Raw genomic sequence first — 54627 nt, 5'->3', positions numbered from 1 at the left:
GCTCGCTGTCGGGCTCGTGTCGGATCTCGACACGCGGCAGGTCATCGGGCACGGGCTGGCGTTTGGGCTTTTGCTTGGTGGCGGGCACCGTCGCCGGGGTAGCGAGTTCTTCCAACTCGGCCTCGATGGCAGCAATGTCGGCATCCACCACCTCGTCCAGCAGGCTGATCTGCAAGACGTTGAGCTGTTCGCTGCGCTTGCCGAAAGCGTGGCGCTTGAGCAGCGCCAGTTCATAGGTCAGCTTCTGGTTGACCTGCTCGGTGTGGCGTAGCGTTTCTTGGCTCTGTGCCAGCGCCCGATCCTTTTCCTCGACCTGCGCCATCAGCGTTGCCGCCAGGTGGCGGAGCTGATCGGGAGAGAGTTGAGACAGGTCGGGCGGCATGTTCATCCGGCGATTATGCCAGTCCGCCGGCGGCAAGGGGATGCGCGGATCATCGAATGGCCAGGGTTCGCCTTATGTGCCGACGAGGCTTACAGCACCGAAATGGCCCCCGCCGGGCCGATGCGCTGCCAGGGCAGGCCCTGGACCAGTGCCGTCACTTGCTCCGGCGACAGTTCCACCCGGTCGCCGTGCCAGTTGCCGGCCCAATGGAACTTGCCTTGATTGAGCCGGCGCGCACAGAGCCAGACCCCCAGGCCATCGTGGATCAGCACTTTCATGCGGTTGCCGCGCCGGTTGGCGAACAGATAGGCGCAGTGCGGCCGGGCGGTACCGAATACCTTGACCACCCGAGCCAGGGCGGTATCGGGACCGGCGCGCATGTCCAACGGCTCGGTGGCCAACCAGATCTCGTCGATACGGATCACGACAGCAGATCCCGAAGCAGCGCCCGACAGCTCTGCGCATCGGACACCGGCCATTCGATGGTCACCGTGCCTTTGGGGCTCGGCAGTGAAAGGCGAATACGCTCGGTTTCCCGATGCTGGCCCGCCGCGGGTGTGGCGGTGCTTGCCATCGGCACTGGAACAAACGCCGGAGTATCACTTACCGGCGCCGACCGCCGAGCCTCACGGATCCACTTATGGACCAGATTGGCGTTCAGGGCATGCTCCAACGCGATGCCGGCCACTGAGGCACCGGGTTGTTGGCACGCTTCGACGATCATGGCCTTGAACTCGGCTGTAAAGCGGCGGCGCTTTCGAGGCGCCTCCCATACGCTTAACTCACTCATGGTAGGTGTCCACTAAGCAATAGATGGACACCTACCGTCATCGAAGTCGGGGCTCAGCGAAAGGTGTGTTCACCGGCCGGATACGGAAATGCTCGCGGGGGGCACCGAACTTATCGTCGGCGCCATCAACGATCCGCTGTTCGGCCCGGCGGTAATGGTCTGATTCGGTGGTGTCTTCGCGGAGGTCACTCGCGATGTTAGCTTTCGCCTGGCGCCGGTCACCCCGGTCGAGGCCCAGCGGATGATTGGAGAGCTGAAGGGCTTCGCCATTCTCGACGGCGCCCGCGGGCGGCCCAAGGCCGACGTGAACGCCCTGGCCGATCTTCTGGTTCGGGTTTCGGCCATGGCAGTTGACTGCGCTGGCGAATTTGCCGAGCTCGATCTCAACCCCGTGTTCGTACGTTCGGTCGGGGAGGGCGTGTGTGCAGGTGACGCCTTGATCAAGCCCAAACGATAACGCTTCGACCGGACACTGTTGAGCTTCCCAGTGGGCGATGACCCACTGGGTTTAGCGAAACGATTATGCGAAATTTATTAAGTTTGTGCGGCTTGTAACCACTTGTAGTAATCTTCAATGCCCTCCCGGATATCGGTGAAGCGGGGTTCGAAGCCAAGTTCCTTTCGGGCGCGTGAAATATCCAGCGGCGAGCCTCTGACAACAAACGGCCCTGGCCCCAGCTTGACATTCGTTTTTTTGCCGACGACGGATGCCACCTCTTCGACAATCTTGAGGTGGTCGACCGGTACGCCGCTTGAAATATTGAAGTTTCGGTGGGTAACCTGCTCTGCTTCAAAAAGCTTGATGATTCCCGAGGCGGTGTCATAAACATGCGTCCAATCCAAGCTCTGTTCCGATCCGTTGGGCGCTTGGATGTTGTCGAGGCCCTCCAATGGGCCGAACAAACCTTGGTAGACCTTGTGCATGTGCGAAGGACGTTTACCCGGCCCATAGACAAAGAATAGCCTTGCGTTACGAATATCCATGCCGTAGGTATCGCTATATTGCAAACCGTACAGTTCGCCAGAAATCTTTGATGCGCCGTAGAGGTCCGTGGCCTTGTAGGGGGTGTCTTCGTGCTGTGGCCCTTGAGCATCACCGTAGACGGCACCTGAGCTCATGTTTACTACTTTCTGGATCCCCAGGATTCTACAGGTTTCATAGACGTTCAACGTGCCCATGGCGTTGATCGAAAGATGCTTGAAGGGATGCTCCTGGAAATAAGGGCCGGCAATAACCGAAACACTGTGGATTACGCCTTCCAGTTCATCTCGGTGACGGAGCAGGACCTCGAAGACGCTGTGGTAATCAAGCATGTCGACACTTTCGAGTATGAGCTGGTCACGTACCTCCTCAAGATAATTCAGACCCATACGTTCAAAGTGGTTGGCTGCCATGTCGCAGATGATGACTTTCTTGCCTTGCTTAGCGAGCAGATAGGCGACCCAGGAACCTACGTGGCCGAGGCCACCTGTAATGAGCACAGACATGGTGAGTTCTCCTTATTTCAGGACGAGGTTTGGCAGAAACATGACGATGCTGGGAAAGATGATGATAATCAGCAGGACAGCAATGAGAGGGATGTAGAACGGCAGCGTTTCGCGAACCAGCCCGCTGAACGACATGCCCGTGATTTTCTGTATGGTGAACAGAACCGTACCGACCGGTGGTGTGATGAGGCCGATCATCAAGGTGAAGATCATCACGACGCCGAAGTGAATGGGATCGATGCCGTACTGTACGACCACCGGCACCAGCAAAGGGGTCAATAGAAAGAGGGCAGGGACCGAGTCGATGAATAGGCCGATCAGCAGAATGAACAGTGCCAGCAGCAATAACAGGCCCAGAGGATCGGTCACAGTGGCCAGCAGAAAGTCGGCGACCAGCGAAGTGACCTGATAGCGTGCAAGCACCCAACTGTACAGCGCGCTTCCGGCGATAATGAACAGGAGTACAGCGGTATCAATGGCTGTTGCTCTGAGAATGGTCAAGAACTCGCGAAAGCTGATGGAACGATAGACCATGAAAGAAATGATTAGGCAATAGAGCAGGGCGACCACCGAGGCTTCTGTTGGTGTGAAGACACCCGAGAGTATTCCCACGATGATGATCAATGGTGTGAGCATCGGCAGGAGGCCACGCGACAAGGCAGTCGTAAATTCCTTGAACCTGGCCCGCTCACGGGTGGGAAAGCCCCGGCGATGCGAGATGATGGCCACCATGGCCATGAGCCCGATGCCCATGAAAAGTCCAGGAATGATAGAAGCCAAGAAGATGCCGGCGATAGAGGCATTGGCCAAGGCACCATAAATGACAGCAGGAATGCTGGGGGGAATGATCGGACCGATGGTGGCTGAACTGGCCGTGACCGCGGCGCTGAAGCCTGTGGGGTAGCCGTCGTCCTCCATGGCCTTGATTTCCAATGCCCCCAAGCCCCCGGCATCTGCGACTGCTGAGCCTGACATTCCGGCGAACAACATACTGGCCACGACGTTGACGTGACCTAGCCCGCCCTTCAAATGGCCCACCATGGTCCTGGCGATATCAAAGACCCGATCCGAGATACCGGCGCTGTTCATCAGCCGACCGATGAGCAGGAAGGCGGGAATGGCCAGCAACGTAAAGCTATTGACGCCGTACAAAGTGCGTTGGGAAATCATCTCCATGGGAATGGCTTCGTAGCCCCGCGTGTACCCCAAAACCATTGCCGAAGAGGCGATCATGGCAAAAGCGACCGGCACCCCCAGCATCAGCAGAAAGATCAAGCCGACGAACATGATGACAAAGACTTCCATGCTCATTCACTCCGGTCAATGTGGTGAGAGGGCAGCTTGACGAACAGGCGCCGATATAGGTCTCCGATCAGTAGCCCGATCATCATCAATGCGGAAATCATTTGGATCAGGTAGATATAGGAGAAGCTCATTCGAAACGTACTGGCCAGTACGCCAGCGGTCCGTTCCATCATGTTCCAGCCGCCCACGGCGAGCATCGCCAGGACCACGATGCAGATGATATCGGCCAGGCTCGCTGCGATCTGTCGTAGGCGTGTGCCCAACATATCGGTCACCAGCGTGATGCGGATGTGTTCCTGATAACGCAGAGCTAATACTGAGCCAAGAAAGATCTCGGCCAGGAAGAGATAACGTGACGCTTCGTCAGTCCATGATACTGCTATGCCTAAGGCATAGCGTGAGATGACCTGAATGGCCATGATGATCAGCATCAGGGCAAAGGCCGACATCACGATGGCAGTCAGGAGCCGCCAGAATAGGTCATTGGCACGGGTTACGCGTTCCGCGAAGGTCACGGGCGCCTCCAGATGCAGATGGGTTGTGAGAGTTTAGGGACCCGGCCCGCATGGGCCGGGGTGAATCTCACTCGATCAGTGACGTAACGTAGTCACGCACGGAGGGATGGTAGGTTTCGGCAATGTCGCGGATAGCGGGCTCGGCTGCGGTACGGAAAGCTGCAACATCAGGCTCGACGACCGTCATGCCAAGCTCCTTGAGCTCGTCGTAGAGTTCCGCCTGTCCGTTGGCGACCATCTCGTTACCCCAACTGGTGGCCTCCTCGATTGCGCCGAGAATGATTTCGCGATCCTTATCGGACAGCCCTTGGTAGAAGTCCTCGTTCATTAGCCAGTGGAAGAAAGAATAGACGTGCTCGGTACGGTTGATGTGGCTTTGCACCTCATACAGCTTGCCTGAATGAATGAGGTCGACGGGGTTCTCTTGCATATCAATGACGCCTGTTTGCAGCGAGGTATATACCTCCGGCCAGGCGATAGGGCTGGGCAAAGCACCGATTTCTTCCCAGATCTGAATCCAGGGGGCGATTTCAGGCACCCGCATACGTACACCCTGAATATCTTCAGGCGTCTCCACGGGGAAGTTCGAGGTCAGATTGCGTGGATTGCGAGCCGAGAGACCCACGAGACGCATGTTGCCGTTGGTGACCAGCTTTTCGTTAAGCAAATCACCGGTCTCGCCCTCATACACCTGGCGTGCCTGATCGCTGCCGCTGTAGACGAAGGGAAGGTCAGCGGCGGCGAATTCGGGGGCATATAGCGTCATGGGCATGGAGCCACCAAGTGCGATCGAGTACTCGCCATAGCTGGCGCCCTCCAGGTGGTCACGCTCGCCTCCGACCTCGGTACCCAGCAGGGTAACGGTGTAGTCTCCGTCGGTTTGCTCCTCAATGCTCTCCTTGAGCCGCTCTCCGACCTTGAACATGGCGTGGGAGGGTTCGGTATGGATGGCGATGGCGATCTCGGCAGCAGCGACGTGAGTCGCGAGGCCGAGGCTGGTGAGGCCGGCGAGACCGGCGAGGACGATTCCACTTGCTGTCGTTGTCTTCATGGGATTGCCTCTTGTATTGGGCTTGAGTGGCGTCTTGCTTTCATCCTGAAAACGGGCTGGCAAAGGCCCGCAACGCGACCTCCAGGTCGGGTTCCTGATGGGCATGCTCGCCAAGCGGCGTGCCGCTTGCGGCTGCAGCCCAGGCGGCACGTATGCTGCGGCAGCCGGCTGCCACACCGTTGGGGTGGCCCATAATGCCTCCGCCACAGGTATAGATGAGATCGGTCGAACCCAGCGCCTTGAAGGTGTTGGACGCCTGGTGAACGGTCTGAGCTGAAGAGAACACCGGCATGGCGCGGTCATCGCGTTCGCTGCGATGGAGAAGGGGGGTCAGGCAGGCCGTGGCGGAGTCGATGACAGAAGCATCCGCTTCAGCGAACTTGCTGCCTAATCCATTGACATGAAGGTGGTCGGCGCCGGCCAGGCGCAATAGGGTTTGATACGCCGGATAGTCGATTCCGATCGAAGGGCTTCGATAGAAAAGTCCCCAGCCGTTGCGATGGCCATGTATAGGCACGCTCGTGTGTTGACTCAGCGCTTGCAACGACGCCAAACCAATCCAGTTCATGCTCGCCATAACGCAGGTTCCTTCGTGCTCAACGACAAGATCGTGCTGGCGGCGCATCTCGTCGATATCACCTGTGATATTGAAAGCATACATGGGTTTGCGGCCCGTCCTCTGAGCGTAGTCGTTGATGACTCGCATTACGGCGGGAACTCGTTTGGCAAGCGGTGAGTAGGGAGGATTGGCAATAAGTTCATCGTCCTTGATGAAATCGATGCCCGCTTCGATCAACTCGCCCACCAGCTCGGCAGTTTCCTCCGGAGTTAACCCAACGCTTGGCTTGATAATGGTGCCGATCAGTGGACCTTCGTTACAGCCCGTCAGTTGTCGAGTGCCCGTGATTGAAAACCGCGGCCCAGGATGGGCCTCAAGGAATTCGTCGGGTAAGGCGAGCCGGCTAAGGCGGATGCCCGAGAGTTCGCGAAGCTCGGTCAGATTGCCTAGCACGGTTGCCATCAGGTTGGGCAGAGAAGTGCCCACGTTGATGGTTGGCCATGAAAGGGTGATGTTGGCTCGATGATAGACCTCGCCTGGCATTGCCCCGGGCAGTGAGGGGGTATCCGCTGTTGTGAGCTGAGTGACCGAATCCACCTGAGCGGCGTGCCGATCACGAAGTTCGTCGGTTTCACGGGCAAGCTTCAGAAAGGTGCCTGAGGATTGCTCACCAGCCATTGCCTCAGCGGCGCGATGCGGATCGAGAGGTGTTTCGATCCAGTAGCTCGCCTTGATTCTGCCAGGAACGGATCTTGGCATTGAGCTCGCCATTGTTTGCTCCTGCCGGCGTGTGCCGGTCTGTTGTCGTTGTCCTACAAAAAAACTAGCACGGGAATTTTGGTAGCGCTACCATTTGAGATATTCGCCATTAGCATGACAGCGCGAAGAAACCTTCAGGCGGGGGAAAACCATGCAGAATCAGAAGCCCGGCACGCGCGGCAGGAGGCGTCACCGGGGAGGGGATCGAGTCACCATCGAAGATGTGGCCCGGGAGGCAGGGGTTGCCCCCATCACTGTGTCTCGAGCCCTCAAGACACCAGAGCGTGTCTCAACGAAGTTACGGGAGCGGATCGACGAAGCCGTGGTGCGTCTTGGCTATGTGCCGAACCTGATTGCCGGCGGCCTAGCCTCTGCCGAGACTCGCGTGATACCCGTCGTGGTGCCTTCGCTGTCGATCTTGACCTTCATCGAAGTGATACATGGCATCCAGCAAACGCTGGAGCAGGCCGGTTATCAGGTACTGTTGGGCTCGACTGACTTCGACCTGAACCGCGAGGCGGACCTTGTCGATTCCGTGCTGGGATATTCGCCTTCAGGTGTGATCATGACGGGTTTGCGGCATAACGAACACACGGTGCGGCGCCTCAAGAGCTGGGGCCGACCAGTCGTCGAGATCATGGAATTGGGTGATGAAGCCATTGACATGAACGTGGGCGTTGACAACTACGCTGTTGGTGCCTGCATGGCGCGACATCTTCTGGATCGAGGCTACCAACGCATAGCGTATCTCGGCGCAGGCATGCAACGCGACTATCGAGCCCTACAGCGCTTTGAAGGCCACCGGAAGGCACTTGAGATGGCAGGGGTGGAGTGTGATATGCAGTTTCGGCGCGATGAGCCATCCTCCTATGACATGGGGCGCGAACTTTTCAAGGAGGCGATGGCCAGACGGCCCGATTTGCAGGCTTTGCATTTCGCCAACGATAACCTGGCCGCTGGGGCGCTTTTGGAGGCAAACCGACGCGGGATCCGTGTTCCCGATGAGATCGCCATTGGCGGGTACCTTGGGTTATCGCTCGGTCAACACCTAACTCCGCAACTCTCTACCGTGACGGTGCCCCGCTTCGAGATGGGAGCCGAAGCGGCCAGGCTGCTGCTTACCCGACTCGCTGGCCAACAGCCTAAAACGCCTCAAGTAGACATCGGCTATGAACTTACGGTGAGAGAAAGCACTTGAAGGCAAGGAGAACCAGCATGCAGCAGTTACTAGCGGCTTTTTATGGTGATGATTTCACTGGTTCTACCGAAAATCTGGCGCAGTTCTGCCGTCATGGCCTAAGGGGCCGATTATTTTTTTCGACAGCCAAGCCCGAAACGATCCGCGAGATGGCGACCGAACTTGAAGTCGTAGGTCTGGCGGGCACGGCCCGTGGCTTGTCACCTGAAGCCATGACGCGGGAGGTCGAGCCATCTCTTGCTCTGATGGAGGAACTGCAGCCGCGGATCCTACAGTACAAGGTGTGCTCAACTTTTGACTCATCGCCCGAAGTGGGGAGCATCGGCCACGTGATGGAGTTGGCAAGACAGCGTTGGCCAGGATGTGCCTTGCCGGTGTTGCCTGCCACTCCGGCATTCGGCCGCTTTACAGCCTTTTCCAATCTGTTCACACGTTATGCCGGCTCGATTTGTCGGCTGGATCATCACCCTGGCATGGCCCACCATCCTTCTACCCCGATGAAAGAGGCTGACTTGCGCCGGCACTTGGCTGATCAGACTTCATTGCCCTCGGCCGCGGTGACGTTGCTTGATTATCGAGATTCCGATGGCGGCTGGCAGGTTATGGCTGATGCCGCTGCACGCGAGAGTTTTATGGTGCTGGACGCCACTGATCAAAGGGAGTTGGAGCATGCCGCATCTCTCATCATGCGGCTGGCTGAGCAGCGTAAAACATTGGCAGTGGCCGCTCAGGGTCTGGCCGATGCGCTGGGACGCCTAGCCAGTCTGGATGAGAATAAACGCTTCCCGCTGCCTGAGTACTACGCTGGCGTTGGGCATCTGCTGGTGTTGTCGGGTAGCTGTTCTCCCCAGACCCAGTTGCAGCTGGAGGACTTCTCGTCACGAGGGGGGGAGGTGCTGGGACTCCAGCCGGAAACGGCTTTGGATGATCCCGAGGCGGTATTGTCTGGCTTGATCGAGAAGGTGGCTTGGTATCAGGCTCAAGGCAAAAATGTTGCCGTTGCCACGACACGTCAGCAAGGTGATGTGGTAACGAAGCTGTCGGCTGAACACCTGAGCCGCAGCGTGGGGGGGATTTATGCCCGTTTGACATGCGCGCTTCGTGAACGAGGACTGTTGCCGCGAGTGGTTTTCGCAGGGGGTGATACCTCCAGTCATGCAATGCGCCAGATGGGTGCCGATTCGCTCGAACTGATCGCCTTCGACGGAGAACAGAGCGGCCACCTATGCCGGCTGTCAGCTTCGGGGGCTGCCATCGATGGGCTGGAGGTTGTGCTCAAGGGCGGGCAGATCGGTGGCAAGGACTTCTTCGCTCGTGTGCGCCAGGGCACTTAAGCGGCCGTGCGTTATTGACCTGCTCATGATGGTGTGTGTTCTCGCCCGGCCAGCTTGACCCTCGGTCGTTTGAAATAACCAGCGACTTGCAGGAATCGAACTGTCTGTAGCCGTCACTAAATGGAGAATTTGCGATATGAGACTTGTTCTAGGAGCCATTGCCGATGATTTCACAGGCGCCACCGATCTCGCCAACAATCTTGTACGGGCGGGGATGCGATGCGTACAGCTTCTAGGCGTGCCTAATGACTCAATTGACCTAGGTGAGGTCGATGCTGTGGTCGTGGCGCTCAAGTCCCGCTCCATTCCGGCTCGACAGGCGGTGCTCGATTCCCTCGCAGCGCTGGAATGGCTCCAGGCGCAGGGGGTTCACCAGGTTTTCTTCAAGTACTGCTCGACCTTTGACTCAACTGATGCAGGTAACATCGGCCCAGTAGCCGATGCGCTGCTGGAGTACCTTGGCTCGACCCAGACCGTCATGGTGCCTGCCTTCCCGGCCAATGGACGCACCGTCTATCAGGGGCATCTCTTCGTTGGCGATCGGCTGCTCAACGAGAGCGGTATGGAACATCATCCGCTCAATCCCATGAGCGACTCGAATCTTGTGCGCGTGCTGGGCCGCCAGTCTCCTCATCCCGTAGGGCTGGCCCCTCGCTCCATACTGGCCCGTGGCGCCCAGGCTACCCGCGAGCATCTCGAATCGCTCGCGGATCGGGGCATGCGGCATGTCATATGCGACACGTTGGACGAACATGATCTCGACGTTTTGGCCGAGGCCTTGGTCGATTATCCCCTGGTCACAGGGGGGTCGGGGTTGGGACAGGCGCTCCCCGCGCAGTATCGTCGACGCGATTGGCTGGAAGAGGTCGCCGAGCCGGGACGCCTCTCTTCGCCGAACGGGGGTGCCCTGGTGCTTTCTGGTAGCTGCTCGCGGGCTACCCTGGGGCAGGTGTCCCGCTTCCTCGAACGTCATCCAGGCATTGGGTTGGACCCTCTGGCACTGGCTGAAGGGGAAGGGCACATGGAACATGCCCTGGCCTTCGCGCGTGAGCATCTTGTGGCAGGCGGTCCGGTCTTGGTCTATGCCTCTGCCGACCCCGAACGAGTGCAGGCCGCCCAGGCAGCACTCGGAATCGAGCAGGCGGGCCGCCTGGTCGAGCAGGCCATGGGGCAACTGGCCCGCGCACTGGTTGATGACGAAGATGTGGGCCGGCTGGTCGTCGCCGGCGGCGAGACGTCTGGGGCGGTAGTCTCTGCCCTGGGCATCCGCCAGCTGCGCATCGGCGGACAGATCGATCCGGGTGTCCCCTGGACTCAGGCGCCACTGTCCGGACGTGATACGCCACTGTCGCTCGCGCTCAAGTCCGGCAATTTCGGCTGTGAAGATTTCTTCAGCAAAGCCTTCACAGTCTTGGAAGAGCTGGCCGATGGGGAGGGCAGGGTATGAGAATCTCTGACGAGTCCCGTCTACGAGAGCAGATCGCCACCCTGGGCAAGTCACTGTTCGATCGAGGTCTGACAATGGGCTCCAGCGGCAACATCAGTGTACGCACCGACGATGGCGGTTGGCTGATGACACCTACCAATGTCTGTCTGGGGCGCCTTGATCCGGCCCGAATTTCGCTCCTTGAACGAGATGGCAGCTGGCAGGATGGCGACAAGCCGACCAAAGAACATTTCCTGCACATGGCGATGTATGCCGAACGGCCTCAATCCGGGGCTATCGTGCATCTTCATTCCACACACTCAGTGGCAGTTTCCTGCCTACCCGAGATCGACCCCTGTGACTGCATTCCACCGCTGACGGCCTATTACGTCATGCGTGTAGGCAGGTTGCCGCTGGTGCCGTACCACCTTCCAGGTGACCCCGCCCTGGGCGATGCAGTGCGAGGCCTTGCGGGAAAACACAGCGCTGTACTTCTTGCCAATCATGGACCAGTGGTTGCAGGTAAGAGCTTGGAAGCAGCAGTATATGCTACAGAAGAACTGGAGGAGACCGCCAAGCTTTATTTGCTACTGCATGGGCGGAATCCACGTGCCCTTACGCCTGAGCAAGTGGCCGAGCTTGAGTCCCGTTTTCCTCGAGATTGAAGCTTGTCCCCGGCAGTTGGGTGGGCGGTGAGTATAGGTAGTCCAGACTTCCGGCGAGTCACCGGCCAGATAGAAACAAATGGCGGTAAGTACGCAGTACTGGCCATCGACGACATCAGCGGCAACTAGAACAGGAATGTCGAGACCTCGGTACTGTTTGAGCTGATCGCCCACATAGAAGTCATAGCATTAATCGCGATTCGAAAGGTTGGTTTCCCAGCTTTGTGCACTATGCTCAATTGCCTGTCTGGCCCCGCTGGCATTGACCGCACAGAAGGCTTCAAAGATCGCTTTATAGTTGACGGAAATTTGTGCAATGACTTCATTGAAAGCTGGGGTCACGATATGTCTGCTCAATGCTGGCGATCATCGCTTCCATATAGTCAATGGCCTTCTCAATACGCTGATGGTGCCCGTCGGCGTCGTCTTACATCGCCTGGTGGGTGTAGGCGGGTTCGAACATTGCCCAAGCTTATGCACATCGCGATTCGGACAGAATATCGCTAGCCGCTGGCAGGACTAGCATTCAATGTCGATTGCACCTACGTTGGTGGGGTCAGTGAAGCAACTATTTTTTCTTAGCAGCAGAAATTTGACAGGCCTGAATAGCTCTGCTCATAGTGATTGACGTGCTAATCAAATTCACCAACGCGCGAGTCGACCATGAAACAAACAAAAACATCACTGCTTTCAGCCACTTTTGCTAGCGCGATGCTCATTGGTGGCGGTTTGGTATCTTCCGCTCATGCTCAGGAAGTATACACCGTAGGTGTTGAAGCCTCCTTCCCGCCCTGGGCGTACGTCGAGGCAGGTGATTTCAAGGGGATTGCCATCGATGCCATGGAGGCTATTGCGGAAGAGAGGGGATTCGAAATCGAGTTTCAGGACATGCCGTTTCCTTCTCTGATACCCGCATTGGCTTCAGAAAAGATAGATATTCTTGCAACCGGGTTGACCGTAACTGAGGAGCGCAGCCAGAACATTGATTTCACGATCCCATGGTGGGAGACCAATGATGTCGTCCTTGTACCTGAGGATTCGGAGCTTAACGTCTTCACTGCGGTATGTTGCGGTGCTCGGGTCGGTGTCCAGGGCGGCTCCTCCCAGCAGGCATGGATGGAAGAAAACGTTGTAGATACGGGCGATGTAGATGTAGAGCTGGCGAAGTACGATAGCTATGTTACTGCGGTGGATGACATGGCTATCGGTCGCATCTCATCGGTTATTGTCGACGATACCTCTGCCCAGGAATATATCAACGCGGGCAAGCCGATAAAGATGGCGGGAAAAATCTTTATTCGTGCTCCGCTGGCGCTGGCAGTACCCAAGGATGATCCCCAGGGGGTCTTGGGCGAGCTTAACCAAGGCATCCTGGCTATCTACGAGTCGGGAGAATGGGAGGAGATCGTCAGTTCCTACATACCCGGAGTGACGGTGCCTACTATACCGGGACATATGCCCGATTTTGTTGATACTTATCAGAAACCGGTGGCAGGACTGCCTGAGCTCGGTAACGAATAACACAGCTAGATAGCGAACGTCTCTCCTGACAGAGAGGCGTTCGTATCGCCAAGGGATCAGGTATGGATATCTACGACGTATTGCTGAGGGATTTTCCCTTTCTCCTGAAGGGCCTTGGCGTTGCCATCGTTCTTTTGGCTGCGCTGCTAGTGATCGGCTTCGTGTTGGGCATGGCAATCTGTCTCTTGCAATTGTACGGTCCCAAGACACGCTTTATCCAGTGGCCTATCGTCGCTTACGAACGCGTATTTCGTGGCATTCCGATCATCATCATGCTGTTTATATTTTACTACGGTGTGTCGCAATTTTACGATATATCAGCTTTTGGTGCTGCTGTGTTGGCCATGGGTTTGCGCTCGGCTGCGTATCAGTCTCAGATTTTTCGCAGTGCATTTCAATCGGTTCCATCCGGGCAGATGATGGCGGCAAGAGCTATGGGAATGTCCAAGATAAAGGCTATTCGTCATATCGTTTTTCCTCAAGCCTTACGCCATGCCATAGGGCCATGGACGAATGAGTTCTCTTCCGAGATAAAAGAGACATCCCTTGCTTATGTGATCGGTGTGGTAGAGTTGACGCGTCAGGCTCACTACATTATCACCAGTACGCAAGGCAACGTGTTGACCGTCTTTGCTGTCGTAGCACTTCTGTATTTTATCTTGAACAGATCAGGGAATAGCCTGCTCTATGCGTTTGAACGTAAGCTGGCTGTGCCAGGTTTTGAAAAATGATTTTATAGGAGAGCCCGGTATGGCTGGCCAGAAGATTTTGGATGTGAGAGAGGTTAGAAAAGCCTATAACGGTTTGGAAGTTCTGAAGGGAATCAGTTTCGGCCTTTATCGTGGCGAAACCAAGGTGTTGATTGGTCCTTCCGGCTCAGGCAAAAGCACACTGTTACGCTGTATTAATTACCTTACTGTGCCGGATAAGGGACGCATCTTCTTGAATGGCGATGAAGTATTGGATACTAACATCGATGCCATGCGGGCTCGTATGGGGTTCGTGTTCCAGGATTTCAACCTTTTCACCCACCTTACCGTTTTGGATAACGTGACCCTTTGTCAGGTAAAGGTGAACGGCGTTGACAAAAAGGAGGCGATTAGTCGCGCACAACAAGAGCTTGAGCGTGTAGGACTCAGCGACAAAGCCGATGCCTATCCCGCCGAGCTTTCCGGAGGCCAGCAGCAGCGTGTCTCCATCGCCCGCGCATTGGCGATGGACCCCGATGTGCTCTTGTTCGACGAGCCCACTTCGGCACTGGATCCGGAATTGACGGGCGAGGTCGTTCGGGTCATGCAGCAGCTGGCATCCGACGGGATGACGATGGTCGTAGTAACCCATGAAATGGGCTTCGCACGACAGGCTGCCGACGAGATTATCTTTTTGGAGCATGGTCATATTGTCGAACAGGGGCCACCTGATGTGATGTTCCAACAGGCAAGTAATGACCGGACTCGTGCCTTCCTCAATATCATCGCGGAGCACGGCTAACCATGACCGAATTCATCGCATTTGGCATCGAATGGCTACCTACCCTGTTAAAGGGAGTCCCTGTCACTCTCTCGCTGTGGGTTATAGCCATTACTTTAGGGTTCTTTCTTGGCTTAATTCTCTGCTGGGCTAGGGTTTACGGAAATAAAGTATCCTATTGGTTCAGTACTGTTTACGTTGAGCTGTTTCGCGGCACGCCCATGCTGGTCCAGATGTTCTTTATTTACTTGGGCTTACCTCATGTGGGTATTGTCTTCGACGCGTTTACGGCGGCTGTGATCGCGATAACACTAAATAGTGCTGCTTATCAGGCTGAGTACTTTCGTGGCTCGGTGTTGTCAGTACCCAAGGGCCAGTTGATAGCGGCAAGGGCATGTGGCATGAGCCAGTGGCAAGCCATACGTCACATCCTGCTTCCACAAGCGCTACGAAGAGTGATCCCCCAGTGGTCTAATGAGGCTATCATCGAACTCAAGTTTACATCCATTGCCTATGCTATCGGTGTGGTCGAAATAACTTCTATAGCACAGGATATTGGCTCCAGGACACTGGACTTTTTCCTGGTCTTCCTCTGGGCAGGAGTTATTTATCTGGTCTTGACCTCGACAGTGGCGAGTTTACTCCGCTTGCTTGAGCGAAGGACTTACGTTCCTGGTGTCACCACGGTTTAATCCCCCGTTCTTACTCGACGGGGTTGGCCTTCCCCCTGGTTAGGTCCGCTATCTATGATAGATACCGCTGCTTCCTGCGCACTGCCGGCATACGCTACCGGTGGCAAATAGTACATCGAGCTGTGCGATCTGACATGGTTGAAGTGGGTTCTCCATTTGTGTGATTTCGTGTCGTGCATCCGCCAGGCTCAAGAAGCCGTGCTGATTGAGACAGCCGTCTCGAAACTTGCCGTTGGAGCTCTCGATGAAAGCATTCTGCGTCGGCTGGCCCGGCTCGATGAAGGCCAGCGTCACCTTCCGCTCACACGCCCAAAAGAACATTGCCTTGCTGGTCAGTTCCGGCCCGTTATCGCCAACAATCGAGGCTGGCAGTGAGCGCTGCTGCGCGATTCCGTCCAGGAACCGGGCCAGCCGACGACCTGGAATGAGGCGTCCGTCAGTAGCCCGACACACTCACGGCTGAAATCGTCCATGATGTTCACCATGCAAGAGCGGTATCTCGAGGCCAACAGATCCGACACGAAGTCCATCGACCAGCGTCGGTTGGGTCAGTTCGGCAGAGGCATCGGTGTTCTCGACCTGAGCAGCCGCTTACGCCGCCGGGTTCAGACGGGCTTTCTCACTTTCCAGCTCGCGCAGGCGCTTGACCTCCGCAACCTGCATGCCGCTGAACTTGGCCTTCCAGCGGCAAATGGTCTGCTCGGTCATGCCATCCGTTGTGCTCTCGCATCGTGACGTCATGTTTGAGTGGAAGGATTCTGCTACCATGCGCGCTTTCCTAGGAATGCGAAGAGTAGTGAGTCGATGAGGCACCCCTTAACCCTGCTCGAGCCGGGCACGTTTCGTTCTGTCTGGCCTTCTCCTCTATGGTTATGCTGGTTGGGGTTGCTGTTCGGAGTGCTTTACGCCGGCCTGCGGCTGTTAGCGCCGGACGTCGGTGATAAGGCCGGTACCCTGATGGCCGTGACGGGGCTCTTCGCTGTATTGCGCTGGGGGCGGCACATTCGAGGAAGTGCTGCGCTCTGGCTTTTGCTAGCCGTCATCGTGGTCCAACTTGTTTCCTGGGTGGCCGGTTACCTACACCATCCAGAATGGATGTCGGATAACCCTCAGCTCGACCGGCTAGCGAAATGGTTCCTGTTCGTTGGCCTGGCCTGGTGGTTGGGAGGAAGTACTCGTGCCACTTTATTGCTTTGGGGATTGGCCCTGACGGGGTTGATCTTCATTGTATTCTGGCCCGAAGGCAGCCTAGGGGTATGGCAGCGGGGCTTGCAGGGGCATCGAGCGGATTTCTCCATCCGTAACGCCCAGCACGATGCCATGCTGTTTGGTACCGGCCTGATCGGGCTAGCGTGTTTCGCGGGACGCTGCTGGCGGGGAGAAGGTGTTCTGGTCTGGGGGAGGCGACTGCTGTGGTCGCTGGCATTTGTTATCTGTGCTCTCGGCGTCGTGATCTCTCAGACCCGAGCGGTATGGCTGGCATTGTTGGTCATCGTGTTTGCGATTCCGCTACTAGCCATCCTGGTAGGGCGAAGTGACCGCTTTCCGTTGCGCTGGGTCGGAATGGGCTTCTTGGCAACAGCGGTACTAATTGCAATCGGATCCATGCTGTTTCATGAGCCTGTGTCCAAGCGACTCGCCGCCGAGAGCCGTATCATCGAGCAGGCGATGGAGAGCGATTGGAAAACCCTTCCCTACAGCAGTATTGGCAACCGATTGCTGACATGGCGGGCTGCAGTGGATTGGATAGCCGAACGTCCACTGTTGGGCTGGGGGGAGGAAGGTCGCAGCCTGGTCATCGAACATACCGATTGGCTGCCGGAATATACGCGTGAGCATTACGGCCATCTCCACAATACCTTTCTTGAAATTCTCGTCGGGTATGGCCTGCTAGGGCTAGCGGTAGTACTGGCGCTGATCGCCTGGATCGGCCTCGGTACCTGGCATGCCTGGCGAGCGGGTATCATGCCGGGTGACATGGCCCTGTTCGGGGCCGGGTTCTTCATTTTTTATGTCATCGTCAACCAGTTCGAAGCCTATGGTAGCTTCTGGACGGGCGTATACGTGCAGAACCTGGTGGCTGGTGGGCTGGTGACTCACATCTGGCGTTGGCAGGTCGAGACGGGGCGGCGCGTCTTTCCTTCCTTCGGGAATAAGGAGAAGCGCGACTGATGCGTACTCTGGTCGTGGTGCGTTCGCTCAAGATGGGCGGCATGGAGCGGGTGGCGGTCAACCTCGCCGATGCCTTCGCACAGGCCGGCCACGAGAGCCACTTGCTCAGCTTTCGGCGCGTAAGGAATCCTCTAGCCCCGGAAAACTGTGAGGTGCAACAGCATCACTTGACGTTGCGCTGGTGGTCGCGGTTGACCGGGGTGGGTCTGCTGTTCGAACTGATCGCCCGGCTGATTCTGAACCCGTTGATCAAGCGCTCGCTGTTTCTCGGTACGGGCATCATGGGGGGCATGGTGTTTTGGCTCTGGCTCAAGCTTTTCGAGCGGCGCCATGGCAAGGTGGATCGCATCGTCTTCCGCGGGGTAGGTACCTTCGAGCTGATCTGGACGTTCCGTGATGAGAGGGCCTGCTATGTGCTGGAGAATATCCTGCATGTGAAAGAGATAGGGCGGCATCGACGTCTCTTCGCTCGCTGCCTCTATCAGGGGCGGCACTTGGTGACCGTCTCCGAGGGGGTGGCGGAGAGCGTACAGCGGGCCATGGAGGCTTGGCATTTTCGGCCCGCCTCCTTGCGAGTGATCTATAATCCCTGTCCATTGCCGAGCATCCGGCAACGCATGCTCGCCATGGAACCAGCCCTTCCAAAAGAGTCTTATATCGTCAATGTGGCGAGAATGGTACCGGCCAAGGATCAGGCGCTGCTGCTAAGGGCCTATGCGCGGTCTGGCGTCAACATGCCCTTGGTGCTGGTGGGCGATGGCCGGGATCGTAGCCAACTAGAGTCTCTGGCAAAGGAACTGGGTATCGCCGATCGGGTTCTGTTCGCGGGGCAGCGGGACAACCCCTATCCTTGGATGCACCATGCGCGCCTGTTCGTGTTGAGCTCGCGCTTCGAGGGCATGGGCATCGTGCTGTTCGAGGCACTCGCCTGCGGCACGCCTGTGCTCAGCGTCGATTGCCCGGGCGGTATTCGCTCGGTGCTGAAGGGCGAACTTGAGCGCAGTATTGTTCCGCACGATGAAGAGAGCCTGGCGGAAGGGATTCGAGCTGCGGTACAGGGCGAGAAACCCAAGATTGAAGAAGCATGGCTGGATGATTTCCGGCCCGAGGCAGTAGCGGCTCGCTTTGGAACGCCAGCGCAGGATAATACTAGCTTCTTTAACAGTTTGCTGTAAATATTAACTTTTTTTAAATAATGGATCGTAGCGCATGCAGGCTGAGCCCTTAGTTTCAATAGTTATCCCGCTTTATGGTAGGCCTCAGTTTCTCGAGGAATTGATGGGAAGCGTTTTGAGCCAACGCTACCCGCATATCGAAATCATACTGGTAGATGACAATGGCGCCGGCACTGAAATGCAGTTGGAAACTCGTGATCTAGTAAATGAATTTTGTATGGGCAACGTTTGTTATGTCGTGAATGAAAGTAATGTCGGTGTGTCCGCCACAAGAAACAACGGAGTTAAATTTTCGAAAGGAGCGTATGTAACTTTTCTTGATGATGACGATGTATATTATATAAATAAGGTATCATTCCAGCTTGAAGAGATGGTTCAAAGGGGGCTTGATATAAGCGTATGCTCATTTGATCGTTTTGATTCAGATGGCTTCTTGGTAAATCGCAGCGCGATACAACCAAAACTTGAATCCATACAAGACTTTTTTTTTGGAGAGTCTTCTATACACGCACCAACTATCATGATAAAAAGAGATTTTTTCCTCGCGATAGGAGGCTTCAATGAAAGTCTTGCTTACCGGGAAGACAGAATGCTGATTGCACGGGCCATGAGTTATGGTGCGATAATAGGTTCAATTCAGAAGCCTCTTTTCAAGTATCGAGTTCACTCGGGTTATCGGCTTTCAAAAAAAAGATTTTCTAGAGAAGAAGTAAATAGTATTGATGAGATAGCAATCGAAGAAGAGAAAAAGCTGAGAGATATGCTTGCTCCAGAAGACAGGAAGGAGCTCGATTTTATTCGCGCATACAAAAAGATAAATGCATATTATAAGAACGGTTGTGATATACCGTTCGGCCTTGCTACTCATGTAGTGAGCTATTCCGTTCGAAACGGTAAAGCAAAGAGTGCTGTGCGTAGTGTTCTACGTTACATGAAGTCGAAGCTGAAAAGTTGATAAGCAAGTCAGCACTTTAGACTGTGCAGTCTTGAAGGTGGTCATATTAATAAGGTAGGAGCGGTGCGCCGATTATGAAACGTATTCTTTTCGTGACCGACCACTTGGGAGGTGGCGGAGCACCGATCTCCATCATTGCATTGTCGAGTGCGCTCGCTGAGAGAGACTGCGAAGTCTCCATCGTCTCGTTGCAGGACAAGGTCTGGCATGAGCCACCGGAAGGGGTGCGTATCAAGGTACTGGATTTCCAATACCGTAGCCCTTGGCAGAAACTACGCCGTTATCGGCTCCATGCTCGCCTGCTCGATCAATGGCTCCGTGATCAGGCCCATGAATTCGATCTGGTCGTAGCGAATCTTCATTATTCCCACCAAGTCATCAATCGTTCTTCATTGGCTAAACGAGCCTGGCTCTGCATACGTACCGATCCCACCGTCGCGCTCATGGGGTCGCGACGCCCTGGGCGGTTTGCGCGCCTGCGTCGTCTCTACCATAGGCGGAGAGTTCTCGCCATCTCGCGCGGAATGCTCGATTCGCTGGCGCGGCTGGGTATCGGGCCGGCCGTGAGCCGCGTGATTCCGAACATCATCGATGCCGTGGCTATTCAGACTGCGATGAAGGAGTCCGTACCCTACGACGATTACATCGTCTACGTGGGGCGGCTGGACAAGCGCCAGAAGCGCTACGACAGACTCTTCAACGCCTATGCCATAAGCGGCGTATCCCAGCGACTATTGGTCGTGGGTGATGGTGAGATCGACGAGGCCAAGAAGATCGTCGATTCACTCGGTATTGCCGATCGGGTAACGTTCGTGGGGCAGCAGGAAAATCCCTACCCGTACATGCACCACGCCCGCTTGCTTGTGCTGGCATCGGACTATGAAGGTTTCGGTCGCGTCATAGCGGAGTCGCTTGTGTGCGGTACCCCCGTGGTCAGCACGGACTGTCCGTCGGGCCCTCGGGAGGTTCTGGGAGAGGGCTTGGAGCGGTGCTTGGCACCTCTCGATGATGGCGAGGCTTTGGGCTCTCGCATTGCCGAGGTGATCGAAAACCCGCCTGTCATCAAGTCTCGCCATTATGAGACCTTCAAGCCCAGCGCTATCGCCGATCAGTATGTTCAACTGATGTTGATGGAGGGCAGCGGCTCGGAGTGTGGGGGAAGTAAGCCCTGAGGTATTGTTCCGCGTAGCTCCTGTAGCGCTCCCCCCGAAGCTTGTTCACCGTCAATGAATTCTCAAGCGCCAGCCATTGGTCGGCGCTTTTCGTTGGTAATCGCCGCACGTGGGTATCGATCCACAGCAATTTTCCCTCGGCGCTGATGAGCAGGTTGTTGTAGTGCAGGTCGCGGTGTACGTAGCCGAAGCGGGCGAGCTGGGCTACCTCGGCGCAGAAGCGCTCAAGGAAGGCAATGCGCTCGGCCTCGCTCATGGCATCGAAGACTTCGCCCCCGGGGCGGGCGTGAGAGACTCGCTCCATGAGCAGCAGCGAGCCGTTTCGATTGCCGGGGTTGAGCGAGATGCCCCAGCCATGGCAGCGGGGCGTGGCCAGGCCGGCGCGGCGTAGTATCCGCAGGCTGCGGAACTCCTTGCGTGCGGCGCACTGTCCCAGCCACCGCTTCTCCAGGTAGTCGCGCAGCAGCCACTTCATCGGCGCTTGGCGCTTGCGAAACTTGTCCGGCACCACTTTGGCCAGCAGGTGGCCGTCGCGTGAAAGGAAGAACCGACTGCTGCCGATGGCCTCGAATTCCTGGGTCGTTGCGGTGCTGGCAAGCGACAGCCGCTCGGGCAGGTCGTTGGCGTGAAAGACGAGATAGCGTCGGCGGCGATCGTTGAACGGTATGTCGAGCAGTTTCATGTGTCGGCAGGCTCAGAGCGCTTCGAACTGGGGTATGACGTTTTCCGTCAGGAATTTCTGGTAATAGCGCTCGTCTACCGCGACGGGCTCGCGATCCATGCGGGCGATTGCCTCGGCCAGGCCGGCTTCGTCTTCCTGTGCCACGAGGAAGTCACTCAGCTCGCCGGTCAGTATCTCCCGGGGGCCGCTGGGGCAATCGGTGCTGATTACCGGGACGTGCAGCATGAGGGCCTCGATCAATACCCGCGGCAGGCCTTCGGCATCCGAAGTGAGAATGACTGCTTTGGCATTGGCGATCCAGGGGTAGGGGTTGGTGTGGTATCCCGCCATGGTTACCCGATCCTCGAGGCCGAGCTCCCGAATCTGTGCCTTCACACTGGCTTCATGCTCGGCTTTGCCCTTGCCCAGGATAATCAAGGGCGTGCTGACGCCGCTGCGCTGATAGGTGCGCAGCAGGCGGTCGTGGCGCTTGCGCGGCTCGATGGCGGCGAGACAGATGAAGTAGTCGCTCTCGGGCAGCTCGGCGGGCTCTGCGGCCAGGGCCAGGAAAGGCTCGCGCTCGTAGGGGTTGTAAATCGGGATGATCGTTTCGGCCTGAAGCCCCACGACATTCTCGAGAGTTTCCTTTACGCCGTGGGAGACGGCGATGACCTTGCGTCCATCGTAGAAGCGGTGCGCCTTGTCATAGGCGCGTTGGAGCTTCCTAAGGTCGCTGAATTTCTGCGAGATGTCCGACTTGACCCAGAAGTAGAGGTTGGGGTCGCTGAGGTGCCGGGTGATTCTGTCGCAGGCGCAGGAGATCGTCACGTCCGGCTGCCATTCGGCGAGCGCCTTGGCAATCCGGCGGGCCTGCCATTTCTCGGTGAGTACCGTCGTGAGCGCCTTGTTGAGCGGGTTGATGACGCCCAGGTTGATGATCTCGAGGCCTTCGGGGATGCGATGCTCGATCCGTTCGCGCAGGGTAAAGACGACCACCGCATGGCCGCGCTGGCGCAATTGGTCGGCCGTGTAGAGCAACGATTTTTCCGCGCCACCGCCATAAAGGTCCTTGATGACGAAGGCGAAGCGTTTCTGGGCCACGTGTATCCCTCAGGCAGGCTGGTAGGCGCAAGGCTACCACAGTGCGAAGACGGCGTTAAAAGCGCTGTCTGCTTCCATCCCAAGCTTATGGCAGGGCGCTGTCAGTAATAGAGCGCAGGGGACGGAAGCGACATGGCGACGTTCTCCATTGCCTCGCGTCCTCGTGCGCCTGTCTTGTGCGCTTCCCACCAGTGTTGATGAACGCCTCGTACCCGGACCGTAACGCGCTTGAGCCCCACGACCCGGGCCATGGCCAGCCGATGCAACCCTTTGTTGATCTTGATTATGTTGCCATTCCGATCGAGGACGACACCGAGCCGATCCTTGCCCAGGTCGGACTTGAAGCCGAAACAGCTCATGTCTTCCATGTAGAGCAGATAGCGTGACAGGTAGGCCAGTATGCGTCGTTCGGAGTCGAGCAGGATGCCCTGATGATGTAGACGCCGTGGAAGCCCTTTCTCCAGCCTGCTCATCAGTTCGGCATAGCTGGCGCTGGCAGTCAGGTCGAGCCGTTGGGTCCACAGGTCCTGGATGAATCGCCGCCGCTGGCTGTTGGCCAGGTTCATGGTCAATTGATCCCAGTCGCCGGACCAGATGAAGAAATTGGCTATCCGGCGTCGCTGGCTGCGGCTGGGAAACGATACGGGAAAATCGAGCCCGCATTCCAGCGCCTCAGGGTCGATGGCGATATCGAGCCGTTCGTCGAGATAGGCCTCCACGCTCCGGCGTGGCAGTCCGTTCTGCTCAAGCAGGGCACCGCCGGCTTTGCCGTCGAGCCAGCGCCGGAACAGCCACTCCTCGAGCGGTCGTCCAAGGTGGCGTTTGAAGCCTTCCTTGAGTACGTGAGCGGTGCGAGAGCAGAGCATGCGGTAGCGTAGCGCCGGGTCGTAGAGCGGTGGGTAAACCAGCTCGCCGGTCGGTGTCAGCGGGGCTCGCCGATGGGCAATTTCCGCTTCAATGCTCTCGCGTAAATCGCTCAGCAGCGCAGGGGAAGGGGGAACGGGTGGCACTTTGTCGGCCAGCGACACCAGGGGCGCGCCGCTCAGCAGCGCCGGGCGCGGTCCGGTGGGGGTCTCAAGCTTTCCCCTGTAGGGGGTGGCCAGGCTGCCAAGACGTTCCATCACGCCGCTCAACGAGCCGTGCAGTGCCAGCAGCTGGTTGTAGAGCCGGCTGCCAAGGATGCCATACAGCCAGCAACTTGCCGAAACCTTGCGGTCGCGCTGACTCAGGTTGCGCCGGGCAATCAGCAGGGTGTCGCGACATACCGCTTCCCGGTGACTGGGCTGTTCGAGAAAGCGAGCAGACACGCCAAGCAGCCTTGGCAAGCAAACGCTTGCCAAGGCGTTATAGGTGGTGATGTCTTCTTCGAGGCAGCCACCGATGAATGCTTCCAGCTCCCTGCCATCGGCGTTGGCCCGGTGGGTCAACGCGTTATTGTTGCTGTCCATTACGGTCTCGAAAGAAAAACATAACATTCGCCCGTTATTTTAACCGAAGGCCTACGAGTCTGTCGCGAATAGCAGTGAGATGGGGTTACGCAAGGCGTTTTGTGGAACCTGCAGTAAGAAATGGGTAGCTCTTCGGAACCCTATGGCCGGCATCGAGTCGTAGCTGGGTAGCCAGGCGAGGCATGCCCGGGCTAGGCTATTACAGCCTTCGAAAAGGGGAAGCGTGTGAAGAATATCGGTGTTCTGGCCTTTGCCAGAGTCGTGAAACTGCTGGCAAACCTCACCAAGGTGGCGTCGTATGGTTTCCATTATGTCTTCCCCCACAAGCGCTTTACTATCCCCGAGCGGGAGGCGCCTTGGTGGCGCTCCAGCCGGCCTTCCAAGGTGCCGCGCATCCTCTGGCAAACCAACTTCACTGATAAGGTCACACTTCCGGTCTACCTGAACTATCTGTTCAACCGCCTGATGGCGCCGGGGTTCGAGTATCGCTTCATGGTCACCGAGGCGCGGGCGGCGTTCATTCGCGAGAACTACTCGCCGGAGATCTTCGAGGCCTATTCACGCTTGCAGGTGGGGGCGGCCCAGGCCGATTTCTGGCGGGTGCTGGTGCTGCAGAAGCATGGCGGTGTCTACATGGATATCGACGCACATGCCGTTTGGCCTTTAGCGAGGATCGTCAGGCCCAAGCTGGAAGCGCTCTTCGTCACCGCACGGAAAGGTGACATCAGCAATTACTTCATCGCCAGCAGGCCCGAGTACCCCCACATGGTGAGCATCGCGAAGGCCATTCTGGCCAATATCGAGAAAACGACCGAGAAGGGTGTCTTTCAGCTGACCGGTCCGGGAGTGTTCAACAGGGTCCTGCCACGCGACGGTGTACCGACGATTAGCTATCGCTATGCCTGCAACCAAGGCAATTTCACCAACGAATATTTCCAGTACGTGGACAAGCCCGAGGGCAAGTGGACACGGCAGCAGAAAACCATCGACGTGGTGCGCAAGCGCGAGACGGCGGAGTAGGGCGAAAGCCGAGGAGCCACCGAGTGTAAGGCTTGCAGGTGGAGGTTTGGCCCATGCCTAGTGCAAGCCGAGCTTGCCAAGCCATTCAGGCGCTTGCGTGGCGACCAGCTCTTCGGCTAAGGCCTGCTCCATCTGCAAAGATGTCATCGCATGCTCGAGTACAGCGTGCTGATTGGCTACCACTTGGCTGAGGGCACAGCTTAAACCACGCAGAATGACGCCTTCCCCATATTCCTCACAGGCGATCTTCCATGCTGCTTCGGGAATCTCTCCCCATTCTCGCCGCATCATGCACAGATCTAGAATATCCTTGCTGTGATTCACGTAACGGTCGGCATTGGCTGTCAGCTTTGTGGCAAAGCAGCCTTCCTTCCCAACGATCGGGATGGGAAAGAGTTGAGAACGTGGGTCAGGTTTGATTGCTTCGTTGTCGAAATGAATGATTTCAAGCTTGATGGGATGGCCTGGGCCTTCAAGAAGAGCGCGAATGGCGTCTCTATCCGCCCGTATTTCTCGGTCGTTGAACCGCGTCAAAGTTCGGCCTGGCAGTAAGAGGGGGCCAAAGCTTCGCGACGTGATGGCTGATCTGGCCGCTCGGTAGGCCAGAACAGGTCGATATCAACGGATTCGCGGAACTCATGCAGCTCTAGCGCGATCCTGGTGCCGCCGCCAAACAGTATGTTGTTAGCTGAAAGAAAATCGGCATCGAAATGCGTGAGTAGCTGGTCAATGGCGCGGTGGTGCGCTCGGCGGTAAGTCATGCTACCAGCATGTGCCCGTGGCCATAGGCTTTCATGAGTTCGAGTATCAATTCTCGCTCTTCTTCCTCAAGACGGTCCTGGTCAACGAAGCGCCAGCGCTCTTCGTACAGATGAAACGCGACATCGGGCTCGACGAATGCCTCGGCCCGATCCCAAAGGATCAGATCAAGCTCTGGGTACTTGTGTCGATTGATCAGCGTCTTTTTCATGGTTCAGTCGGTATTTAAGTTCCTTTAACCTACTTCTCAAGGGTAATTGGCAGCACTGGCCGAGTCAAAGCGAGTATCTCTGCGGCCATTTGTACCACACTACCGATTCAATAGCGCTACGGCAGGGCGCGCTTCAGCAACACGGGCTGGCATGGCAACGAGCCCATTCACCCCCCAGCCAGGCCGGTCGAGTCAGTGGCCCTCGCCCACGTGCTGCTTGCGCTCCTGGGGTTTCACCTTGTCGATGACGACCTCGGGATGGTGGCGTTTGATGACTTCCCGGTAGGCCTCTTCCCGTTCGTCGGGTATGTCGATGATCAGCAGCATGGCGCCTCGCTTGATCGCCTTGTCGTACTTGTCGACCTTGATGTCCTTCACCGACACGCCGACCATGGTGCCCGCCCATACGCCGAACAGGGCACCGAACACGGCCATGCCGAGTGCCATCCAGACGATGTTCGTATCGATCAGGACGTAGTGCGCTATCACGCCCAGCACCAAGCCTAGTACGGCCCCAACGATGGCGCCGCGCTTCGAGGCATTGACGACATCGGACGTCTGAACCAGGGTGGCGATCGGTACCCCTTCTTTTTCCAGGGGCTTCCAGTCCTTGCCCACCACATGCAGGTTGTCCTTGGCCAATCCCATCATGTTCAGCTCGTTGACGATGTCGGTCGTGGTCTCCTTGTCGGGTATCAGAAAGTACAGGCGCTGCATTGTGTCCTCCCTGCCCCTGGGCTTTGTGACATTTCCTATGCATCTGTCCTGTGCAGGTAGGTGTAGCAGGTATATAGCCTACTGAGCCAACCGACGCCCAAGAGTTGATCCGCTGCGTCAGGGTGTGTGCCTCCCACACCACGAAAAAAGATTTCAGGCGGACAAGAATTCCTGGCCCGGACTGGCTTGATTTATACCGCTAGGCGGTATAGCGTAATCAATAAGGGGGCAGGGATGATCAACAATTTTCGTGATGCTTGGCTTGAGGATTTTTTCGTTGATGGAAGGGACCATAGGGAGATACCCAGCACTATCGAATCAGCCTTGACAAGGAAGCTGGACATCATCGAAGCCGCTGCGGATGAGAGCGACCTTCGCGTTCCACCTGGTAACCGGTTTGAGCACCTGCAAGGCAGGTTGGAAGGGAAGTGCTCGATTCGCGTCTATAAACAGTATCGGCTCATATTCGAATGGGATGGGGAGAGGGCCCATAACGTTTATCTGGATTCTCACACCTACAGGTGATGGTGATGTTCAAGATCAATCGCAAACCTACCACTGTCGGCGAGATGCTGACTCACGAGTTTCTCGAGCCATTTCGCCTCAGCCAAACCAAACTGGCTGAGAAAATGGGGGTCTCTCCCCGCCTTGTGAACGAGCTATGCCGAAACAAAAGGGCCGTAACTGTGGATACTGCGCTGATGCTTGCTCGAGTTTTCGGTAATTCCCCCCCGTTCTGGCTGAATTTGCAGCAAAAAGCGGACCTGTGGGAAGCATTGCATGACGTCAAGCGGCTCGAGCGCATCGAGAAGGCCCAACCTCTCGAATGTGCATGATTCGAGGTGAGGCAATGGTGAGCGGCCGTCGAAGCCGTTGGTCGTTGTGTCAGGGTGTGTGCCCCCACACCACGAAATGCGGGTTGAGGTAGCGTTCGGGCGTGGCGTAGCTCAGTGCCTCGCCGTTCAGTGTTTCCACTCGGCCACCGGCCAGCTCGACAACTGCCTGGGCGGCGCCGGTATCCCATAGGCAAGTGGGGCCGAGGCGAGGATAAACATCGGCCCTGCCTTCCGCCACCAGGCAGGACTTCAGCGAGCTGCCCATCGGCACCAGGTCGTAATCCCCCAGTGGCTCGAGCCAGGCCTCCAGGTCGGGGTTGGTATGTGAGCGGCTGCCCATCACCCGCCACCGGGTACCCGCTGCAGGCCTGCCGGCGGCATGGATCGGCGTGCGCTCGGCGCTGTCGTCGACCTTGAACGCGCCGATGCCCCGCGCCGCCAGATAGGTGCACTTCAGCGCCGGTGCTACCACCACGCCCAGCACCGGCTTGCCATGCTCGATCAGCGCGATATTGACGGTGAACTCGTCGTTACGCTTTATGAACTCCTTGGTGCCGTCGAGGGGATCGACCAGCCAGTACTGCCCCGCACCGTTCGGCCCCGAGAAGGCCTCGATGTCCTCCTCGGAGAGGATCGGAATGGCTTCCGATAGTGCCTTAAGCCCCGCAACAATCACGTCATGGGCAGCCTTGTCGGCCTCAGTGAGGGGGCTGTCGTCTTTTTTCACTTCCACCGTGAAGTCCCGGGCATAGATTCGCATGATGGCCTCGCCGGCTTCCCGGGCGATGCGCTCCACGGCGTTGAGCAGTTCGGCGAGGTTCGCGGGCATGCGAAGTTTCCTTATAGGCATCGGATACGTTGAATTGGGTCAACGGCCAAGCTTGTGAAAGTCAGTCTCACTCCGATGCGCTGATGCGTTGTACCAGCAGCTTGTCGATTCGTCGATCGTCCATGTCGATGACCTCGATGCGCCAGTCGCCGACCGTCACGTGCTGGCCCACTTGCGGCAGCTCTGCGATCTGGTGGAGCACCAAGCCAGCCACCGTCTCGTATTCGGGGTGCGGCTCCAGCTCGATGCCGATGCGTTCGGCAAACTCGTCGACCGGCATCCAGCCCGCCACGAGCAGCGAGCCATCGCCACGCTCGAGCAGCTTGGGCTCGTCCGTCTCCGAGTCGTCGAAGCTGCCGGTGATGGCACCGAGAATGTCCATCGGCGTGATGATGCCTTCGAAGTTGCCATACTCATCGTAGACCAGCAGCATATGCTCGGGGGAGGTCTTGAGCCGTTCTATTACCTGCATGGCCGGCAGGGCATCGTTTATCACCGTCGTGCGCCGGACGAGCGCAGCTGCATCGAAGTTCGGATCTGTGGCCTGCAGCAGGTCGCGACTGTGCAGCAGGCCGAGAATGTTGTCCCGTCCTTGGCCGCGCAGCGGCAGGCGCGAGCGGCCAGACGCGCGGAAGCGAGCCAGTATCTTGGCGCGGCTCTCGCCGACTTCCGCCATCTCGACTTCGTGGCGCGGCGTCATCAAGCCGCGGGCGGTGCGGTCGGCGATACGCATGACGCCGGTGATCATCTCGGTCTCGCCCTGCTCGATGACACCGGCACCTGCCGCCTCGGCGATCAGCATGCGGATCTCTTCGTCGCTCACGGCGGTGTCGCGCTTTCCCGACTGGCCAAGCAGGGCGAGCAGGACTTGGCCCGAGCGATCCAGCAGCCACACCAGCGGGGCGGAGGCCTGAGAGAGCCGTCGCATGGCCGGCGCCACGCGGGAGGCAACGCTTTCGGGATCGGCCAGCGCGATCTGCTTCGGCACCAGTTCGCCGATAATCAGCGACAGGTAGGTGATGGCGACCACGACACCGCCGATCCCCAGGGGTTCTGCGAGCTGCGCCGGTATCCCCAGGGCGGGCAGGGCATCGGCGAGCCGCAGGCCCAGTGTGGCGCCCGAGAAGGCCCCGGAGAGCACGCCGACCAGGGTGATGCCGATCTGCACTGTGGAGAGGAAGCGGCCCGGCTCCTCGATCAGGGCGAGCGCGATGGCGGCACCGCGCGAGCCTCGCTCGGCTCTCGTTTTGAGCCGCAGCGTACGGGACGAGACGATGGCCAGTTCCGACATGGCCAGCAGGCCGTTGAGCAGGATCAGGGCGAGGACGATCAGGAACTCGAAGAGCATGGTTATCCGCTTGGGTTGGGGGACCGATTGCCGGTCGCTCCATTATCGCTGAGGGCGATGGCCCTCTCCAGCATCCCAGGCTGGCGGGGCAGCGGGCCGACCCTCAGCCCAGCGGCCGAAAGACACGATTCATGACCGCCATCGACCAGGTCGGCATACGATCTGCCAACATTTCCTACACGTCGAATTCGTCGATCTGGCTGCTGGCCCGCTGTCTGACGAGGTGGGGAAAGGCTCTTTCGACGGCTCGGGTGGTAGACAATTCTCGCAGCTCATCGCGAAGCAGAGTGGCGACCAGGCGCGCCTGTGCCTCGTCGCGATAACGTTTTACCGGCTCCCGGTCGGGCTGCTGGCTGACATGCCACTTGTGCAGCACGAAGGCGCGCGGATCAACGGTAGACAATCGCAGCGGCATACCTCGCTCATCGAAGACTGTTGCCTCGAAGCGCGGTGAGGCGATGGCCCATTTCAGTGAGTCGATGCCTACCGGCTTCCAATCACCGCGCTCCAGATGACGCTCGAAGTCACTCACCGTCATGGGGTCGACGGCCTGGGTGATGAGGTCGATCATGTAACCTTTGGCATTGGCGGCTCGAAACTCGAAGGGAGTATCGGTGAGCGGCTGGAAGGAGCGATCGCTGGATTGGATGACGGATAGCAGGGTTTCACCTTCGAGTGCCGTGACGATTCTCAATCCCTGCCGGGTGACCATGAGCACATCGATATCAGCGGTCGCCAGGTGCTCAGGTTCAATCAGCACACCGGAACGGGCTTCATAGGCGTAAAGGGCATTGGTTCCGATCATCCGGAAAGGGACGGCCTTGCGCTGCAATGCTCGTATCGCCCTGGCACCGGCTATGGGGAATCGGTTCAGCCGATTGGCTCGGATATAGGCGGAGTGCACCTGGAGCTGTTCCTTCAGCGACTGCTCCCGCAATCTGTATTCCGCTTTGCGAGCATCGAAGGCTTTCCTAATGGCTTCTGTCTCGGCAGAGCGAGGGCCCAAGGAGTGGTTCTTGCCGCCTGTGTAGGCATGGTAGAGGTACTCTCGCCCTTGGATACGCTTCCAGTGCATCGAGCCCTTGACCTGGCGTGCCTGGGCACGATGGTGCTCGAGTGCTTCGAAGAGTTGGATGGCATTGACTGCTACCCGGGACTGTTCAGGTTGAAACTGCTGATAGGCCATGGCGAGGTATCGATGAACAATTTAACTAATTCTACACCAATTACGAGATAGAGTTAGTTAAGGCCAGTGCCTTCTCCAGCAGCGCAGGCTGGCGAGGCAGCAGGCCGACCCTCAAACCCAATGGCCGAAATACGCGGTTCATGACCGCAAGCGAAACGTTGCCCTTGCCTTGCTCCAGGTCCGACAGGGTGCGCCGGCTGATACCGACCAGGTCGGCATAGGCTTGTTGCGAAAGCCCCAGCGTATCGCGGCGCAGCCGCCGCAGCGCCTGGCCTTCGTCGATATCGCCCTTGATCAGCGCTTGAATGACGGCCAGCAGGGCTTGTTCGCGCGCCTCCGGTGATAGCGTGCGCTTCTTCATGTCAGTTTCCCGTTCAAATCAGCCCCCAGCGTGTCAGTCGAGTTTCCAACGAGCCCAGGCCGACGGCGGGCATGTCTAGGATGCGCTTCGGCACACCACGCTCGGCCAGGCGATCCCGTAGCCCGATGAGGCGGGTCGCGGTGGCACGCAGGGCCGTCAGTGTGCGCTCCGGGGGTGCGAGGTGATCCAGTGCCTGGGCGATGGCGACCCAATCGTACTCACCACCTTCTTCGAAGGGCGAGCCCCAGCGTGTGGTGCGCGTGACCCCTTCGGGGTCGGCCTTCATCGGGGCGAAGTCGTATACCGGCGCGTGCCAGATGCCTTCGGGGCGCTTGATCAGTGCCGCGTTGCGACCATGATTGTCCGAATTGCCGAAGGCTACGTTGAGCAGGTCGCGCCTGACCCATTCGATGACGAACGCTTCGCGGTCGAAAGGCTCCCCGCGTTCCGTGACGCGATATTGACGCTCGAGACGCGCGACGAGTCCCTCCAGAATGGCGAAGTGATCGAGAAAAGAGCCTGGGGCTGCATTGAACAAGGCGTAGATCGATTCGAGACCATGCCGAACGAGCCCCGTTGAGTGCATTTCCACGTCGAAGCGGGGGAGCCAGAGTGATGGGTAGCGCTGCCCCTCGATCAATCGCATGCGCGAAGTATCGATCGTTTCGACCCCCAGCGCGTGCAGTTCCTGATAATGGTGGTACTCCGCGCGCAGTATGTCGCAATCGTCCTCGCTGCGCCGTCCGCGGGGGAACTTGACCAAGTAGTGATCGTCCCTGTTGGTGAGATCGTCCTGCCAGGTATCGATCCAGATCCTGTCCTGCTCGTCGCAGCGCACCAGCAGCTTGGGCGCTTCGCCACCGGCGCCGGTGGCGCCTCCACTGGCCGCCCCCATCTGCTGGGCGTATTCGAGGAAGTCGGTATGTCGCTCGACCACGTCTTCGAGCGAAAAGCGGTGTTGCTCCAAACGAGTGCCCGGGGGGCGCTCGGGCACGGCTTCCTTGATCCGCAGATTGCCCACCGGGGCGATCGTCCCGTGCCGCAGTAGCTCGCTATCCTGCTCTCCTGCCGACAGCGCCTGGATGCCCAGATGCGCCACCCAGTACCGGCGACTAGCGCCGGCGGGCATGATGTCCTCGAGAAACCCGAACCAGCGCGGTGCCTCGTGGGTGAGCATCAGCTCCACGGGGAGTGTCAGGCTGCAGGCGTGCTCGTCGTCTCGAGATAGCCACTCCAGCGCATACGCCTGGCCATAGCTCAGCCGCGCAGGGCCGTGCGTGCCGCGCGCCGGTTCAGTAATGGTCAAGGTGGCGGCATCATGCCAGCGGTGGTCGAGGTAGATCTGAACAGTGAGCTGCATTCGGAAAGCCATTGAGCACTATGATGCTCAATTGTAGCCGATGATCCAAATAATGTGTAGTAAGTTGCTCACTTTTTTTGGTTTGTAGGTAAAAATGAGTATTATACTGCACGCTCTTCCGATGATTTCCAGCAGATCAGCCCTTATTCAGCCATAGGAAGATCCATGCACCAGAACGGTTTTGGAAGCCTTTTCCATGCGCCTGTTCGGTGCAAACGTACGATTCGTGACATACAGCAGCGTATCTTTAGGCTACAAGGGCAAAGTTTCTTCACCCTGATGAAATGTCGACAAAGCTGGGGCATGATGTTTCTGGTTGTCACACAGGAGAAACCTCATGACTATAAAATCCAACGCGGATCTTGCGTGTGAAGTTCTGAACCACTGGGCCTCCCATGCATTGGCTCAGCAAGCGGCCCGCGATGCTATCGCGGCTTATATCCGCTGATAGGCACTCGCTGCCAAGGGCCAAGGAGGGTCCTTCCCGTTTTCTTCCTGCTTTTATCTTTCTCCATTTTTTTCCTGCCTTATCCTCCTGCCTTTCGCTTTATATACTCGTGACCATCAGCCCTGCGCGGTCGCCGCTTTTTGCGAGCCTGTCGTTTGAGTGGTGCCCGGTTCAGGTGCTTTCACCCTCGAGCAGTGTGAAACCGACATTCTGCCGGCGCGTCTCGATCTCTTCTCCTGCCAGGCAGCGCAGGACCTGTTCCGCGGCCAGGCGCCCCATGGTGTGCCGGGAAGACTGTATCGTGGTCAGTCGCGGGGTGACGTGTTGCCCCAGTGGCAGGCCGTTGAACCCGGCGAGGGCGATCTCTTCGGGTACCCGCAGGCCTAGGCGCAGGGCGTGGAGCAGGGCGCCCGTGGCCAGGTCGTCGTTGGCGAAGTGGACCGCCTTGGCGCCGGGAAACTGGTCGCGAACCCGCTCCAGGCCCTCGGCACCGGCTTCCAGGCTACCCAGCCGGTCGAGTTCGAGCAGGTGGGGCGTCAGGCCTGCCGCCTCGAGCACCGCCCGGTGCCCGGCATAGCGCATGGCGGCGCGGTAATCCTCCCTCATGCGCGCACCGACGTAGACGATGTCGCGGTAGCCGCGCTGCAGCAGGTGCCGGGCCATGCAGCTGCCCGCTTCTTCGTGGTCCAGGCCCACGTTCAGGTCCAGTGCCTCGCCCAGTTCCATTACCTCCATGACCGGACGGTTGCAGCCGGCAAGCAGCTCGCGGCACGCCGGGGTATGCCTGAGCCCTGCGGTGACCAGGGCCGAGCAGGACCAGCCGAGGAAGGTTCGCACCAGTTGATGCTCGCGTTCGATGTCGTAGTCGGTATTGCCGAGCAGGATCTGATAGCCGGCGGCCTCGAAGGTGGCCTGCAGGCCCTGGATGACCTCGATGAAAACGGCGTTGGCAAGCGAGGGCACGACGACGGCAATGAATCTCGAGCGCGCCGAGGCCAGGCTGCCGGCTACCAGGTTGGGCACGTAACCGATGCGCTCCATGGCGTCGAGGATGCGCTGGCGGGTCGCCGCGTTGACGCGCTCCGGGTCGTTCAAGGCACGGGAGGCTGTGATGGAGGAGACGCCGGCCAGTTCGGCCACTTGAGCGAGGGTCGGCTGGGCGGAGCCGCGCCGTTGGCGTGTGTTGGCTTTGCGTTTAGACATTGGTCGTACCTTTCACCCTGGGGCCTTGCTGGCTGGATCACGATCTACTACAAGAATGGTAGCGCTAACATGTTAGCGCTACCAGTTAACTTTCATCTGTGGCGATCGATGCCATCAACCGTAGGAGCGCCAGGTGAGCCATCCAATCAATAGCCCGGATAGCCCGCGCATCGGAGTCATCGGCCTGGGTGCCATGGGCCGGGGCGCCGCGCTGGCCCTGCATGAGCGCGGATTGGACATCCTGGGCTGCGATATCGCCGGCCAGGCCCGGCAGGCGTTCGAGGCCGAGGGCGGGCGCAGCGTCGCAACGCCGTTGGAACTGGCGGCGTGCGAGGTCGTGGTGGTGCTGGTGGTCAATGCCGAGCAGGTCGAGGCGGTGCTGTTCGGCGAGCAGGGCGTGGCGGCCCGGCTGGCGCCGGGGAGCTTGGTCATCCAGTGTGCCACCGTGGCGCCGTCCTTCGCCCGCGACCTCGGTACCCGCCTCGATGCCATGGGGCTCGCCATGCTCGATGCACCGGTGAGCGGCGGGGCGGCCAAGGCGCGCAGCGGCGAGCTGTCGGTCATGGCTTCGGGTGCATTGGGAGCCTTCGACCGGGCCGCGCCGGTGCTGGATGCCATGGCGGCTACCGTCTATCGGCTGGGCGATACCCCCGGCGTCGGCTCGAGCATGAAGCTGGTCAACCAGCTGCTGGCCGGGGTGCACATCGCCACCGCCGCCGAGGCCATGGCGCTGGGCATTCGCCTGGGGCTCGACCCGCAGACCGTGTATGAGGTGATCACCCACTCGGCGGGCAACTCCTGGATGTTCGAGAACCGCGTGCCGCACATGCTCGCGGGCGACTATACACCGCTCTCGGCGGTGGACATTTTCATCAAGGATCTGAACCTGGTGCACGAGACCGGCCGCGAGCTGGCCATGCCCACCCCGGTGGCAGCCTCTGCCCTGCAGCAGTTCATCGCCGCCAGGGGCGCCGGGTTCGGCCGCGAGGACGATGCCGCGGTGATCAAGGTCTACCAGCGGCTGTCGGGCATCGCGCTTCCCGAAGCCGCCAACGATGCCGGGGGCGAGTGACATGACTCTGGTGCTGGGCGCCATCGCCGACGATTTCACCGGTGCCACGGATCTGGCCAATAACCTGGTACGCGCCGGCATGCGCTGCGTTCAGACCATCGGCGTACCGGGTGCCGGGATCGACCTAGGCGAGGTGGATGCCGTGGTGGTGGCGTTAAAGTCGCGCTCCACGCCCGCCGAGCAGGCGGTTTCGGATTCGCTGGCGGCGCTCGATTGGCTGCGGTCCCAGGGGGCCAGGCAGATTTTCTTCAAGTACTGCTCCACTTTCGACTCGACCGACGCCGGCAATATCGGGCCGGTGGCCGATGCCCTGATGCAGCGGCTCGATGCCCGGCAGACGGTGATGGTGCCGGCATTTCCCGCCAATGGCCGCACGGTCTACCAGGGCCACCTGTTCGTCGGCGACCGCCTGCTCAACGAGTGCGGCATGCAGCATCATCCGCTCAACCCCATGACCGATGCCGACCTGGTGCGGGTGCTGGGCCGACAGACGCCGCATGCGGTCGGCCTGCTGGCCCGGCCGGTACTGGCCCGCGGTATCGAGGCCACCCGGGCGCATCTGGCGATGCTGGCCGCCGAGCGGGTGCGCCACGTGATCTGCGACGCCCTGGACGATAACGAGCTGGCGCTGCTGGCCGCAGCCATCGTCGACTATCCCCTGGTGACCGGCGGCTCGGGCCTGGGGCAGGCGCTGCCCGAACAGTATCGCCGCCGCGGCTGGCTGGCGGAGGTCAGCGAACCGGGCCGCCTGGCAGTGGCAACGGGTGGCGCTCTGGTGCTCTCTGGCAGCTGTTCACGGGCCACACTGGGCCAGGTGGTCCATTTTCTCGAAGGTCAGCCGGGTTTCGCCCTGGACCCGCTCGCGCTTGCCGAAGGGGAGGCCCACCTGGAGGCGGCGCTGGTCTTCGCCCGCGAGGCGCTCGCCAAGGGTGGCCCGGTGCTGATCTACGCTTCCGCCGACCCTGAACGCGTCCAGGTCGCTCAGGCTGCGCTTGGCGTCGAACGTGCCGGTGAGCTGGTCGAGCAGGTGCTGGGGCGGCTGGCGCGGGCCCTGGTCGGTGAAGGAGTAGGGCGTCTGGTGGTGGCCGGCGGCGAGACCTCCGGCGCGGTGGTCTCGGCGTTGGGTATTCGCCAGCTGCGTATCGGCGGCCAGATCGACCCCGGCGTGCCCTGGACCCAGGCACCGCTGGCCGGCCGCGAGGCACCGCTGTCGTTGGCGCTCAAGTCGGGAAACTTCGGCGGCGAGGAGTTCTTCTCGCGCGCCTTCGCGGTGCTGGACGAAATGACGGGGGAGGGCGAGCATGAGCGTCCATGACGAGACCCGCCTGCGCGAGCAGATCGCCACGCTGGGCCAATCGCTTTTCGATCGCGGCCTGACCATGGGCTCCAGCGGCAACATCAGCGTGCGCACGGATGACGGCGGCTGGTTGATGACGCCCACCAATGCTTGCCTGGGGCGGCTGGACCCGGCGCGCATCTCGCGCCTCGATCGTCAAGGCGCCTGGCAGGACGGCGACAAGCCCACCAAGGAGCACTTCCTGCACATGGCGATGTACGCCGAGCGCCCCCAGGCCCAGGCCATCGTGCATCTTCATTCCACCCATTCGGTGGCCGTCTCCTGCCTGCCCGACATCGACCCGTGCGACTGCATCCCGCCGCTCACCGCCTACTACGTGATGCGCGTGGGCCGGTTGCCGCTGGTGCCGTATCACATTCCCGGCGACCCGGCCCTGGGCGATGCGGTGCGCGGCCTGGCGGGAGCGCACAGTGCCGTGCTGCTGGCCAATCACGGCCCGGTGGTGGCCGGCAAGAGCCTGGAGGCGGCGGTCTATGCCACCGAGGAGCTGGAGGAGACCGCCAAGCTGTTCCTGCTGCTGCATGGCCGTAATCCGCGTGCCCTGACTGCCGAGCAGGTGGCCGAACTGGAGGCCCGTTTCCCCCGCGACTAAGGCTTTGCCCGAAAACTGACTGCGCTCGCCCTCACCGTAGGAGCCGATGATGATCCGACTGGCCGCCAACCTCAGCATGCTGTTCACCGAACATGAGTTCCTCGACCGCTTCGTGGCGGCGGCCGAGGCCGGCTTCCGCGGCGTCGAGTACCTTTTTCCCTATGCCTATACGCCCGAGGCACTGCGTGCGGAACTGGACGAGAGCGGCCTGGAGCAGGTGCTTTTCAACCTGCCCCCCGGCGACTGGGAAGCCGGCGAGCGTGGCCTGGCCAGCTTGCCGGGGCGCGAGGCGGAGTTCCGCGACTCCGTGGTGGAGGCACTGCGCTACGCCGAGGCCCTGGGCTGCTCCCGGGTGCACGCCATGGCGGGGCTACTGCCGATGGATGCCGATGGCCGCGCCCAGGAAGACGTGCGGGCCGCGCATCACACCAGCTATGTGACGAACTTGCGCTTCGCCGCCCGCGAGGCGGCGAAGCTCGACCGAGAGGTGCTGATCGAACCGATCAACACCCGCGACATGCCCGGTTTCTTCCTCTCGCACCAGGACCAGGCCATGGCGGTGCTGAAGGAGGTGGGCGAACCCAACCTGCGCCTGCAGTTCGACCTTTACCACTGCCAGATCATGGAGGGCGACCTGACCCACCATCTGGAACGGCAGTTCCCGCGGATCGGCCACGTGCAGGTCGCCGGTGTGCCGCAGCGCCACGAACCGGACGTTGGCGAGGTGCATTACCCGGCCCTGTTCGCACGGCTGGAAGCGCTGGGCTACGGCGGCTGGGTGGGCTGCGAGTATTGCCCGGCCGGCGGTACCCGCGAGGGGCTGGGGTGGGGAAGGGCGTACGGGTTGACGGATTCTCACGGAGCCACCCAGGGGAGGTGACCCTTGGGCGGTAACCGCCAGGGGTGGAGTCTTTCCCCCACGGGGTAAGGGCGGACATTGCGCCAGGATCGGGCTCGGGCCCATGGGCAGTAAACAACGCAACAAGGACAACAGGAGCGAGACAATCATGCATATCGCCATCACCGGTGCCGCCGGTTTCCTCGGGCAGCGCCTGGTCAGGCAGCTGGTCAAGCGCGGAGAGCTTGATGGCCGGGCGATTCGCCGCCTGACGCTGATCGACCAGGTGGAGCCGCCCGCACCCGATGCCGGCGCGATCGAGATCGTCTCGCGGGCTCTGGACATCACCACCCCCGGGGGCCTCGATAGCGTGCTGGCCGAGCGGCCCGACGTGATCCATCACCTGGCGGCGGTGGTTAGCTCGGCCGCCGAGGCGGACCTGGACCTGGGCATGAAGGTCAACTTCGATGCCACCCGCTCGCTGCTCGAGGGGTGCCGCCGGCACGGGCTGGCCGAGACACGGCTGGTGATGGCCAGTTCGGTGGCGGCCTATGGCGGCGAACTCCCCGAGGTGCTCGATGACATGACCGCCGTCCAGCCGCAGAACTCCTACGGGACCCAGAAGGCGATGTGCGAGCTGCTGATCAACGACTACAGCCGGCGCGGGCTGGTTGACGGCCGCGTGCTGCGCCTGCCCACCATCGTCATCCGTCCCGGCCGTCCCAACGCCGCGGCGTCGAGCTTCGCCTCGAGCATCCTGCGGGAGCCCCTGAGCGGCGAGGAAGCGATCTGCCCGGTGCCTCTCGACCAGGAGTTGTTCGTGCTGTCGCCGTCCCGGGTGATCGAGGCGCTCATCCTCGCGGCGGAGGTGCCCGGCGAGGCCCTGGGCGCCTTCCGGGCCTTGATGCTGCCCGGTATCACCGTCAGCGTGGCGGAGATGCTCGACACCCTGCGTGAGGTCGCCGGCGACGAGGCGGTGGCCAGGGTTCGCCACGAGCCGGACGAACGCATCCGCAGCCTCGTCGCCAGCTGGCCGGCGCGCTTCGATACCGCCAGGGCCGACCGGCTGGGGTTCCGGCGCGATGCCGACTTCGGCGAGATCGTCGATGCCTACCTCGCCGAGCGTTCCTGAACTTGCCGCCCGCCCTTACCGGCGGGCATGCAGCCGGGGCCGTGCCGCCCGAGGCGGGTGAACGGCCCATCATCCAAGCATCACAACCAGTATCACAACAACAATCGAGGACATTGCCATGACCCAACGCTTCGCTCGCCGCGCCCTCACCGCCGCCATCGGTGGCCTCGTCGCCACCGCGCTGGTCCTCCCGGCCCAGGCCGCCACCGAGGTCAACGTCGGCTACGCCATTCCCAGCGAATCCCACTACGGCGAGGGCTATCGCGCCTTCAAGGAGACCCTCGAACGCCTCTCCGGCGGCGAGTTTACCGCCGCCGAGCACCCCAGCGGCTCGCTGGGCGGCGAGCGCGCCATGATCGAGGGCCTGCAGATCGGCACCGTGGACGTGGTCATCACCTCCACCGGCCCGTTGGGCAACTTCGTGCCCGACACCTATGTGCTCGACCTGCCGTTTCTGTTCGCGGACTACGACCAGGCGCGCTGCGTCCTCGACGGCGAGATCGGCCAGGAGCTGCTCGACCAGATGGGCGAGCACGACCTGGTCGGCCTGGCCTGGGCCGAGAACGGCTTTCGCCACATCACCAACAGCCGCCGCGAGATCACCAGCCCCGACGACGTCAGCGGCCTGAAGATCCGCACCATGGAGAACCGCATCCACCAGGACGCCTTCGAGGCCCTGGGGGCCAGCCCCACCCCGATGGCCATGCCGGAGCTGTTCACCGCTCTGCAGCAGGGCACCGTGGACGGCCAGGAGAACCCGCTGACGGTGATCACGGCGGCCAAGCTCTACGAGGTGCAGGACCAGCTGTCGCTGACCGGGCATGTCTACTCGCCGGCGGTGATGCTCGGCTCGCCGGTGCTGCTCGACGGCCTCAGCGACGAGCAGCGCGGCTGGTTCGTGGAGGCCGCCCGGGCCGGCGCCGAGGCGACCCGGGCCGAGGTTTCGCGGCTGGAGGACGAGGGCGTGGAGTTCCTGCGCGGCGAGGGCATGACCGTCAACACCGAGGTCGACGCGACGCCGTTCCAGGACGCCGTGGGCGAGGTGCACGAGCGCTTCGTCGAGCAGTATGGCGACGCCATGCTCACCCGCATCCGCAATAGCGACTGCTGAGCCGCCTGCCCATGGGCCGGTTATCCGTGACCGGCCCCGACCGACTTGGGAACTCACACTATGGTGTCCTGGTTTCTACGCTTCGAGCACTGCTTGACCCGGCTGGCGATGGCGATCGCGATACTGATGCTGATCGTCTCGGTGACGCTGGGCTTCTACCAGGTGCTGACCCGGTTCATCTTCAATGCACCTTCGACCTGGTCGGAGGTGCTGTCCCGCGCGACCATGATCTGGTGCGTGTTCCTGGGCGCCGCGGCGACCTTCCGCGGTGGCTACATGATGGCGGTGGAGTTGATCTACAAGCTGGTACCGCGGCGCATGATGCTGGGGCTCGAACTGGTCATCGGCCTCTGCTGCCTGCTGGTGCTCGGCGTGCTCTTCTATCAGGGCATTCTGATGACCGATCGTGTCAGCCGCCAGACCCTCTCGGCGCTGGAGGTGTCGATCTCCTGGGCCTATGCGGCGATTCCCGTGGGCAGTGCAATCGCCATGGTGGCCGTGGTGGGGCGCCTGCTGGCCCAGGCCACGGCCCGCGAGGGGCTAGGGCCCCAGCATGACGAGGCCGCCGAACCGGAGGCGCAGACCGATCCCGACCGAGCCATTTCCGCTCAGCGGGCCGACGCGGTGACATCGACGCTCCGGGGAGCGGCCCCCGGGGAGGCCGACGCCGACGTGCACCATCACACCCAGGGAGGGCCTCGCCCATGAACCTCGCCATCGGCCTCTCGCTGGTCATCCTGTTCGCGGTCGGCGTGCCGATCGCCGTCTCCATCCTGCTCGCCTCGATCATTGGTATCGAGTACTTCTCGAGCCTGCCGCTGCTGATGGTGCCGCAGCAGATGTTCGTCGGCCTCGATCACTTCCCGTTGATGGCCATTCCGTTCTTCATCCTGGCCGGCAACCTGATGGCGGGAGGCGGCATCTCCAGCCGCCTGGTCGACCTGGCCAAATCCATCGTCGGCGGCGTGCAGGGCGGCCTGGCCATGTCCTGCGTGTTGACGTGCATGATGTTCGCCGCGGTGTCGGGCTCCAGCGTGGCCACTACCTTCGCCATCGGCGCCATCCTGATTCCGGCCATGGTGCGGCACGGTTACCCGAAGCCGCTGGCCGCCTCTATCCAGGCCTCGTCGGCGGAGCTGGGGGTGCTGATCCCGCCGTCGATTCCGTTGATCCTGTTCGGCGTCAGCACCAATACCTCCATCGGCCAGCTGTTCATCGCCGGCATCGGCCCGGGGCTGCTGATCGGCGGCGCCCTGCTGGCGTTCCTCTACCTGTTCTGCAAGCTGCGCGGCTACGGCCTGCAGGATCGCGAGGACCGCAGCGAGTTCCGCGTCGCCTTCCGCCGCGCCTGGGCCGCCATGCTGATGCCGGTGGTGGTGATCGGCGGCATCTACGGGGGCATCTTCACCCCCACCGAGGCCGCGGCGGTGGCGGTGTTCTATGCCCTGGTGGTGGGCGGGCTGGTCTATCGCGAGCTGACGCTGGCCGACCTGGGCCCGATCCTGCGCCAGAGTGTGCTTTCCACCGCGGCGGTGATGCTGATCATCGCGGCCGCGGCACTCTTCAGCTTCCTGATCAGCCGTTCGGGGCTGCCTCGCGAGGTGGCCGGCTGGGTGACCACGGTGTTCGACAGCCCCTGGACCTTCCTGCTGGCTGTCAACGTACTGCTGCTGGGGGTGGGGATGTTCATCGAGACAGGTGCGGCGATCCTGGTGCTGGCGCCGATCCTGACGCCGATCGCGGTGCAGTTCGGGGTCCAGCCGGTGCACTTCGGGCTGATCATGGTGGTCAACTTGGCGCTGGGCATGATCACCCCGCCGCTGGGGGTGAACCTGTTTGCGGCCTGTGCGGTGGCGAGGATCTCGATTGACCAGATGCTGCCCCACCTGGTGCGCTTCGTGCTGGTGGTGCTGACCTGCTTGATGGCGATCACCTACATGCCGTGGATCTCCATGGGGCTGGTCAACCTGCTCTATTGACCCGCCGCAAGACAATGACAAGGAGTGCGACCATGTCACCACGACTCGCAATGCCCCCCCGGGGCGCCCTGATCGGCGGCGCCTGGGTCGAAACCCGCGACACCCTGGAGGTGGAGGCCCCGGCCCGTGGCGAGACCATCACCCGCATCGCCCGTTGCCGCCCCGAGGAGGTCGACGAGGCCGTCGCTGCCGCCGATCGCGCCTTCTCCGGCCGGCTGGGCGACTGGTCGGCGTGGAGCGCGCGCCGACGCAGCGAGTGGCTGCTGGCGTTCGCCACCGCCATCGAAGCCGACCACGAGCGCCTTGCGGCGCTGGAGTGTGCGGACACCGGCAAGCCGTTGACCCAGGCGCACGGCGATATCGCCGCCTGTGCTCGCTACTTCCGCTTCTATGGCGGGGCGGCGGACAAGCTGCACGGCGAGACGATCCCCTTCGACAACGACTTCGCGGTAATGACCCTGCGCGAGCCCTACGGCGTCTGCGCCCAGATCATCCCGTGGAACTACCCGGCGCAGATCTTCGGCCGCTGCGTGGCGGCGGCACTGGCGGCCGGCAACACCGTGGTGCTCAAGCCCGCCGAGGATGCCTGCCTGAGCGTGCTGCGCCTGGCCGAGCTGGCCGTCGAGAACGGCCTGCCGCCCGGTGCCCTGAACGTGTTGCCAGGGCTGGGCCGCGAGGTGGGAGCGGCGCTAGCGGCCCACCCCGGCATCCAGCATCTCTCCTTCACCGGTTCGCCCGAGACCGGCACCCTGGTGGCCCGGGCAGCGGCGGAGCAGCATGTGCCGGTGACCATGGAATTGGGTGGCAAGTCGCCCCAGCTGCTGTTCGCCGATGCCGACATGGAGGCCGCACTGGAGGCGGTGGTGCGCGGCATCATCCAGAACGCCGGCCAGACCTGCTCCGCCGGCAGCCGCCTGCTGGTGCAGCAGGAGTGCGCCGAGGCGGTGCTGGCACGGCTCGCCGAGCGCTTTTCGGCCCTGCGCTGCGATGCCGGCGAGGCGGATGCGGACTGCGGGCCCCTGATCAATGCCCGCCAGCGGGACAAGCTCGAGGCACGGCTGGAGCGGGCCCTGGCCGACGGCATCCGGGTGGTGGCCCGGGGCCGGCTGGCCGAGGGGGCACCGGTGGCGGGGCACTTCGTGGTGCCGCAGGTGCTGGCCGATATTCCCCCCAACCATGAGGTGCTGCGCGAGGAGCTGTTCGGCCCGGTGCTGGTGGTGCAGTGCTTCATCGACGAGGCCGAGGCGCTGGAACTGGCCAATGCCACTGACTTCGGACTGTGCGCCGGGGTCTGGACACGCGATGGCGGACGGCAGCTGCGCCTGGCCAAGGGCATCCGCAGCGGCCAGGTGTTCGTCAATAACTACGGCGCCGCCGGGGGCGTCGAGCTGCCCTTCGGGGGTGTCGGTCGCTCGGGCCATGGCCGCGAGAAGGGCTTCGAGGGTCTGAGGAGCTATACCCGTATCAAGACGGTGGCCATCCACCATGGCTGAACCACCCCTTCTTCAACCTGACAGTGGAGTTCTGCAATGAGTCACCCCCTTCGTGTGGGCATGGTTGGCGTGGGCCTGATGGGCCACGGAATCGCCAGCAATATCCTGCGTGCCGGTCACCGGCTCTGTTTCCTCGACCACCCCGGCAACCAGCCGGTGGAGGACCTGCTGGCCGCCGGCGCGGAGGCCAGGGCCTCGGGGCGGGAGGTGGCCGAGGCCGCCGAGGTGATCATCCTCTGCGTGACCGGTTCGCCCCAGGTCGAGGCGGTGCTGTTCGAGCCCGGTGGCGTGCTCGAGGGGCTGCGCGAGGGCAGCGTGGTGGTCGACTGTTCAACGGCGCTGCCGAGCTCCACCGAGCGGGTCGCCGCGCGCGTGCAGGAGGCGGGAGGACGCTTCATGGACGCGGCCATGACGCGAACCCCCAAGGAGGCGGCCGAGGGACGGCTGAACCTGATCGTGGGTGCGCCCGAGGCACTGTTCACCGAGCTGCATCCGCTGCTCGAGAGCTTCGCCGAGAACATTACCCATGCCGGGCCGGTGGGCGCCGGGCATACCCTCAAGCTAGTCCACAACTACGTCTCCCTGGGGTTCTCGGCGGTGCTGGCCGAGGCCACGGTGGCCTCGCGCCATGCCGGCATCGACGATGCGGCCTTGCTGGAGGTGCTGAGCAAGGGCGGCGGTGGCGGGGTGATCCTCGAGCGACTGCGGCCCTTTATCGAGGCCGGCGACGCCTCCAGCTTCCGCTTCAGCGTGGCCAATGCCAGCAAGGATATCGGCTACTATCATGCCATGACCGACGAGCTTGGCGTGGCTCGCGGTGTGGCGGCCGCGGTTCGCGACCTCTACGGCACGATCGAGGACCAGGCATTGGCGGTGCCGGAGGTCATACGGGTGTTGCAGGAGGAGAAGGGGGCCTGATGAGGGCGACGCTGGCGTCCCGCCGCGGGCCGGGAGGATGAGGTGAACGCATTCCAGGCACTTCCCCTCCGGCAGCAGGGGCTGCTGCTGACCGGGGGTGGGGCACTGATCATGTCCCCCGACGCCCTGCTGATCAAGCTGGCGGGCCTGCCGGACGCCGAGATCCTGATGTGGCGGGGCCTGCTCTCGGCTCTGGGCTTCCTGCTGATCGTGGTGGCGCGCAACGGCCGCGGCACCTTCAATGCCTATCGGCGCTGCGGCTGGACCGGCATCGGCGTGGCCCTGCTGTTCAGCCTGACCACCTGCGGCTTCGTGCTGGGCAACCAGTACACCAAGGGAGGCAACGTGTTGATGATCCTGGCCGGCTCGCCATTGATCGCCGCGTCGCTCTCCTGGCTCTTACTCAAGGAGCGCCTGCCGCGGCACACCTGGCTGGCCATCCTGCTGTGCATGGCCGGAATCTCGCTGATTGTGGTCGACGACGCCGGTGCCGGGTCCTGGGTGGGCAATGGCTTCGCGCTAATGGCGGCGACTACCCTGGCGATCAACTTCACCCTCTGTCGTACCCGGCCGGGTGTCGACATGAGTCCCATGCTGACCTTCTCCGGACTGATCGTCGCCGTGGGGGCCGGGCAGGTGGTGGGCGCGACCAGTGGCTTCTCGCTGCCACCGCCCGATCGGCTGCTGCTGGTGGTGCTGCTCTGCCTGTTCATCGTGCCGGCCGGGGTGACGCTGCTCCAGCGGGGGCCGCTCTACCTGCCGGCGGCGGAGGTCGGGTTGCTGCTGCTGCTCGAGGTAGTGGTGGGCACGCTCTGGGTCTGGTGGATCCTGGCCGAGCGACCGGCGCCGCTGGCCTTCGTCGGCGGCGGCCTGGTGCTGGCGACGCTGGTCGCCAAGGGGCTCTACGAGCGGCGCCTGGAGCGCCGTGTGCTGCCGGCGATGGCGACAGATTAGTGTCCCAGGGGAGTCTTCAGCCCAATGCCAGGTGCTTGCCCAGGGCACTGTCGCCGGCTTCGATGCCGAGCGCCTTGGCGGTGCCGTCGAGGACCGCCTGGGCGGCGCGGAAGGCCTCCTGGGGCTGGCGAGCGCGGATGTGCTCCATCAGCAGCCGGTGCCGCTCCAGGCTCTCCTCGGGTTCCTCGGTGCTGACGTTGGACATCGAGATCAGCAGGTAGATGGAGGGGCGCAGAATATGCGAGAGCTGTGACCAGACGATGTTGTGGGTCGCCTTGAAGATGGCGGCGTGGAAGGCGACGTCGTGGTCGCTGTGCAGGCGCCGCTCCTCCTCGCTGTCGCCATGCTGGAGGTGGCGCTTCATGCCCTCGAAGGCCTCCTCCAGGGCGACCAGGTCTCGGGCCGTGGCGCGGCGGGCCGCGGTCATCGCCACATAGGGCTCGACATCCAGGCGAAAGGAGAGGATCTCGCGCTGGATCATGGGGTTGGGGGCGGCGTAGCGGGTCATCCACTCGGTGACGGTGGGATCGAGGATGCGCCAGTCGGCGTACTCCCGGACCTTGGAGCCGTGGCCCGAGATCCGCTCGATGATGCCGGCGTCCACCAGCTGGCGCAGGTCGCTGCGAACCGCCGAGCGGTTGAGCCTGAACTGCTCGCAGAGGTCGAGCTCCCTGGGCACGAAATCCCCCGGCCGATAGTGCCCCGAGAAGATGGCCTCGGCCAGGTATTCGCTGATGCTGGGGCGGGGGGCGCGCTTGAGGGTCGCTTTCACGGGAGGCTCTCGACAGGATTCGGGGCAAGCTGCCACGGACGGGTTGGCAGGTCAACAGGGCAGGGCGTTGCGGCGCCGCAGTTCGCGGATCAGGGCGCTGTGGTCCAGTTCGCCGTCGCCGTTGGCGACCATGTCCTCGAACAGCCGGTTGACCAGCGTCGCCACGGGCAGGTCCAGGCCGAGCGAGTCGGCCTGCGCCAGGGCGGTGCGGGTGTCCTTGAGCTGCCACTTGGCCGGCCCGCCGGGGGCGAAGTCCTGCTCGATCATCCGCTGCCCATGGGCGCGCAGGATCGTCGAGTCGGCGAAGCCGCCTAGCAGGGCCTCGCGCACCCGGGCCGGGTCGGCCCCGCCGCGCTCGGCCAGCAGTATGCCCTCGGAGACGGTGGCGATGGTGCTGGCCACCACCAGCTGGTTGATCAGCTTGGCGAGCTGCCCGCTTCCCGCCGGGCCGATCCGTACCGGGCGCCCGAGTGACTCGAGGACGGGACGGGCCCGCGCGAAGGTCGCCTCGTCACCCCCGGCCATGATCGCCAGGCTGCCGTCGATGGCACCTCGTTCGCCACCGGAGACCGGGGCGTCCAGGTAGTGGATGTGGCGCTCGCCGGCGGCTTCGGCCTGGTGGCGGGCGGTCTCCACCGGGATGGAGCTCATCACGATCAGCAGGCTGTCCGGGGGCATGGTGTCGAGCAGGCCGTGCTCGCCGAGGATCACCTCGTCACAGACCGGCCCCGAGCTCAGCATCACGATGACGATCTCGGCGCCATCGGCCGCCGCTGCCGGGGTTTTCACGGGCGTGGCGCCCAGGGCCGCCGCCTTGGCGGCGGTACGGTTCCACACGCGGACGTCATGCCCCGCGTCGATCAGGCGCCGCGCCATGGGCCCTCCCATGATGCCGGTGCCGATGAAACCGATGGTCCGGGGTTCGTGCATGTTGCCTCCTGAAGTACTGTCGCCCGGGGTCAGAGCGCCTGCACCCGGGTGTCTGGTTGCGATGTTTCGAAGCGTAGCGAATTACGCAACGGGCGACCGAAGGCAGGCAGGCTGATCTCGAAGCGGTCGCCGTCGCGGGTGAGAATGTCGTCGGCGAAGCTCAGGGTGGCCGTGCCGAAGAAGTGCACGTGCACGTCTCCCGGGCGGCGGAAGTTGGGGTACTTGAAGTGGTGGTGCTCCAGGTTGGCCAGGCTGTGGGCCATGTTGGCCTCGCCGGTGAGGAAGGGCTTTTCCCACAGGGTCGCGCCATCGCGCACGATCCGGCTCACGCCCTCCAGGTGCTCGGGCAGCTCGCCGACCAGCAGTTCCGGGCCGAAACTGCAAGCGCGCAGCTTGGAGTGGGCCAGCCAGAGGTAGTTGAAGCGCTCGGTGACATGGTCGGAAAACTCGTTGCCGATGGCGTGACCGACCCGCCAGGGGGTGCCGTCGTCGGCGATCACATAGAGCCCGGCCAGTTCCGGTTCCTCACCGGCATCCGCGGCGAAGGCGGGCACGGGGATGTCGTCCTCCGGGGCCGCCACGCTGCTGCCGTCGCCCTTGTAGAACCACTCCGGCTGAGCACCTTCCCGGCCCTTCGCCGGCTTGCCGCCCTCGAGCCCTAGCCGGAACATGCGCATGGAGTCGGTCAGTCGGCTCTCCTCGAGCTGGGCCTGGGCGTGCATGGCATCGCGGGTATCGGCGCTACCCAGGTGGGTGAGGCCGGTGCCGGTGACCAGGCAATGAGCCGGGTCCGGGTGGGTGAGCGGCGGCAGCAGGCGCCGGTCGTCGACCAGTGACTGGTAGTCGAGGCGGGTGTCGGTCCGTGCCGTCTCGACGATGGTGGCCAGCGGCTGGCCGCTGGCAATGGCGCGGCGGGCGAGCTGGTAGGTGTCGCCCTCGAGCAGCCTGACCTGCTCGTCGTTCTCGACCAGGGCGGCACGTGCCTGGCCCTGATGGTCGCACTGGATCAGTCGCATGTCGGGTCTCGTTCGATGCGGGGCCGGTCACGAATAACCGGCCCATGGGCAGGCGGCTCAGCAGTCGCTATTGCGGATGCGGGTGAGCATGGCGTCGCCATACTGCTCGACGAAGCGCTCGTGCACCTCGCCCACGGCGTCCTGGAACGGCGTCGCGTCGACCTCGGTGTTGACGGTCATGCCCTCGCCGCGCAGGAACTCCACGCCCTCGTCCTCCAGCCGCGAAACCTCGGCCCGGGTCGCCTCGGCGCCGGCCCGGGCGGCCTCCACGAACCAGCCGCGCTGCTCGTCGCTGAGGCCGTCGAGCAGCACCGGCGAGCCGAGCATCACCGCCGGCGAGTAGACATGCCCGGTCAGCGACAGCTGGTCCTGCACCTCGTAGAGCTTGGCCGCCGTGATCACCGTCAGCGGGTTCTCCTGGCCGTCCACGGTGCCCTGCTGCAGAGCGGTGAACAGCTCCGGCATGGCCATCGGGGTGGGGCTGGCCCCCAGGGCCTCGAAGGCGTCCTGGTGGATGCGGTTCTCCATGGTGCGGATCTTCAGGCCGCTGACGTCGTCGGGGCTGGTGATCTCGCGGCGGCTGTTGGTGATGTGGCGAAAGCCGTTCTCGGCCCAGGCCAGGCCGACCAGGTCGTGCTCGCCCATCTGGTCGAGCAGCTCCTGGCCGATCTCGCCGTCGAGGACGCAGCGCGCCTGGTCGTAGTCCGCGAACAGGAACGGCAGGTCGAGCACATAGGTGTCGGGCACGAAGTTGCCCAACGGGCCGGTGGAGGTGATGACCACGTCCACGGTGCCGATCTGCAGGCCCTCGATCATGGCGCGCTCGCCGCCCAGCGAGCCGCTGGGGTGCTCGGCGGCGGTAAACTCGCCGCCGGAGAGGCGTTCGAGGGTCTCCTTGAAGGCGCGATAGCCCTCGCCGTAGTGGGATTCGCTGGGAATGGCGTAGCCGACGTTGACCTCGGTGGCGGCCTGGGCCGGGAGGACCAGCGCGGTGGCGACGAGGCCACCGATGGCGGCGGTGAGGGCGCGGCGAGCGAAGCGTTGGGTCATGGCAATGTCCTCGATTGTTGTTGTGATGCTGGTTGGTGTGACGGTCGTTGCGACATTCAGCGGTGGAGAGGCCTGGGCCTCGGTGGACCGGCTGTCGTCCGGTGGACGGCAGCCAGGAAAGCCTGGTGGTGATTCATCCCCGGGTCATGTCCAGGGCGACGTCGACGATCATGTCCTCCTGGCCGCCGACCATCCTGCGCCGGCCGAGCTCCACCAGGATGTCGACGGTCCTGAGACCGTAGCGTTCGGCGGCCGCCTCGGCATGGCGGAGGAAGCTTGAGTAGACACCGGCATAGCCCAGTGCCAGGGTCTCGCGGTCGACCCGCACGGGGCGGTCCTGCAGCGGCCGCACGATGTCGTCGGCGGCGTCCATCAGGGTGTAGAGGTCGCAGCCGTGGCGCCAGCCGAGGCGGTCGGCGTTGGCGATGAACACCTCCAGCGGGGCATTGCCGGCGCCGGCGCCCATGCCGGCCAGGCTGGCGTCGATCCTGTCGCAGCCCTCCTCCACGGCGACGATGGAGTTGGCGACCCCCAGGCCCAGGTTGTGGTGGGCATGCATGCCGGTGCGGGTCGCCGGGTCGAGCGCGTCCTTGAGCGCCCGGAAGCGGTCGCGCACGCCGTCCATGGTCAGGGCACCGCCGGAGTCGACCACGTAGATGGTCTGGGCCCCGTACCGCTCCATCAGCCTGGCCTGTTCGGCCAGGCCCGCGGGCGACTGCATGTGGCTCATCATCAGGAAGCCCACGGTGTCCATGCCGAGCTTGCGGGCGTGCTCGATATGCTGGCGTGAGACGTCGGCCTCGGTGCAGTGGGTGGCGATGCGCGCGCCCCGGGCCCCGGCGCCGTAGGCGGCGTCCAGGTCATGCACGGTGCCGATCCCCGGCAGCAGCAGTGTGGTGATGAGGGCGTGCTCGACCACCTCGACCGCCGCCTCGATCCAGGCGAGATCGGTATGGGCACCGAAGCCGTAGTTGAAGCTCGATCCTTGAAGGCCATCGCCGTGGGCGACCTCGATGGAGTCGACTCGGGCCGCGTCCAGGGCGCGGGCGATGCGCCTGACGTCATCGAGACTGTACTGGTGGCGAACCGCATGGCTGCCGTCACGCAGGGTGACATCGGAGATATAGAGCGTCTTGTCGATCCGGTCAGGGGATGTCATGGCGGTTCACCTCAGACGGTGGTGCCCAGCAGGCGGGTCTCGGCGAGGCGCTCGGCGCAGGCCTTGGCGGCGGAGGTCATGATGTCCAGGTTGCCGGCGTAGGCGGGCAGGTAGTGGGCGGCCCCCTCGACTTCCAGGTAGATGGAGGTCTTGAGCCCACTGACGCGGCCGATGCCGTCTATCGTCAGCGGCGCTTCCGCGGGAATCTCCTCGAACTGGACCCGTTGCTTCAGGCGGTAGCCGGGAACGTACTGCTGCACCGTGCAGGCCATCGCCTCCACGGAGGCCTCGATGGCGCCCCGGTCGGCGGGGCGGGAGAGCACGAAGATGGAGTCGCGCATCAGCAGCGGTGGCTCGGCCGGGTTGAGGATGATGATCGCCTTGCCGCGTGCCGCCCCGCCGCACGCCTCGATGGCCCTGGCGGTGGTCTCGGTGAACTCGTCAATATTGGCTCGGGTGCCGGGGCCGGCCGACCGGCTGGCGATGGAGGCGACGATCTCCGCATAGTGCACGGGGGTCACCCGGGAGACCGCGGCGACCATGGGGATGGTGGCCTGGCCGCCGCAGGTGACCATGTTGAGGTTGGGGGCATCAAAATGTGCGTCCAGGTTGATCGGCGGCACCACATAGGGGCCGATGGCCGCCGGGGTCAGGTCGATGACCTTCACGCCGTGGGCCTCGAGCCGCGCGCTGTGATGCGGGTGGCTCGCCGCCGAGGTGGCGTCGAAGGCGATCCCGATCTCGTCGAAGCCGGGCATGGCCAGCAGGCCGTCGATGCCCTCGGCGGTGGCGGGCACGCCGAGCGCCGCGGCACGGGACAGGCCGTCGGAGGCCGGGTCGATGCCGACCATGGCGCCCATCTCCAGGTGCTCGCCGTGGCGGAGGATCTTGATCATCAGGTCGGTGCCGATATTGCCGGAGCCGATGATCGCTACCTTGACGCGCTGTGTCATGGGACTGCCTCGTGACCGGGACGGGGGGTGCCAGGAAAATGTCGAACATTGTGTGTATTTGTTCAACATATACTTTCGTATGTGTCGACTAGTTGCCGTCTCTGGCCTTACTGTCGAACGGGTCTGGAACCCGAGGCCGGCACCCGGGACTCCCCCGGCGGCACGAACAGGAGCAACCCCCATGTCACACAACAACAAGGACGGTCGTCGCCCGCTGCGCTCCGCCCAGTGGTTCGGTACCACCGACAAGAACGGCTTCATGTACCGCAGCTGGATGCGCAACCAGGGCATTCCCGACCACGAGTTCCAGGGCAAGCCGATCATCGGCATCTGCAACACCTGGTCGGAACTGACCCCCTGCAACGCCCATTTCCGCAAGCTGGCGGAGCACGTCAAGAAAGGGGTGCTGGAGGCAGGGGGCTTTCCCGTGGAGTTCCCGGTGTTTTCCAACGGCGAGTCCAACCTGAGGCCCACAGCCATGTTCACCCGCAACCTGGCGAGCATGGACGTGGAGGAGGCGATCCGCGGCAATCCCGTGGATGCGGTGGTGCTGCTGGTCGGCTGCGATAAGACCACCCCGGCACTGCTAATGGGGGCGGCGTCCTGCGATATCCCCACCATAGTGGTCAGCGGCGGGCCGATGCTCAACGGCAAGCACCAGGGCAAGGACATCGGTTCCGGCACCGTGGTCTGGCAGCTCTCCGAGGACGTCAAGGCCGGGAAGATCTCGCTGCACGACTTCATGGCCGCCGAGGCCGGCATGTCGCGCTCCGCAGGGACCTGCAACACCATGGGAACGGCCTCCACCATGGCCTCCATGGCCGAGGCCCTGGGGACCTCCCTGCCGCACAATGCGGCGATTCCGGCGGTGGACTCCCGCCGCTACGTGCTGGCCCATCTCTCGGGCATGCGCATCGTCGAGATGGTGGAGGAGGGGCTCGACCTGTCGCGGGTGCTGACGCGCGAGGCGTTCGAGAATGCCATCCGCGTCAATGCGGCCATCGGCGGCTCCACCAACGCGGTGATCCATCTCAAGGCGATCGCCGGGCGCATCGGGGTCGAGCTGGACCTCCAGGACTGGACGCGCATCGGCCGCGGGACGCCGACCCTCGTCGATCTCCAGCCCTCCGGGCGTTTCCTGATGGAGGACTTCTACTATGCGGGGGGGCTGCCGGCCGTGCTACGTCGGCTCGGCGAGGCAGGACGACTGCCGCATCCCGGGGCACTGACCGTCAACGGCCGTTCGCTGTGGGACAACGTCCGGGAGGCGCCGATTTATAATAATGAGGTAGTGCGACCTCTCGACACGCCGCTCTGTGCCGATGGCAGCATGAGCATCCTGCGTGGCAACCTGGCCCCCGACGGCGCCGTGCTCAAGCCTTCGGCGGCAACCGCCGAGCTGATGAGGCACCGTGGCCAGGCGGTTGTGTTCCAGGACTTCGACGACTACAAGGCGCGTATCGACGACCCCGACCTGGAGGTGACCGCCGACAGCATCCTGGTGCTGCGCAACTGCGGACCGCGGGGCTATCAGGGGATGGCCGAAGTGGGCAACATGGGGCTGCCGTCCAAGCTGCTCGAGCAGGGGGTCACCGACATGGTGCGCATCTCGGATGCGCGCATGAGCGGCACGGCCTACGGTACCGTGGTGCTGCACGTGGCCCCGGAGGCCGCTGCCGGTGGGCCCCTGGCCGCGGTTCGCGACGGCGACTGGATCGAGCTGGACTGCGAGGCGGGACGGCTGCACCTGGAAGTGAGCGACGACGAGATCGCCGCGCGTCTCGCCGAACGCGACCCGACTGAGGCGTCCCGGCTGATCGCCCGCCAGGGCGGCTACCGACAGCTCTATATTGAGCACGTGCTGCAGGCCGACGAGGGGTGCGACTTCGACTTCCTGGTCGGCCGGCGGGGCGCCGAGGTACCCCGGCACTCCCACTGAGACGAGGTAACGACATGCAGATGCCGCGCAACGCCTTCAAGCAACGCCTGCTGGTCGGCGAGCCCCAGACCGGCATCTGGCTCGGCCTGGCCAGCCCCTACTCGGCGGAGCTCGCTGCCACCGCGGGCTTCGACTGGCTGCTGCTGGACGCCGAGCATGCGCCCAATGACTTGGCGAGCCTGCTCGGCCAGCTACAGGCCATCGCCCCCCATGCCAGCCAGCCCGTCGTCCGCCCGCCGACGGGGGATCCGGTGCTGATCAAGCGCTACCTGGATATCGGCGTGCAGAACTTGCTGGTGCCCATGGTGGAGACCGCCGAGCAGGCCGCGGGGCTGGTCGCCGCCATGCGCTACCCGCCCCGCGGCATGCGCGGGGTCGGACATGTGCTGGCGCGCGCCTCGCGATGGGGGGACGTGGAGGATTACCTGGCCCGTGCCGACGAGGAACTGTGCCTGCTGGTACAGGTCGAGAGCCCGACGGCGCTGGTGAACCTGGAGGCGATCGCCGCCACCGATGGCGTCGATGCGGTCTTCGTGGGGCCTGCGGACCTCTCCGCAGCGATGGGGCATCTCGGCGATCCCGACCATCCGCTGGTGCGGGCGGCCATCGACGAGGCCATCAAGCGGATCCGCAGCACCGGCAAGGCGGCCGGCATCGTCACTGTCGACGAGGGCGAGGCGCGGCGCTATCTCGAGGCGGGTTGCTCCTTCGTCGGGCTGGGTATCGATACGTTGCTGCTGGCCAACGCCATGCGGGGACTGGCCGAGCGGTTTCGTACGAGTGACCGCGGGCCCCGCCGGTGGTGTCCTTCCCCCACGGGGGTCTGACCTCCGGGACGCCGAGGTCGGTGCGGGGGCGGTGTCGCCGGCTTCAGCCGGGAACGGAGCCAGACCCCTGAACGGCGGTTGTCCGGGTCGGTGTCCTTTCCCCACGGGTGGTGATCTCCAGCGGGTCAGGCTTTCTCAGGCTTTCGGGGCCGGCAGGATACGCCCGGGATTCATCAAGCCGTCGGGGTCGAACAGCGTCTTGATCCCTTCGCCCAGTTCGCGTTCCACCGGCGAGAGGCGAGCCAGGTAGGCGGTTTGTTTGGTGCGGCCGATGCCGTGTTCGGCGCTGATGCTGCCGCCGAAACCGTCGAGCACCTCGAAGAGGCGTTCCTCCAGGGCATGCAGGTGAGCGCGCTTCTCGGCCTCGGGCATCGACATCGGCGGCAGGATGTTGAAGTGCAGGTTGCCGTCGCCCACG

59 protein-coding genes and 1 pseudogene (2 of these 60 only partly in view) are annotated in these 54627 nt (G+C 62.0%); 29 read left to right on the top strand and 31 right to left on the bottom strand.

All coding sequences use genetic code 11. The features are described 5' to 3' along the window. From tnpC to tnpA, 3 genes are all read right to left on the bottom strand, one after another. Positions 1-388 carry the 5' end (the start) of an IS66 family transposase gene (gene tnpC / locus HNO52_RS11345; protein WP_197565429.1) on the bottom strand. 1163 nt of this gene lie to the left of the window's left edge, so the window shows 388 of its 1551 coding nt (coding positions 1-388); its start codon is at positions 386-388; its stop codon lies off the left edge, out of view. A gap of 83 nt (positions 389-471) precedes the next feature. After that, the gene (gene tnpB, locus HNO52_RS11340; protein WP_197565428.1) at positions 472-807 is read right to left on the bottom strand and encodes an IS66 family insertion sequence element accessory protein TnpB; all 336 of its coding nucleotides are present in this window, start codon (positions 805-807) and stop codon (positions 472-474) included. Continuing rightward, entirely contained in the window at positions 804-1172 is a 369-nt protein-coding gene (gene tnpA / locus HNO52_RS11335) for an IS66-like element accessory protein TnpA (RefSeq protein WP_197565427.1), read from the bottom strand. Before tnpA ends, tnpB begins: the two co-directional genes overlap by 4 nt. Positions 1173-1350: 178 nt before the next feature. Here tnpA and HNO52_RS11330 point away from each other — a divergent pair. Further along, a pseudogene (locus HNO52_RS11330) lies at positions 1351-1629 on the top strand (acetate--CoA ligase family protein); the annotation flags it as partial. Between the two features lie 77 nt (positions 1630-1706). Here the strand turns inward: HNO52_RS11330 and HNO52_RS11325 are convergent. The 5 genes from HNO52_RS11325 to HNO52_RS11305 form a co-directional block, all read right to left on the bottom strand. Further along, a complete protein-coding gene (locus tag HNO52_RS11325) occupies positions 1707-2660 on the bottom strand; it encodes an NAD-dependent epimerase/dehydratase family protein (protein WP_197565426.1) in 954 nt (317 codons plus the stop codon). Positions 2661-2672: 12 nt separating this feature from the next. Then, positions 2673-3965, bottom strand: a complete 1293-nt coding sequence (locus HNO52_RS11320; protein ID WP_197565425.1) for a TRAP transporter large permease — start codon at positions 3963-3965, stop codon at positions 2673-2675. Positions 3966-3967: 2 nt separating this feature from the next. After that, entirely contained in the window at positions 3968-4480 is a 513-nt protein-coding gene (locus HNO52_RS11315; RefSeq protein ID WP_197565424.1) for a TRAP transporter small permease, read from the bottom strand. Between the two features lie 67 nt (positions 4481-4547). Then, positions 4548-5531, bottom strand: coding sequence for a TRAP transporter substrate-binding protein (locus tag HNO52_RS11310; protein ID WP_197565423.1), 984 nt, complete (start codon positions 5529-5531; stop codon positions 4548-4550). A 40-nt stretch (positions 5532-5571) separates the two neighbouring features. Continuing rightward, positions 5572-6861, bottom strand: a complete 1290-nt coding sequence (locus tag HNO52_RS11305; protein WP_232090221.1) for a ribulose-bisphosphate carboxylase large subunit family protein — start codon at positions 6859-6861, stop codon at positions 5572-5574. Between the two features lie 139 nt (positions 6862-7000). On the opposite strand from HNO52_RS11305, the gene HNO52_RS11300 reads away from it, so the two are divergent. The 4 genes from HNO52_RS11300 (at position 7001) to otnC (HNO52_RS11285) (ending at position 11472) form a co-directional block, all read left to right on the top strand. Next, on the top strand, positions 7001-8047 hold the full coding sequence (locus HNO52_RS11300) for a LacI family DNA-binding transcriptional regulator (protein WP_197565422.1): 1047 nt from the start codon (positions 7001-7003) through the stop codon (positions 8045-8047). A 17-nt stretch (positions 8048-8064) separates the two neighbouring features. Continuing rightward, complete coding sequence (locus HNO52_RS11295; RefSeq protein WP_197565421.1) at positions 8065-9381, top strand: four-carbon acid sugar kinase family protein; 1317 nt, start codon at positions 8065-8067, stop codon at positions 9379-9381. Positions 9382-9517: 136 nt separating this feature from the next. Next, positions 9518-10828 (top strand): 3-oxo-tetronate kinase, encoded by a 1311-nt coding sequence (gene otnK, locus HNO52_RS11290; RefSeq protein ID WP_197565420.1) that lies wholly within the window; start codon positions 9518-9520, stop codon positions 10826-10828. Then, positions 10825-11472, top strand: a complete 648-nt coding sequence (gene otnC / locus HNO52_RS11285; RefSeq protein WP_197565419.1) for a 3-oxo-tetronate 4-phosphate decarboxylase — start codon at positions 10825-10827, stop codon at positions 11470-11472. The genes otnK (HNO52_RS11290) and otnC (HNO52_RS11285) overlap by 4 nt, the downstream gene beginning before the upstream one ends. 189 nt (positions 11473-11661) lie before the next feature. Here otnC (HNO52_RS11285) and HNO52_RS11280 read toward each other — a convergent pair whose 3' ends face one another. After that, the gene (locus HNO52_RS11280; RefSeq protein ID WP_197565418.1) at positions 11662-11814 is read right to left on the bottom strand and encodes a hypothetical protein; all 153 of its coding nucleotides are present in this window, start codon (positions 11812-11814) and stop codon (positions 11662-11664) included. Between the two features lie 321 nt (positions 11815-12135). Between HNO52_RS11280 and HNO52_RS11275 the strand changes: the two genes are divergently transcribed. The 4 genes from HNO52_RS11275 (at position 12136) to HNO52_RS11260 (ending at position 15155) form a co-directional block, all read left to right on the top strand. Further along, on the top strand, positions 12136-12993 hold the full coding sequence (locus tag HNO52_RS11275; RefSeq protein WP_197565417.1) for an ABC transporter substrate-binding protein: 858 nt from the start codon (positions 12136-12138) through the stop codon (positions 12991-12993). A gap of 62 nt (positions 12994-13055) precedes the next feature. Beyond that, on the top strand, positions 13056-13724 hold the full coding sequence (locus HNO52_RS11270; RefSeq protein WP_197565416.1) for an amino acid ABC transporter permease: 669 nt from the start codon (positions 13056-13058) through the stop codon (positions 13722-13724). A 19-nt stretch (positions 13725-13743) separates the two neighbouring features. Then, positions 13744-14484: an amino acid ABC transporter ATP-binding protein gene (locus HNO52_RS11265; protein ID WP_197565415.1), complete on the top strand. Its 741-nt coding sequence runs from the start codon at positions 13744-13746 to the stop codon at positions 14482-14484. Between the two features lie 2 nt (positions 14485-14486). Continuing rightward, complete coding sequence (locus tag HNO52_RS11260) at positions 14487-15155, top strand: amino acid ABC transporter permease (RefSeq protein WP_197565414.1); 669 nt, start codon at positions 14487-14489, stop codon at positions 15153-15155. Positions 15156-15203: 48 nt separating this feature from the next. Here HNO52_RS11260 and HNO52_RS21460 read toward each other — a convergent pair whose 3' ends face one another. Next, a complete protein-coding gene (locus HNO52_RS21460; RefSeq protein WP_442907175.1) occupies positions 15204-15476 on the bottom strand; it encodes an integrase core domain-containing protein in 273 nt (90 codons plus the stop codon). Between the two features lie 270 nt (positions 15477-15746). Then, positions 15747-15923, bottom strand: a complete 177-nt coding sequence (locus HNO52_RS21325; protein WP_332107632.1) for a hypothetical protein — start codon at positions 15921-15923, stop codon at positions 15747-15749. Between the two features lie 36 nt (positions 15924-15959). Between HNO52_RS21325 and HNO52_RS11250 the strand changes: the two genes are divergently transcribed. The 4 genes from HNO52_RS11250 to HNO52_RS11235 all read left to right on the top strand — a co-directional run bounded on the left by HNO52_RS11250 (position 15960) and on the right by HNO52_RS11235 (position 20629). Beyond that, positions 15960-17327, top strand: coding sequence for an O-antigen ligase family protein (locus HNO52_RS11250; protein ID WP_197565412.1), 1368 nt, complete (start codon positions 15960-15962; stop codon positions 17325-17327). A gap of 41 nt (positions 17328-17368) precedes the next feature. Beyond that, positions 17369-18502 (top strand): glycosyltransferase, encoded by a 1134-nt coding sequence (locus HNO52_RS11245; RefSeq protein ID WP_232090219.1) that lies wholly within the window; start codon positions 17369-17371, stop codon positions 18500-18502. A 34-nt stretch (positions 18503-18536) separates the two neighbouring features. Then, the gene (locus tag HNO52_RS11240) at positions 18537-19457 is read left to right on the top strand and encodes a glycosyltransferase family 2 protein (RefSeq protein WP_197565411.1); all 921 of its coding nucleotides are present in this window, start codon (positions 18537-18539) and stop codon (positions 19455-19457) included. Positions 19458-19531: 74 nt separating this feature from the next. Continuing rightward, positions 19532-20629 (top strand): glycosyltransferase, encoded by a 1098-nt coding sequence (locus HNO52_RS11235; protein WP_197565410.1) that lies wholly within the window; start codon positions 19532-19534, stop codon positions 20627-20629. Here HNO52_RS11235 and HNO52_RS11230 read toward each other — a convergent pair. From HNO52_RS11230 to HNO52_RS11220, 3 genes are all read right to left on the bottom strand, one after another. Continuing rightward, on the bottom strand, positions 20556-21311 hold the full coding sequence (locus HNO52_RS11230) for a lipopolysaccharide kinase InaA family protein (RefSeq protein WP_197565409.1): 756 nt from the start codon (positions 21309-21311) through the stop codon (positions 20556-20558). The two genes, HNO52_RS11235 and HNO52_RS11230, sit on opposite strands and share 74 nt — an antisense overlap. Before the next feature lie 12 nt (positions 21312-21323). Further along, positions 21324-22391, bottom strand: a complete 1068-nt coding sequence (locus HNO52_RS11225) for a glycosyltransferase (protein WP_197565408.1) — start codon at positions 22389-22391, stop codon at positions 21324-21326. A 101-nt stretch (positions 22392-22492) separates the two neighbouring features. After that, entirely contained in the window at positions 22493-23839 is a 1347-nt protein-coding gene (locus HNO52_RS11220) for a hypothetical protein (RefSeq protein WP_197565407.1), read from the bottom strand. A gap of 225 nt (positions 23840-24064) precedes the next feature. On the opposite strand from HNO52_RS11220, the gene HNO52_RS11215 reads away from it, so the two are divergent. Continuing rightward, a complete protein-coding gene (locus HNO52_RS11215) occupies positions 24065-24859 on the top strand; it encodes a glycosyltransferase family 32 protein (RefSeq protein WP_197565406.1) in 795 nt (264 codons plus the stop codon). A gap of 57 nt (positions 24860-24916) precedes the next feature. Here the strand turns inward: HNO52_RS11215 and HNO52_RS11210 are convergent, their stop codons facing one another. The 4 genes from HNO52_RS11210 to HNO52_RS11195 all read right to left on the bottom strand — a co-directional run bounded on the left by HNO52_RS11210 (position 24917) and on the right by HNO52_RS11195 (position 26546). Further along, the gene (locus tag HNO52_RS11210; protein ID WP_197565405.1) at positions 24917-25393 is read right to left on the bottom strand and encodes a nucleotidyl transferase AbiEii/AbiGii toxin family protein; all 477 of its coding nucleotides are present in this window, start codon (positions 25391-25393) and stop codon (positions 24917-24919) included. Next, the gene (locus tag HNO52_RS21240; RefSeq protein ID WP_197565404.1) at positions 25390-25620 is read right to left on the bottom strand and encodes a nucleotidyl transferase AbiEii/AbiGii toxin family protein; all 231 of its coding nucleotides are present in this window, start codon (positions 25618-25620) and stop codon (positions 25390-25392) included. The genes HNO52_RS11210 and HNO52_RS21240 overlap by 4 nt, the downstream gene beginning before the upstream one ends. Continuing rightward, positions 25617-25829: a hypothetical protein gene (locus HNO52_RS11200; protein WP_197565403.1), complete on the bottom strand. Its 213-nt coding sequence runs from the start codon at positions 25827-25829 to the stop codon at positions 25617-25619. Before HNO52_RS11200 ends, HNO52_RS21240 begins: the two co-directional genes overlap by 4 nt. A 192-nt stretch (positions 25830-26021) precedes the next feature. Beyond that, positions 26022-26546 carry a DUF1269 domain-containing protein gene (locus HNO52_RS11195; protein ID WP_197565402.1) on the bottom strand — a complete coding sequence of 175 codons (525 nt, stop codon included), beginning with the start codon at positions 26544-26546 and terminating at the stop codon, positions 26022-26024. Positions 26547-26780: 234 nt separating this feature from the next. On the opposite strand from HNO52_RS11195, the gene HNO52_RS11190 reads away from it, so the two are divergent. Together HNO52_RS11190 and HNO52_RS11185 are read left to right on the top strand one after the other, a co-directional pair. Then, positions 26781-27071 (top strand): type II toxin-antitoxin system RelE/ParE family toxin, encoded by a 291-nt coding sequence (locus HNO52_RS11190; RefSeq protein WP_197565401.1) that lies wholly within the window; start codon positions 26781-26783, stop codon positions 27069-27071. Positions 27072-27076: 5 nt separating this feature from the next. Further along, the gene (locus HNO52_RS11185) at positions 27077-27382 is read left to right on the top strand and encodes a HigA family addiction module antitoxin (protein ID WP_197565400.1); all 306 of its coding nucleotides are present in this window, start codon (positions 27077-27079) and stop codon (positions 27380-27382) included. 49 nt (positions 27383-27431) lie between these two features. Here the strand turns inward: HNO52_RS11185 and cysQ are convergent, their stop codons facing one another. From cysQ to HNO52_RS11155, 6 genes are all read right to left on the bottom strand, one after another. Further along, a complete protein-coding gene (gene cysQ, locus HNO52_RS11180; RefSeq protein ID WP_197565399.1) occupies positions 27432-28211 on the bottom strand; it encodes a 3'(2'),5'-bisphosphate nucleotidase CysQ in 780 nt (259 codons plus the stop codon). A gap of 67 nt (positions 28212-28278) precedes the next feature. Beyond that, positions 28279-29559: a hemolysin family protein gene (locus HNO52_RS11175; RefSeq protein WP_197565398.1), complete on the bottom strand. Its 1281-nt coding sequence runs from the start codon at positions 29557-29559 to the stop codon at positions 28279-28281. Between the two features lie 175 nt (positions 29560-29734). After that, positions 29735-30745 (bottom strand): GSU2403 family nucleotidyltransferase fold protein, encoded by a 1011-nt coding sequence (locus tag HNO52_RS11170; RefSeq protein WP_197565397.1) that lies wholly within the window; start codon positions 30743-30745, stop codon positions 29735-29737. Between the two features lie 40 nt (positions 30746-30785). Next, complete coding sequence (locus HNO52_RS11165) at positions 30786-31106, bottom strand: helix-turn-helix transcriptional regulator (protein WP_197565396.1); 321 nt, start codon at positions 31104-31106, stop codon at positions 30786-30788. Between the two features lie 13 nt (positions 31107-31119). After that, positions 31120-32466 (bottom strand): type II toxin-antitoxin system HipA family toxin, encoded by a 1347-nt coding sequence (locus HNO52_RS11160; RefSeq protein ID WP_197565395.1) that lies wholly within the window; start codon positions 32464-32466, stop codon positions 31120-31122. 619 nt (positions 32467-33085) lie between these two features. Beyond that, positions 33086-34117 (bottom strand): LacI family DNA-binding transcriptional regulator, encoded by a 1032-nt coding sequence (locus HNO52_RS11155; RefSeq protein ID WP_197565394.1) that lies wholly within the window; start codon positions 34115-34117, stop codon positions 33086-33088. Positions 34118-34250: 133 nt separating this feature from the next. Here HNO52_RS11155 and ltnD point away from each other — a divergent pair, with 133 nt between their 5' ends. From ltnD to HNO52_RS11100, 11 genes are all read left to right on the top strand, one after another. After that, a complete protein-coding gene (gene ltnD / locus HNO52_RS11150; protein ID WP_269476057.1) occupies positions 34251-35189 on the top strand; it encodes an L-threonate dehydrogenase in 939 nt (312 codons plus the stop codon). A 1-nt stretch (position 35190) separates the two neighbouring features. Then, positions 35191-36504: a 3-oxo-tetronate kinase gene (gene otnK, locus HNO52_RS11145; RefSeq protein WP_197565393.1), complete on the top strand. Its 1314-nt coding sequence runs from the start codon at positions 35191-35193 to the stop codon at positions 36502-36504. Next, positions 36491-37138 (top strand): 3-oxo-tetronate 4-phosphate decarboxylase, encoded by a 648-nt coding sequence (otnC, locus tag HNO52_RS11140; RefSeq protein ID WP_197565392.1) that lies wholly within the window; start codon positions 36491-36493, stop codon positions 37136-37138. Before otnK (HNO52_RS11145) ends, otnC (HNO52_RS11140) begins: the two co-directional genes overlap by 14 nt. Before the next feature lie 49 nt (positions 37139-37187). Beyond that, the gene (gene otnI / locus HNO52_RS11135; protein ID WP_197569192.1) at positions 37188-38018 is read left to right on the top strand and encodes a 2-oxo-tetronate isomerase; all 831 of its coding nucleotides are present in this window, start codon (positions 37188-37190) and stop codon (positions 38016-38018) included. 127 nt (positions 38019-38145) lie between these two features. Beyond that, on the top strand, positions 38146-39108 hold the full coding sequence (gene denD, locus HNO52_RS11130) for a D-erythronate dehydrogenase (protein ID WP_197565391.1): 963 nt from the start codon (positions 38146-38148) through the stop codon (positions 39106-39108). Between the two features lie 118 nt (positions 39109-39226). Then, complete coding sequence (locus HNO52_RS11125; protein ID WP_197565384.1) at positions 39227-40219, top strand: TRAP transporter substrate-binding protein; 993 nt, start codon at positions 39227-39229, stop codon at positions 40217-40219. A 60-nt stretch (positions 40220-40279) separates the two neighbouring features. Next, positions 40280-40927 carry a TRAP transporter small permease gene (locus HNO52_RS11120; RefSeq protein ID WP_197565390.1) on the top strand — a complete coding sequence of 216 codons (648 nt, stop codon included), beginning with the start codon at positions 40280-40282 and terminating at the stop codon, positions 40925-40927. Continuing rightward, complete coding sequence (locus tag HNO52_RS11115) at positions 40924-42198, top strand: TRAP transporter large permease (RefSeq protein ID WP_197565389.1); 1275 nt, start codon at positions 40924-40926, stop codon at positions 42196-42198. Before HNO52_RS11120 ends, HNO52_RS11115 begins: the two co-directional genes overlap by 4 nt. A 32-nt stretch (positions 42199-42230) precedes the next feature. Further along, entirely contained in the window at positions 42231-43691 is a 1461-nt protein-coding gene (locus tag HNO52_RS11110) for an aldehyde dehydrogenase family protein (protein WP_197565388.1), read from the top strand. Positions 43692-43727: 36 nt separating this feature from the next. Further along, positions 43728-44609 (top strand): NAD(P)-dependent oxidoreductase, encoded by an 882-nt coding sequence (locus HNO52_RS11105; RefSeq protein WP_197565387.1) that lies wholly within the window; start codon positions 43728-43730, stop codon positions 44607-44609. A gap of 42 nt (positions 44610-44651) precedes the next feature. Then, positions 44652-45563 carry a DMT family transporter gene (locus tag HNO52_RS11100; RefSeq protein ID WP_232090217.1) on the top strand — a complete coding sequence of 304 codons (912 nt, stop codon included), beginning with the start codon at positions 44652-44654 and terminating at the stop codon, positions 45561-45563. A gap of 16 nt (positions 45564-45579) precedes the next feature. Here HNO52_RS11100 and HNO52_RS11095 read toward each other — a convergent pair whose 3' ends face one another. The 6 genes from HNO52_RS11095 to HNO52_RS11070 form a co-directional block, all read right to left on the bottom strand. Further along, positions 45580-46335 carry a FadR/GntR family transcriptional regulator gene (locus tag HNO52_RS11095; protein ID WP_232090215.1) on the bottom strand — a complete coding sequence of 252 codons (756 nt, stop codon included), beginning with the start codon at positions 46333-46335 and terminating at the stop codon, positions 45580-45582. A gap of 51 nt (positions 46336-46386) precedes the next feature. Beyond that, the gene (locus tag HNO52_RS11090) at positions 46387-47265 is read right to left on the bottom strand and encodes an NAD(P)-dependent oxidoreductase (RefSeq protein ID WP_197565386.1); all 879 of its coding nucleotides are present in this window, start codon (positions 47263-47265) and stop codon (positions 46387-46389) included. Between the two features lie 29 nt (positions 47266-47294). After that, the gene (araD1, locus tag HNO52_RS11085; protein ID WP_197565385.1) at positions 47295-48281 is read right to left on the bottom strand and encodes an AraD1 family protein; all 987 of its coding nucleotides are present in this window, start codon (positions 48279-48281) and stop codon (positions 47295-47297) included. A 57-nt stretch (positions 48282-48338) separates the two neighbouring features. Further along, positions 48339-49331: a TRAP transporter substrate-binding protein gene (locus tag HNO52_RS11080; RefSeq protein WP_197565384.1), complete on the bottom strand. Its 993-nt coding sequence runs from the start codon at positions 49329-49331 to the stop codon at positions 48339-48341. A 133-nt stretch (positions 49332-49464) separates the two neighbouring features. Further along, on the bottom strand, positions 49465-50490 hold the full coding sequence (dmpG, locus tag HNO52_RS11075) for a 4-hydroxy-2-oxovalerate aldolase (RefSeq protein WP_197565383.1): 1026 nt from the start codon (positions 50488-50490) through the stop codon (positions 49465-49467). 11 nt (positions 50491-50501) lie between these two features. Continuing rightward, positions 50502-51443 carry an acetaldehyde dehydrogenase (acetylating) gene (locus tag HNO52_RS11070; RefSeq protein WP_197565382.1) on the bottom strand — a complete coding sequence of 314 codons (942 nt, stop codon included), beginning with the start codon at positions 51441-51443 and terminating at the stop codon, positions 50502-50504. A 181-nt stretch (positions 51444-51624) separates the two neighbouring features. Between HNO52_RS11070 and HNO52_RS11065 the strand changes: the two genes are divergently transcribed. Both HNO52_RS11065 and hpaI read left to right on the top strand, forming a co-directional pair. Next, on the top strand, positions 51625-53382 hold the full coding sequence (locus HNO52_RS11065; RefSeq protein ID WP_197565381.1) for an IlvD/Edd family dehydratase: 1758 nt from the start codon (positions 51625-51627) through the stop codon (positions 53380-53382). Positions 53383-53396: 14 nt separating this feature from the next. Further along, positions 53397-54209: a 4-hydroxy-2-oxoheptanedioate aldolase gene (hpaI, locus tag HNO52_RS11060; RefSeq protein ID WP_197565380.1), complete on the top strand. Its 813-nt coding sequence runs from the start codon at positions 53397-53399 to the stop codon at positions 54207-54209. A gap of 135 nt (positions 54210-54344) precedes the next feature. On the opposite strand, the gene HNO52_RS11055 is transcribed toward hpaI, so the two are convergent. After that, positions 54345-54627, bottom strand: partial view of an FAD-binding oxidoreductase gene (locus HNO52_RS11055; protein ID WP_197565379.1) — the end only. It continues 1142 nt past the right edge of the window; 283 of the gene's 1425 nt are visible here — the last part of the coding sequence; its start codon lies beyond the right edge, outside the window; the stop codon is at positions 54345-54347.

Source organism: Halomonas sp. MCCC 1A13316 (assembly GCF_014931605.1).
Lineage (GTDB): Bacteria > Pseudomonadota > Gammaproteobacteria > Pseudomonadales > Halomonadaceae > Halomonas.
This window is presented reverse-complemented; position numbering and strand designations above follow the sequence as displayed.

Excerpts from the sequence above, each read along its gene's own strand:
- HNO52_RS11070 (WP_197565382.1), bottom strand. The coding sequence starts at position 51,443 with ATGACACAGCGCGTCAAGGTAGCGATCATCGGCTCCGGCAATATCGGC.
- HNO52_RS11120 (WP_197565390.1), top strand. The coding sequence starts at position 40,280 with ATGGTGTCCTGGTTTCTACGCTTCGAGCACTGCTTGACCCGGCTGGCG.
- HNO52_RS11185 (WP_197565400.1), top strand. The coding sequence starts at position 27,077 with ATGTTCAAGATCAATCGCAAACCTACCACTGTCGGCGAGATGCTGACT.
- HNO52_RS11155 (WP_197565394.1), bottom strand. The coding sequence starts at position 34,117 with ATGTCTAAACGCAAAGCCAACACACGCCAACGGCGCGGCTCCGCCCAG.
- HNO52_RS11325 (WP_197565426.1), bottom strand. The coding sequence starts at position 2,660 with ATGTCTGTGCTCATTACAGGTGGCCTCGGCCACGTAGGTTCCTGGGTC.
- HNO52_RS11245 (WP_232090219.1), top strand. The coding sequence starts at position 17,369 with ATGGAGCGGGTGGCGGTCAACCTCGCCGATGCCTTCGCACAGGCCGGC.
- HNO52_RS11295 (WP_197565421.1), top strand. The coding sequence starts at position 8,065 with ATGCAGCAGTTACTAGCGGCTTTTTATGGTGATGATTTCACTGGTTCT.
- araD1 (WP_197565385.1), bottom strand. The coding sequence starts at position 48,281 with ATGCGACTGATCCAGTGCGACCATCAGGGCCAGGCACGTGCCGCCCTG.
- otnK (WP_197565420.1), top strand. The coding sequence starts at position 9,518 with ATGAGACTTGTTCTAGGAGCCATTGCCGATGATTTCACAGGCGCCACC.
- HNO52_RS11110 (WP_197565388.1), top strand. The coding sequence starts at position 42,231 with ATGTCACCACGACTCGCAATGCCCCCCCGGGGCGCCCTGATCGGCGGC.
- HNO52_RS21240 (WP_197565404.1), bottom strand. The coding sequence starts at position 25,620 with ATGACTTACCGCCGAGCGCACCACCGCGCCATTGACCAGCTACTCACG.
- HNO52_RS11305 (WP_232090221.1), bottom strand. The coding sequence starts at position 6,861 with ATGGCGAGCTCAATGCCAAGATCCGTTCCTGGCAGAATCAAGGCGAGC.
- HNO52_RS11240 (WP_197565411.1), top strand. The coding sequence starts at position 18,537 with ATGCAGGCTGAGCCCTTAGTTTCAATAGTTATCCCGCTTTATGGTAGG.
- HNO52_RS11220 (WP_197565407.1), bottom strand. The coding sequence starts at position 23,839 with ATGGACAGCAACAATAACGCGTTGACCCACCGGGCCAACGCCGATGGC.
- denD (WP_197565391.1), top strand. The coding sequence starts at position 38,146 with ATGCATATCGCCATCACCGGTGCCGCCGGTTTCCTCGGGCAGCGCCTG.
- HNO52_RS11310 (WP_197565423.1), bottom strand. The coding sequence starts at position 5,531 with ATGAAGACAACGACAGCAAGTGGAATCGTCCTCGCCGGTCTCGCCGGC.
- HNO52_RS11300 (WP_197565422.1), top strand. The coding sequence starts at position 7,001 with ATGCAGAATCAGAAGCCCGGCACGCGCGGCAGGAGGCGTCACCGGGGA.
- HNO52_RS11235 (WP_197565410.1), top strand. The coding sequence starts at position 19,532 with ATGAAACGTATTCTTTTCGTGACCGACCACTTGGGAGGTGGCGGAGCA.
- HNO52_RS11260 (WP_197565414.1), top strand. The coding sequence starts at position 14,487 with ATGACCGAATTCATCGCATTTGGCATCGAATGGCTACCTACCCTGTTA.
- HNO52_RS11115 (WP_197565389.1), top strand. The coding sequence starts at position 40,924 with ATGAACCTCGCCATCGGCCTCTCGCTGGTCATCCTGTTCGCGGTCGGC.
- otnI (WP_197569192.1), top strand. The coding sequence starts at position 37,188 with ATGATCCGACTGGCCGCCAACCTCAGCATGCTGTTCACCGAACATGAG.
- HNO52_RS11125 (WP_197565384.1), top strand. The coding sequence starts at position 39,227 with ATGACCCAACGCTTCGCTCGCCGCGCCCTCACCGCCGCCATCGGTGGC.
- HNO52_RS11200 (WP_197565403.1), bottom strand. The coding sequence starts at position 25,829 with ATGAAAAAGACGCTGATCAATCGACACAAGTACCCAGAGCTTGATCTG.
- hpaI (WP_197565380.1), top strand. The coding sequence starts at position 53,397 with ATGCAGATGCCGCGCAACGCCTTCAAGCAACGCCTGCTGGTCGGCGAG.
- HNO52_RS11190 (WP_197565401.1), top strand. The coding sequence starts at position 26,781 with ATGATCAACAATTTTCGTGATGCTTGGCTTGAGGATTTTTTCGTTGAT.
- HNO52_RS11165 (WP_197565396.1), bottom strand. The coding sequence starts at position 31,106 with ATGAAGAAGCGCACGCTATCACCGGAGGCGCGCGAACAAGCCCTGCTG.
- HNO52_RS11250 (WP_197565412.1), top strand. The coding sequence starts at position 15,960 with ATGAGGCACCCCTTAACCCTGCTCGAGCCGGGCACGTTTCGTTCTGTC.
- HNO52_RS11090 (WP_197565386.1), bottom strand. The coding sequence starts at position 47,265 with ATGCACGAACCCCGGACCATCGGTTTCATCGGCACCGGCATCATGGGA.
- HNO52_RS11160 (WP_197565395.1), bottom strand. The coding sequence starts at position 32,466 with ATGCAGCTCACTGTTCAGATCTACCTCGACCACCGCTGGCATGATGCC.
- HNO52_RS11195 (WP_197565402.1), bottom strand. The coding sequence starts at position 26,546 with ATGCAGCGCCTGTACTTTCTGATACCCGACAAGGAGACCACGACCGAC.
- cysQ (WP_197565399.1), bottom strand. The coding sequence starts at position 28,211 with ATGCCCGCGAACCTCGCCGAACTGCTCAACGCCGTGGAGCGCATCGCC.
- otnK (WP_197565393.1), top strand. The coding sequence starts at position 35,191 with ATGACTCTGGTGCTGGGCGCCATCGCCGACGATTTCACCGGTGCCACG.
- HNO52_RS21325 (WP_332107632.1), bottom strand. The coding sequence starts at position 15,923 with ATGGTAGCAGAATCCTTCCACTCAAACATGACGTCACGATGCGAGAGC.
- tnpA (WP_197565427.1), bottom strand. The coding sequence starts at position 1,172 with ATGAGTGAGTTAAGCGTATGGGAGGCGCCTCGAAAGCGCCGCCGCTTT.
- HNO52_RS11105 (WP_197565387.1), top strand. The coding sequence starts at position 43,728 with ATGAGTCACCCCCTTCGTGTGGGCATGGTTGGCGTGGGCCTGATGGGC.
- otnC (WP_197565392.1), top strand. The coding sequence starts at position 36,491 with ATGAGCGTCCATGACGAGACCCGCCTGCGCGAGCAGATCGCCACGCTG.
- dmpG (WP_197565383.1), bottom strand. The coding sequence starts at position 50,490 with ATGACATCCCCTGACCGGATCGACAAGACGCTCTATATCTCCGATGTC.
- HNO52_RS11320 (WP_197565425.1), bottom strand. The coding sequence starts at position 3,965 with ATGGAAGTCTTTGTCATCATGTTCGTCGGCTTGATCTTTCTGCTGATG.
- HNO52_RS21460 (WP_442907175.1), bottom strand. The coding sequence starts at position 15,476 with ATGTTCTTTTGGGCGTGTGAGCGGAAGGTGACGCTGGCCTTCATCGAG.
- HNO52_RS11270 (WP_197565416.1), top strand. The coding sequence starts at position 13,056 with ATGGATATCTACGACGTATTGCTGAGGGATTTTCCCTTTCTCCTGAAG.
- otnC (WP_197565419.1), top strand. The coding sequence starts at position 10,825 with ATGAGAATCTCTGACGAGTCCCGTCTACGAGAGCAGATCGCCACCCTG.
- HNO52_RS11080 (WP_197565384.1), bottom strand. The coding sequence starts at position 49,331 with ATGACCCAACGCTTCGCTCGCCGCGCCCTCACCGCCGCCATCGGTGGC.
- HNO52_RS11265 (WP_197565415.1), top strand. The coding sequence starts at position 13,744 with ATGGCTGGCCAGAAGATTTTGGATGTGAGAGAGGTTAGAAAAGCCTAT.
- HNO52_RS11230 (WP_197565409.1), bottom strand. The coding sequence starts at position 21,311 with ATGAAACTGCTCGACATACCGTTCAACGATCGCCGCCGACGCTATCTC.
- HNO52_RS11170 (WP_197565397.1), bottom strand. The coding sequence starts at position 30,745 with ATGGCCTATCAGCAGTTTCAACCTGAACAGTCCCGGGTAGCAGTCAAT.
- HNO52_RS11175 (WP_197565398.1), bottom strand. The coding sequence starts at position 29,559 with ATGCTCTTCGAGTTCCTGATCGTCCTCGCCCTGATCCTGCTCAACGGC.
- HNO52_RS11065 (WP_197565381.1), top strand. The coding sequence starts at position 51,625 with ATGTCACACAACAACAAGGACGGTCGTCGCCCGCTGCGCTCCGCCCAG.
- HNO52_RS11275 (WP_197565417.1), top strand. The coding sequence starts at position 12,136 with ATGAAACAAACAAAAACATCACTGCTTTCAGCCACTTTTGCTAGCGCG.